The 47,444-nt window shown below is 74.1% G+C and carries 40 protein-coding genes and 3 pseudogenes (1 of these 43 cut by a window edge); 25 read left to right on the forward strand and 18 right to left on the reverse strand.

Going from position 1 to position 47,444, the window contains the following annotated elements; all coding sequences use genetic code 11:
* Positions 1–1,743, reverse strand: partial view of a PIG-L family deacetylase gene (locus tag ACIQUQ_RS20770; RefSeq protein ID WP_403977763.1) — the 5' portion only. 699 nt of this gene lie to the left of the window's left edge; the window shows 1,743 of its 2,442 coding nt (coding positions 1–1,743); it begins with the start codon at positions 1,741–1,743; its stop codon lies beyond the left edge, outside the window.
* 586 nt (positions 1,744–2,329) lie between these two features.
* Positions 2,330–3,325: a hypothetical protein gene (locus ACIQUQ_RS20775; protein ID WP_403977765.1), complete on the reverse strand. Its 996-nt coding sequence runs from the start codon at positions 3,323–3,325 to the stop codon at positions 2,330–2,332.
* Between the two features lie 224 nt (positions 3,326–3,549).
* Here ACIQUQ_RS20775 and ACIQUQ_RS20780 point away from each other — a divergent pair, with 224 nt between their 5' ends.
* Positions 3,550–4,053 carry a YbaK/EbsC family protein gene (locus ACIQUQ_RS20780; protein ID WP_403977767.1) on the forward strand — a complete coding sequence of 168 codons (504 nt, stop codon included), beginning with the start codon at positions 3,550–3,552 and terminating at the stop codon, positions 4,051–4,053.
* A 5-nt stretch (positions 4,054–4,058) separates the two neighbouring features.
* Here ACIQUQ_RS20780 and ACIQUQ_RS20785 read toward each other — a convergent pair whose 3' ends face one another.
* Positions 4,059–4,361: a DUF1905 domain-containing protein gene (locus ACIQUQ_RS20785; RefSeq protein ID WP_403977769.1), complete on the reverse strand. Its 303-nt coding sequence runs from the start codon at positions 4,359–4,361 to the stop codon at positions 4,059–4,061.
* 63 nt (positions 4,362–4,424) lie between these two features.
* Here ACIQUQ_RS20785 and ACIQUQ_RS20790 point away from each other — a divergent pair, with 63 nt between their 5' ends.
* Complete coding sequence (locus ACIQUQ_RS20790; protein ID WP_403977771.1) at positions 4,425–4,694, forward strand: hypothetical protein; 270 nt, start codon at positions 4,425–4,427, stop codon at positions 4,692–4,694.
* 50 nt (positions 4,695–4,744) lie between these two features.
* On the opposite strand, the gene ACIQUQ_RS20795 is transcribed toward ACIQUQ_RS20790, so the two are convergent.
* Positions 4,745–5,611, reverse strand: a complete 867-nt coding sequence (locus ACIQUQ_RS20795; RefSeq protein WP_403977773.1) for a hypothetical protein — start codon at positions 5,609–5,611, stop codon at positions 4,745–4,747.
* An 86-nt stretch (positions 5,612–5,697) separates the two neighbouring features.
* Between ACIQUQ_RS20795 and ACIQUQ_RS20800 the strand changes: the two genes are divergently transcribed.
* Positions 5,698–6,153, forward strand: coding sequence for a DUF3592 domain-containing protein (locus ACIQUQ_RS20800; RefSeq protein WP_403977775.1), 456 nt, complete (start codon positions 5,698–5,700; stop codon positions 6,151–6,153).
* 4 nt (positions 6,154–6,157) lie between these two features.
* Here ACIQUQ_RS20800 and ACIQUQ_RS20805 read toward each other — a convergent pair whose 3' ends face one another.
* The 3 genes and pseudogenes from ACIQUQ_RS20805 to ACIQUQ_RS20815 all read right to left on the reverse strand — a co-directional run bounded on the left by ACIQUQ_RS20805 (position 6,158) and on the right by ACIQUQ_RS20815 (position 8,094).
* Positions 6,158–6,448, reverse strand: a complete 291-nt coding sequence (locus ACIQUQ_RS20805; RefSeq protein ID WP_403977867.1) for a hypothetical protein — start codon at positions 6,446–6,448, stop codon at positions 6,158–6,160.
* Positions 6,411–6,788 (reverse strand): annotated as a pseudogene (locus ACIQUQ_RS20810) (helix-turn-helix transcriptional regulator); the annotation flags it as partial. The gene ACIQUQ_RS20805 and the pseudogene ACIQUQ_RS20810, both read right to left, overlap by 38 nt.
* A 175-nt stretch (positions 6,789–6,963) precedes the next feature.
* The gene (locus ACIQUQ_RS20815; RefSeq protein ID WP_403977777.1) at positions 6,964–8,094 is read right to left on the reverse strand and encodes an NADH:flavin oxidoreductase; all 1,131 of its coding nucleotides are present in this window, start codon (positions 8,092–8,094) and stop codon (positions 6,964–6,966) included.
* A gap of 154 nt (positions 8,095–8,248) precedes the next feature.
* Between ACIQUQ_RS20815 and ACIQUQ_RS20820 the strand changes: the two genes are divergently transcribed.
* On the forward strand, positions 8,249–8,752 hold the full coding sequence (locus ACIQUQ_RS20820; protein ID WP_403977861.1) for a MarR family winged helix-turn-helix transcriptional regulator: 504 nt from the start codon (positions 8,249–8,251) through the stop codon (positions 8,750–8,752).
* 236 nt (positions 8,753–8,988) lie between these two features.
* On the opposite strand, the gene ACIQUQ_RS20825 is transcribed toward ACIQUQ_RS20820, so the two are convergent.
* From ACIQUQ_RS20825 to ACIQUQ_RS20835, 3 genes are all read right to left on the reverse strand, one after another.
* The gene (locus tag ACIQUQ_RS20825; protein WP_403977779.1) at positions 8,989–9,624 is read right to left on the reverse strand and encodes a hypothetical protein; all 636 of its coding nucleotides are present in this window, start codon (positions 9,622–9,624) and stop codon (positions 8,989–8,991) included.
* Positions 9,625–9,738: 114 nt separating this feature from the next.
* Positions 9,739–11,274, reverse strand: a complete 1,536-nt coding sequence (locus ACIQUQ_RS20830) for a carboxylesterase/lipase family protein (protein WP_403977781.1) — start codon at positions 11,272–11,274, stop codon at positions 9,739–9,741.
* Between the two features lie 106 nt (positions 11,275–11,380).
* Positions 11,381–12,367 (reverse strand): oxidoreductase, encoded by a 987-nt coding sequence (locus ACIQUQ_RS20835; RefSeq protein ID WP_403977783.1) that lies wholly within the window; start codon positions 12,365–12,367, stop codon positions 11,381–11,383.
* Positions 12,368–12,587: 220 nt separating this feature from the next.
* Here ACIQUQ_RS20835 and ACIQUQ_RS20840 point away from each other — a divergent pair, with 220 nt between their 5' ends.
* Together ACIQUQ_RS20840 and ACIQUQ_RS20845 are read left to right on the forward strand one after the other, a co-directional pair.
* Positions 12,588–13,145, forward strand: coding sequence for a TetR/AcrR family transcriptional regulator (locus ACIQUQ_RS20840; protein WP_403977785.1), 558 nt, complete (start codon positions 12,588–12,590; stop codon positions 13,143–13,145).
* Positions 13,146–13,296: 151 nt separating this feature from the next.
* Entirely contained in the window at positions 13,297–13,518 is a 222-nt protein-coding gene (locus tag ACIQUQ_RS20845) for a hypothetical protein (RefSeq protein WP_403977787.1), read from the forward strand.
* Between the two features lie 22 nt (positions 13,519–13,540).
* On the opposite strand, the gene ACIQUQ_RS20850 is transcribed toward ACIQUQ_RS20845, so the two are convergent.
* The 4 genes from ACIQUQ_RS20850 to ACIQUQ_RS20865 form a co-directional block, all read right to left on the reverse strand.
* Complete coding sequence (locus ACIQUQ_RS20850) at positions 13,541–14,134, reverse strand: NAD(P)H-dependent oxidoreductase (RefSeq protein ID WP_403977789.1); 594 nt, start codon at positions 14,132–14,134, stop codon at positions 13,541–13,543.
* Between the two features lie 63 nt (positions 14,135–14,197).
* Positions 14,198–16,003, reverse strand: coding sequence for a carboxylesterase/lipase family protein (locus tag ACIQUQ_RS20855; protein ID WP_403977791.1), 1,806 nt, complete (start codon positions 16,001–16,003; stop codon positions 14,198–14,200).
* 55 nt (positions 16,004–16,058) lie between these two features.
* A complete protein-coding gene (surE, locus tag ACIQUQ_RS20860) occupies positions 16,059–16,979 on the reverse strand; it encodes a 5'/3'-nucleotidase SurE (RefSeq protein ID WP_403977793.1) in 921 nt (306 codons plus the stop codon).
* Positions 16,980–17,062: 83 nt separating this feature from the next.
* The gene (locus tag ACIQUQ_RS20865) at positions 17,063–18,307 is read right to left on the reverse strand and encodes an MFS transporter (RefSeq protein ID WP_403977795.1); all 1,245 of its coding nucleotides are present in this window, start codon (positions 18,305–18,307) and stop codon (positions 17,063–17,065) included.
* 684 nt (positions 18,308–18,991) lie between these two features.
* Between ACIQUQ_RS20865 and ACIQUQ_RS20870 the strand changes: the two genes are divergently transcribed.
* The 3 genes from ACIQUQ_RS20870 (at position 18,992) to ACIQUQ_RS20880 (ending at position 22,647) form a co-directional block, all read left to right on the forward strand.
* A complete protein-coding gene (locus ACIQUQ_RS20870; protein WP_403977797.1) occupies positions 18,992–19,753 on the forward strand; it encodes a phosphatase PAP2 family protein in 762 nt (253 codons plus the stop codon).
* 149 nt (positions 19,754–19,902) lie between these two features.
* Positions 19,903–21,477, forward strand: coding sequence for a carboxylesterase/lipase family protein (locus ACIQUQ_RS20875; protein WP_403977799.1), 1,575 nt, complete (start codon positions 19,903–19,905; stop codon positions 21,475–21,477).
* A gap of 162 nt (positions 21,478–21,639) precedes the next feature.
* Complete coding sequence (locus tag ACIQUQ_RS20880) at positions 21,640–22,647, forward strand: LacI family DNA-binding transcriptional regulator (protein WP_403977801.1); 1,008 nt, start codon at positions 21,640–21,642, stop codon at positions 22,645–22,647.
* Between the two features lie 107 nt (positions 22,648–22,754).
* Here the strand turns inward: ACIQUQ_RS20880 and ACIQUQ_RS20885 are convergent, their stop codons facing one another.
* A complete protein-coding gene (locus ACIQUQ_RS20885) occupies positions 22,755–23,459 on the reverse strand; it encodes a phosphatase PAP2 family protein (protein ID WP_403977803.1) in 705 nt (234 codons plus the stop codon).
* A 6-nt stretch (positions 23,460–23,465) separates the two neighbouring features.
* On the reverse strand, positions 23,466–24,407 hold the full coding sequence (locus ACIQUQ_RS20890; RefSeq protein WP_403977805.1) for an alpha/beta hydrolase fold domain-containing protein: 942 nt from the start codon (positions 24,405–24,407) through the stop codon (positions 23,466–23,468).
* 215 nt (positions 24,408–24,622) lie between these two features.
* On the opposite strand from ACIQUQ_RS20890, the gene ACIQUQ_RS20895 reads away from it, so the two are divergent.
* From ACIQUQ_RS20895 to ACIQUQ_RS20955, 13 genes and pseudogenes are all read left to right on the forward strand, one after another.
* A complete protein-coding gene (locus tag ACIQUQ_RS20895; RefSeq protein WP_403977808.1) occupies positions 24,623–25,234 on the forward strand; it encodes an ATP-binding protein in 612 nt (203 codons plus the stop codon).
* A 98-nt stretch (positions 25,235–25,332) separates the two neighbouring features.
* Positions 25,333–26,952, forward strand: a pseudogene (locus ACIQUQ_RS20900) (AMP-binding protein); the annotation flags it as partial.
* 36 nt (positions 26,953–26,988) lie between these two features.
* Positions 26,989–27,492, forward strand: a pseudogene (locus ACIQUQ_RS20905) (acyl-CoA thioesterase); the annotation flags it as partial.
* Complete coding sequence (locus ACIQUQ_RS20910) at positions 27,483–29,933, forward strand: FAD-dependent monooxygenase (RefSeq protein ID WP_403977810.1); 2,451 nt, start codon at positions 27,483–27,485, stop codon at positions 29,931–29,933. The pseudogene ACIQUQ_RS20905 and the gene ACIQUQ_RS20910, both read left to right, overlap by 10 nt.
* A gap of 16 nt (positions 29,934–29,949) precedes the next feature.
* Positions 29,950–31,038 (forward strand): carbon-nitrogen hydrolase family protein, encoded by a 1,089-nt coding sequence (locus tag ACIQUQ_RS20915; protein ID WP_403977812.1) that lies wholly within the window; start codon positions 29,950–29,952, stop codon positions 31,036–31,038.
* A complete protein-coding gene (locus tag ACIQUQ_RS20920) occupies positions 31,035–32,147 on the forward strand; it encodes a cupin domain-containing protein (protein WP_403977814.1) in 1,113 nt (370 codons plus the stop codon). Before ACIQUQ_RS20915 ends, ACIQUQ_RS20920 begins: the two co-directional genes overlap by 4 nt.
* A 34-nt stretch (positions 32,148–32,181) precedes the next feature.
* Positions 32,182–33,147 (forward strand): fumarylacetoacetate hydrolase family protein, encoded by a 966-nt coding sequence (locus tag ACIQUQ_RS20925; RefSeq protein ID WP_403977816.1) that lies wholly within the window; start codon positions 32,182–32,184, stop codon positions 33,145–33,147.
* Between the two features lie 131 nt (positions 33,148–33,278).
* Positions 33,279–34,007 (forward strand): Asp/Glu racemase, encoded by a 729-nt coding sequence (locus ACIQUQ_RS20930; RefSeq protein ID WP_403977864.1) that lies wholly within the window; start codon positions 33,279–33,281, stop codon positions 34,005–34,007.
* 59 nt (positions 34,008–34,066) lie between these two features.
* Positions 34,067–34,894, forward strand: a complete 828-nt coding sequence (locus ACIQUQ_RS20935) for a PaaX family transcriptional regulator C-terminal domain-containing protein (RefSeq protein ID WP_403977818.1) — start codon at positions 34,067–34,069, stop codon at positions 34,892–34,894.
* Between the two features lie 57 nt (positions 34,895–34,951).
* A complete protein-coding gene (locus ACIQUQ_RS20940) occupies positions 34,952–35,371 on the forward strand; it encodes a VOC family protein (protein WP_403977821.1) in 420 nt (139 codons plus the stop codon).
* A 134-nt stretch (positions 35,372–35,505) separates the two neighbouring features.
* Positions 35,506–36,210 (forward strand): hypothetical protein, encoded by a 705-nt coding sequence (locus tag ACIQUQ_RS20945; protein WP_403977824.1) that lies wholly within the window; start codon positions 35,506–35,508, stop codon positions 36,208–36,210.
* Complete coding sequence (locus tag ACIQUQ_RS20950) at positions 36,211–37,593, forward strand: hypothetical protein (RefSeq protein ID WP_403977826.1); 1,383 nt, start codon at positions 36,211–36,213, stop codon at positions 37,591–37,593.
* Positions 37,590–38,264, forward strand: coding sequence for an FkbM family methyltransferase (locus tag ACIQUQ_RS20955; RefSeq protein WP_403977828.1), 675 nt, complete (start codon positions 37,590–37,592; stop codon positions 38,262–38,264). The genes ACIQUQ_RS20950 and ACIQUQ_RS20955 overlap by 4 nt, the downstream gene beginning before the upstream one ends.
* A gap of 64 nt (positions 38,265–38,328) precedes the next feature.
* Here ACIQUQ_RS20955 and ACIQUQ_RS20960 read toward each other — a convergent pair whose 3' ends face one another.
* Both ACIQUQ_RS20960 and ACIQUQ_RS20965 read right to left on the reverse strand, forming a co-directional pair.
* Positions 38,329–40,455 (reverse strand): collagenase, encoded by a 2,127-nt coding sequence (locus tag ACIQUQ_RS20960; protein WP_403977831.1) that lies wholly within the window; start codon positions 40,453–40,455, stop codon positions 38,329–38,331.
* 466 nt (positions 40,456–40,921) lie between these two features.
* The gene (locus tag ACIQUQ_RS20965; RefSeq protein ID WP_403977833.1) at positions 40,922–44,485 is read right to left on the reverse strand and encodes a S8 family serine peptidase; all 3,564 of its coding nucleotides are present in this window, start codon (positions 44,483–44,485) and stop codon (positions 40,922–40,924) included.
* Between the two features lie 151 nt (positions 44,486–44,636).
* Here ACIQUQ_RS20965 and ACIQUQ_RS20970 point away from each other — a divergent pair, with 151 nt between their 5' ends.
* From ACIQUQ_RS20970 to ACIQUQ_RS20980, 3 genes are all read left to right on the forward strand, one after another.
* Complete coding sequence (locus tag ACIQUQ_RS20970) at positions 44,637–45,242, forward strand: GNAT family N-acetyltransferase (RefSeq protein ID WP_403977835.1); 606 nt, start codon at positions 44,637–44,639, stop codon at positions 45,240–45,242.
* Positions 45,243–45,293: 51 nt separating this feature from the next.
* Positions 45,294–46,013 carry a hypothetical protein gene (locus ACIQUQ_RS20975; RefSeq protein WP_403977837.1) on the forward strand — a complete coding sequence of 240 codons (720 nt, stop codon included), beginning with the start codon at positions 45,294–45,296 and terminating at the stop codon, positions 46,011–46,013.
* Positions 46,014–46,212: 199 nt separating this feature from the next.
* Positions 46,213–47,444: ATP-binding protein (locus ACIQUQ_RS20980; RefSeq protein WP_403977839.1), on the forward strand; the 1,232-nt coding region annotated here is incomplete at its 3' end.

A 47,444-nucleotide genomic window follows, 5' to 3' on the forward strand; every position in this document is an offset into this window, starting at 1 on the left:
GTCGGAGGTCCACTGCGCGTCGTCCGGCTCCGGCGACCCCAGGGACCGCCAGTCCCCGAACGCCCCGCCGGGCGCGGTCTGCACGGCGGTCACCACCTCGCGCCGGTAGTCGGCCCCGGTGGCCCCGAGGACGGTACGGGTCCCGAAGACCGCGATGCGCCCGTCCGGGAGCCGCACCGCCGTCGCGCCCTGGTCCATCCCGGCGCCCGGGAGGAACGACGGACCGGCCCAGCGGGCGTTCGCGTCCGCGGAGTCGGGGCGCCGCCAGACGGCCATCCGCCCGTCGAGGACGGCGAAGGCCGTGGCGGACTGGCCGGGCCCGGGCACCAGCCAGCCGGTGCCGTTGTCGCGCGCGTAACGGATGGTCTCCGCCCAGCGGTTGCCGCCCGGACGCGCGGCGACGTTCAGGTCCCCGCAGCCCGACGGGCTGTGGCAGTAGTTGCGCCGGTCCATCCAGGCGTACGTCTCCAGGACGTCCAGCTTGCTCCGGTGCAGCTCGGGGCCGAGGGCGCCGGGCAGGGAGCCGGTGAGGTAGCCGAGGTAGTTCTGCACGGTGAAGTGGGTGCGCCGCCCGGCGTCGGCCGCGTACCGGGCCAGCGCCGCCTGCAGGAAGCGCGCCCCGTACATGTGGTCCTGGTGGTCCGTGAGGCGCCCGGTGTCCGGGTGGCGGCCCGGGGTGGGGTCCTGGGAGCGGACCAGGGTGGGCCGGAACCGCTCCAGGAGGCCGACCAGCGTGCTGACGACCTGGTCCTTGGTGTACGAGAAGGTGCCGGTCACCGGAGTGCCGGCGGAGAGCTGCGTGCCGAGCGAGCCGGTCGTGCCGTCCCAGAGGCCGGTGAGGCTCTCCGGCTTCGGCAGGTACGGGTCGCCGGCCTCGCGTATCTGGAGCCACACCAGCTGGACCGTGGGCTTCGCGGTGAGGACGTCCAGCTCGGCCTGTCCGCCGCCCGCGGTGGGGATGACGGTACGGGTCCAGCGCGCGGCGCGGTCGCCGGTGGCCATGCGGGCGTAGGCGGCGCGTATGCCGTTCTGGCGGGCCTCGGCGTACGCGGCCTTGTCGGCGGCGGGCCGGACCGCGACGTTCTGCCCCGCCCCCCGGGCCCCCCGGGCACCCGCCTGGCGGGGTATGCCGGCTGCGCGTCCGCCCTCCTGGCTGCGGGCGGCTCGGGCATCGGGCTGCGGGGGGCCGGATGCCTCGGGCCGGGCGGGGACGGGAACACCCGCCGCTCCGGAAACGGCGGCGTCCGCAGCCCCGGCCGCTCCGGAAACGGCGGCGTCCGCAGCCCCGGCCTCGCCGGAACGGGCTTCCCCGGCCCCGGCCTCGCCGGAACGGGCTTCCCCGGACCCGGGCACCCCGGCACCGGCCTCCGCGGCGCCTGCTGGCGGCCTGCCCGTCTCGCCCGCCTGCCCGTTGATCCCGTCCGACTCGCCCGCGGTCAGGAACACGGTGGTCAGCGCGTGGCCGGCGCCGATCGAGCGCTCGATGTCCGGGTTCATGAAGTACAGGTCGTCGTCGGGGTGGGCGACGACCTGGAGCACGGTCCCGGTGCCGGGTATGCCGTCGGGGGAGTCCTGCGCGGCGCGCGCGTCGGCGCCCGCGGCGGTGTCCGCCGCCCCGAGACCACCGGTGGCCGAGGCGACCACCATCGCGGCCGCGCCCACGCAGGCCGCGGCCGTCAGCGCGGCGGTCCGCGTGATGCGCTTCCGCCGGTCGGCGGCGGCGCGCTCGCGCCCTGTGGTCATGACGGGTCTCTCCCTGCGGCCGACGGGACCTGTTCCGTCTCCTGGCACCGCAGAGGGCGCACCGGTATGGGCGTCACACCATATGTGATGTTCGGAACCGGTCATTCCGGCAGCTGGGGCGGCGGACCGGCACTCCCCGGCCAGCACTGGCCCCCGCCCCGGAGCGTGTGACGGCTTTCACGCGCCGACCGCCCCGCGCGGGGCGCCTGTGGCGCGACGGCGATGGCCGTCAGGGAGCCGCGCGCAGGCTGCCCAACGTGAGGGCGACCAGCCGGTCGACGGCGTCGCGGGCCGGGATCGCGGTGGCGGCGGTCAGCGCGTGGAGGCACACCCTGCGACGGGGAACGCGCGCCGCGGCGGGTGAGGTCCTTCGCGGCCGACGCCGTCGCCGCGGCCGTGGTGCCGGCGGTCGTGCACCTGGCCGGCGGCGGCATGGTGCGGCACGCGCCGTGCGCCCCTTCCGGCCCGCGCTCCGCAAGGCCCCCATGGCCCGGCCCCGATCGCCCGGGCACCTCCCTCCGGACCGGCTGCCGCCGTCGTGGGAGAGGTCCGGCGGCCCCGCTCACGGGCACGGCGGGCTCACGCCTCAGGCCAGCACCCACTGCGGCGGGTGGCCGGGGTCGGTCGGGCAGGTGAAGACGTGCAGGTCCCGGTCCCGGCCGAAACGGAGCCGGGTCGGGCGGACGACGGACACCCCGCCCCGTAGGGAAGCCTTGCCCGGGAGGGACGGGCCGCGGTCCTCCACCGGCACCCAGCTGTGCGAGTTCGCGTCCGCCTCGTCGCCGCCGGCGGTCAGCAGCAGCCCCATCTCCGCACCGCAGGACCCGCAGCCGACGGACATCGGGCCCGTCGACGCCCAGCTCGGAAAGCCGCCGACCCGCCAGCCGGGCGGGATCGACAGGTCCCCCTGGTAGCTGAGGGCATCGGGGCCGTGCTCCGCCGCCTGGGCGTCGTCCCAGGCGTCGATGCGGGCGATCAGCGGGGCGGGCAGCGTGTCGTCCTCCGCCCAGGGGTACGTGTCCACGTCTTCCGGGTGAAGGGCGCACGGCTCGGGGAGTTCGTGTTCCCACGGCAGCACGGGCACTTCGGGCGCGGCGTCGAGGAACCGTCCCGCCCGCTCGGCCTCCGCCGCCCGCCGCCACCGCAGGTGGTACCGGCGCGCCAGGGACGGACCGTGGCTGTACGGGCACCGGAAGATCTGCACCAGGTCCGCACCGCCGGGCCCCGCCGCCAGGCGCGGCACGTCCCGCCGGAAGAGCTGGGCGAGCCCCACGAACGGCACCGGACCTCCCTCGCCCGGCGCCCCTTCGCCGGGCCACGGCCGGCTCCGAGGAAACTCGCCGGCAGCCCGGGCCCTGCGGATCTCGTCCGGCGGGTACCCCGAGTCCCTCCTCTCGTGGGCCTCGTGGCAGGCCGGCCACGGCTCGTCGTACGGCCACAGCATCGGCCCGCCGACATGGCTGTCACGCACACCGGGCCGCCCGGGCCTGGGGTGCAGGCGCGTCGTCCGGCCGCGGTGGGCGGCCAGTTCGGGGAAGACGGCCTCCGCGGGTACCGGCCTGGCCGGCGTGGTCCTGGTCATCCGCAGACCGTACGCGGACGGCCGAACGGCACGCCACCGCGTTCCCGCGTCGCCCCGGCACGTCCCGCGGGATGCGCACCGCCCTCCCGTACACGGCACAATCGGGCATGATCGGCGGATGGCGCGCCCACCGCACCGCGGCGGGCCGCGCCGCCGGAACCGCCTCCACAGCCACCCTCCACCCCGACGCACGACCCTCCCGGTCTCAACCGCCAAGGAGCCCCATGGAGTCCGAGCCGTACACCCCCGCCCCGCTGCCCGCCCGGAGCCGGGAGGTGGCGCGCGCCCTGGCCGCTGCGGGCATCCCCGGTCAGGTACGGGAACTCAGCGAGTCCGCCCGTACCGCGGCCGAGGCCGCCTCGGCCCTGCAGTGCGAGGTCGGCGCCATCGCCAACAGCCTGGTGTTCCTCTCGGGCGACCAGCCCGTCCTGGTCCTCACCAGCGGCCGCCACAAGGTCGACACGGCCGCCCTGGCCGCCCGCTGGGAACGCCCCGCACTCCGCCGCGCCACACCCGAACAGGTCCGTGACGCCACGGGCCAGGCCATCGGAGGCGTCGCCCCCGTCGGCCACCCCCGCCAACTCCCCACGGTCGTGGACGCGGCCCTCACCGAGTACCCCCGCGTGTGGGCGGCCGCGGGCACCCCGCACACCGTGTTCCCCACCACCGCCGAGGAACTCCTCCACCTCACCGGCGGCCTCCTGCTCCCGGTGGGCCCCAACGCCTGAGCCGTCTACAGGTCGACGAGCGCGACGGTCACCGTCGCGATGTCGCCGACCTCAAGGGATTCGGCCCTGCGCACGGCACGCTTGACCGGCAGCACGAAACACCCGCGCCCGCTGTCCGGAAACACGGACGTCAGCCAGGTGCTCCCGCCGACCGTGACGCGCACCCGCCGCGACCCGAACCCACGGCGGGTCCCGTCGCCCAGCTCCCGGATCTCCTCGGACACATCGGCGGGCAGACTGACGAACACCCAACTGTCGTCCCGCCGGGCATCCCAGATCCACAGCTCGGCCTCGAAGGTGAACTCCACATGACCAGCATCCCACGCAACTCCCGACCAGCCCCGAACCCTCCGGAAGGACGGAGACCCGCTGTGCATGTCCGGGACCACCAAGAGCTGGAGGTGACCGTCGTCGCGGTCGCCCCGGTGGGCTCCAAGGTGGAAGTCGACGGACTCCACGGCGTGTTCGGATTCATCGACCAGGTGAAGCACCCCTCGTGGTGGGACGTGGACGAGGAGCCGCCCCAGGTCGGTGACAGGCTCCACGTCTGCGTCCTCGACGCGACCCGCGAGCCGTACCCGCGCCTCAGCGCCCTGCAGGACGACAAGGACATGGCACGCCGCCTGCGCGGCGACGCGTAGCCGCGCGGACGAGGAGTTCCGGCCGGCCGGCCCCCGGGCCGGGAACTTCGTCAGGTGAAGGCCGGCAGGCAGAGGCGGTACGTGCCGTAGGCGGCGAGGGCCGCGAGGGTGAGGACGAACAGGGCCAGGACCAGTTCGCCCACCCTCGTCTGCCAGCCGGTGCGGAGGACCACCGCGGTCATGGGGTTCCGCGGATGGTAGGCGACCCGGACGGGCCTGCCCTTGTCGTCGCCGCTGATGTGACGGGTCACGCCGTCGGTGGCGGTGAAGGTGTTGGTGGTCTCGCCGTCCCGGTAGATCTGCTGCGCGTCCACGGTGATGCCGTAGCGGGGCAAATACCAGTCCTTCCACGTCAGCACCACGACGCCCGAAGCCAAGAGGGTGATGCCCACGCCGACCTCGCCCAGGAGCAGCGTCGCGATGCCCCGGCCCCAGTTTCCGTCGAGCAGTCCGACGGCGACGGCGAGGGCCCCGACCGCGGCGTAGCAGGCGTACGCCGGCCAGGTGTTCGGGGACCGCAGGCCGACGGGTACCTCGTGCTCGTCGGCGTCCTCCTCCTCCTCGTCGTCGAGGAGCAGGCTCCGGTGGACGACCAGCGTCGAGCCGTCCACCGTCGCCTCGCCCGCGCTGCGCTCCGGCAGCGCGGCGTTCACCGCTTCGGCGAAGACGGAGGCGGCGGCCGCGCTCACGTCCGTGATCCGGTACAGGGTCGGCTCGGCCCCCGTCGGCGCCGTCAGCTCGACCGACAGGTCACGCCGCTCGGCGTGGACGCGGGCGATCGCGGCGAGCGGGATGCGCAGCTCGGCGTCCGGGCGGCGCAGCAGCAGCTCCTCGCCGGTGGAACGGAGTTCGGTGCCCCGGTCGCCCTGGAGGACCGGTATGGGCGACGAGGACGACGAGGGCGGCGCGATCGACATGCGCGTGATCGTAAGGCGCGAAGTGCGCATGGGTGAAGGGGGAATGGGGGTCGCGGGCGAGGCGGGCGGTGCCGTACCGTCCGGCTGTGAACCTGGTGACCGCAGTGCTCGTATGTTTCATCGTCGCGTCCGTGCCGGTCTGCATCTTCGGCCTGATGCTGGTCTCCGGCGAGCGGAGCGAGCTGAAGAGGATGATGCGGCTGAGCGAGTCCGGCGTCGAGGTCCAGGCGCGGCTGGTGAGCCTGGTGCCGTTCGGCGAGCGGGGCTACGCTCACGTCGTGTACGAGTTCGAGACCCCCGGCGGCGGGATCGCCCGCCACGAGAAGGGCGCGTCGCGCGGTCCCGCGCACGTGGTCGGCCACCTGTACCCCCTGGTCCACGAGCCGGACAACACCAGGAGCGTGCACATGGGGACCCTGTCGACGGTCCGCAGGGAACGCAGGCGCCGCCAGGGCTACGTACGCAGCTCGCGGCGGATGGCACTCCTGGCCCTTGCGGCGGGCGTGCTGGCGACGGTGGGGCTGATCGTCAGCCCCTCGTGACCCGTCAGCCGGCGTGTCGGCCGGTGGCGCGCAGGGTGCGGTGGGCCGCCTCGCGGAGGTGGTCGAGTACGTCGGGGTCGGCGTCCAGGGTGTAGTCGGCGGCGAGGCCGGCCAAGGTGCGGGCGATGCGCGGGAGCGTGTCGTCCGAGGCGTCGACCAGGCAGGTGGCCCGGTCGAGCGGGCGGATGCGGGTGGCCCGGTGGCGGGCGTGGGCGCGTACGTCGTCGGCGGAGGCCCGTACGGTGGCGACAACCCGGTGACGGGCGGGGGCCGCGGACAGCCGGCCCGCGACCAAGGCGCCGGGGTCGCCGCCGGGCAGCGGCCAGGGCGCGCAGCGCCGTCTCGATGCCGGTCAGGCCGCCGGCGGCGGTCCGCAGGGCGACCGCGACGGCGACGGCCTCGTCGTCGGCGAGCAGCAGCGGGGGCAGGTCGGTGCCGGCGGCGAGCCGGTAGCCGCCGGCGTGGCCCCGGGCGCTCTCGACGGGGTAGCCCAGGTCGCGAAGCCGGTCGACGTCGCGGCGCACGGTGCGCACGGTCACCCTGAGGCGGTCGGCCAGGTCCGCGCCGGACCAGTCCCGGGGGGTCTGCAGCAGGGACAGCAGTCGCAGCATCCGGGCCGTCATGTCGGTGCTCATGCCCTCCACCATGACCGGCTCAAAGGACAGCTCCTGTCCTGAAAGGCCTGAAAGACCTGAAAGACCTGTGAGACCTGAAGGACCCCGGCCGGGAGCACGAACGCGCCGTGATGTCGGGCTGCCGACGTCACGGCGCGTTCGTGGGCCCGCCTCCTGCCCGTCCACCGCGTGCCCGCTATCGGCTGAGCGTGCCCAGCGCCGCCGCGTCGTACGGCTTCAGCTCGTCGAAGCGGTTGCCGAGGACCTTCGCCGCCCACTGCGGGTCCTGCAGCAGGGCCCGGCCGACGGCCACCATGTCGAACTCGTCGCGCTCCATGCGGTCCAGCAGGTTGTCGATGTCGCCGAGCGCCGCCCCCTCCCCGACGAAGGCGCGGATGAAGTCGCCGTCGAGGCCGACCGACCCGACGGTGATCGTCGGCCGGCCGGTGAGCTTCTTCGTCCAGCCCGCCAGGTTCAGGTCCGAGCCCTCGAACTCCGGCAGCCAGTAGCGCCGCGTGGAGGCGTGGAACGCGTCGACCCCGGCCGCCGCCAGCGGCGCCAGGATCGCCTCCAGCTCCTCCGGGGTCTCCGCGAGGCGGGCGTCGTACGCCTCCTGCTTCCACTGCGAGTAGCGGAAGATCACCGGGAAGTCGGCCGAGACGCGCTCGCGGACCGCCGCCACGATCTCCGCCGCGAACTTCGTACGGGCCACCGCGTCGCCGCCGTAGCCGTCGGTGCGGCGGTTGGTCCGCTCCCACAGGAACTGGTCGAGCAGGTAGCCGTGGGCACCGTGCAGTTCGACGCCGTCGAAGCCGATGCGCTCGGCGTCCGCGGCGGCGTCGGCGAACGCGCCGATGACGTCGTCGAGGTCGGCGCGGGTCATCGCCCTGCCGGTCCCCTCGGTGCCGTCGACGCGGATGCCGGAGGGGCCGATCGCGGGCGCGTCGGCGTACGGCTCCTGGCCCTGCTTGCGCACCATGCCGATGTGCCACAGCTGGGGCACGATCGTGCCGCCCGCCTCGTGCACGGCCGCGGCGACCCGCGCCCACCCCGCGAGCTGCTCCTCGCCGTGGAAGCGCGGCACCCGGTCGCTCTGACCTGCGGACTCGTGGCCGACGTAGGTGCCTTCGGTGACGATCAGGCCCACGCCCGCGGCGGCCCGGCTGGCGTAGTACGCCTGCACGTCCTCGCCGGGCACGCCGCCGGGGGAGAACATCCGCGTCATCGGCGCCATCGCGATGCGGTTGGGGACGGTCAGGCCGTTCAGCGTGACGGGCCGGGACAGGATCTCGGCCGCGCGGGAGGCGGTGGACGTGGTGACGGTCATGCGGGTCCTCCGGGTTGAGGCTGTGGCTCGTCGGGTGGCAACGAGAAGTGCATAGTACACACGCTATGTATCATGCATATTGCCGCACCCGGAGGGGTCCCCGGGCCGCCGGGTCGGCGATAATGGGGCGCCGGAAGGAGCGGGAGGCGTAGTGCTGGAGAGACTGGAGCGGGAGCTGATGCTGCTCTCGCGGCACCAGGTGCTGGCCCGGCGCGAGCGCGACCCCGAGCGCCTGGAGCGGTCGGCGTACCTGCTGCTCAGCCGGATCGACACCCAGGGACCCATGTCCATCGGGCAGTTGGCCGATGCCTTCGGGCTCGACACCTCGACCGTGAACCGCCAGACGGCCGCCCTGCTGCGCTGCGGACTGGCCGAGCGCGTCGCGGACCCGGACGGCGGCATGGCCCGCAAGCTGCGCATCACCGACGAAGGCGGCCGCCGGCTCGCCGGAGACCGCGAGGTGAACCGGGCGTGCCTGGCCCGGGTGGTCGCCGGCTGGTCCCCCGAGGAGGTGCGCGAGCTGGAGGACGTACTGGTTCGCCTCAACCGCAGCGCCGAGGGCCTCGAAGGCCGCTACTGGCCCCGCCCGGAGGGTGCCGGGCCCTGCGCCGTACGCCCCGTGCCCGACGGGCAGGAACCCGCGACGCCCGCGCCCTAGGCGTGCCGCGTACGGATCCCGTTGCCGGGCGCGGCGGTTGGGGCGCGAGAGCGCATTGGCCTAGACCTATTGTGCGGCCCTCTTCGTGGCGGTACGTTCGTGCCCGGCTGCGCAGCCGGACGCCGAGGGCCGGGCCGCCGGCCAGGCCGATGCTCCGGCGCGAGGGTTTCGGGCCGCGCCAGTTCTGGACCCCGGCGGAGGGGTAGCCCCGATCCTCCGGCCGGACGCGCGGCTGGTCAGGGGCACGTCTCGTCGGTCTTGACGACGGTGAACGCGACGGGCTGCCCGTTCAGCCTGGTCCCCGCCCCGGGGTCCTGGGAGCAGACCTTCCAGTTGGACTCCTGAAGGACCATGCGGTTCTCCAGCGCGTCCCTCACCAAGATCGACGCGTTGGAGGGCAGGGAAGCCCGGACGGCCTTCATGCCCTGGCCGACGAAGTTCGGCATGGTACTGCCGACGGGCTTCGGCCCCGGCGCGTCCACGGCGGGACAGGTCTCCTCCAGTTTGACGGCGCCGAAGTCGATCGTGGCGCCGGTGTCCACGGCGTCACCGCCGGGTGGTGTCTGCGAGCAGACCTTCCAGTTCCGGTCGAGGGCCTGGAGCCGGTCGCGGCCGAGCGCGTCGTGTGACGTCAAGGCGTGGAACCCAGCGGCCTGCGCCTCGTCCTGAGCGGTCTGGAGTCCCTTGCCGACGAGGTCCGGCAGCCTGGCCGTCTTCGCGCCCGGCGTGCGGTCGGCGCCGGTCGCGGAGGCGGTCGGTGAGGGCGTGCCGGGCGCGGGGGCCTTGCCGTTGCCGTCGGCCTGCGGGGTGCAGCCGGTGACGGCCAGGGCGGCGGCCGCGACGAGCACGCCGGCGGTGTGGTGTGTGCGCATTGCGCCATGCTCGCGGGCGCGGGGCGCCCATGTGGTGTCCGTGACCGCTCTGTGACGGGTGAAGGGCCGGCGCAGGGGCAGTGCTCGGGGCCATGCGCCGGCCTCCCGCACGCCTTAGTGCCCCAGCAGCGGCAGCGCGCGGAACGCGTGGTCCTGCCAGAGCCGGCGCGAGGCCTCCTCCGGGTACGCGGCGAGGGCCGGCCGGGCGTCGAAGAGCTGTACGGGGCGCTGCGCGGGGTCGTACGCGGGCCAGCCGGGGTCGCCGTCGGAGGCGAAGGCCGTCCACGCGGCGCGCATGCGCGCGGACAGTTCCCCGGCCTCCGGGTCCGGGCCCTCGCCGATCAGCATCGCGGGCTGGCCGCGGTCGAGGTTGCCGAAGACCAGCGGTACGTCGAGGCCGTGGCAGGCGCCGAGGGCGCCGCCCATGCCCGGGGCGGGCCAGGTCAGCTCGTACACGTGGGCGCGGCCCCCCGCAGCGGACTGGGCCTGGCCGAGGTGGAGCGACGGCATGCGGAACAGCCAGTCGGAGCAGACCAGTTCGTACAGCTCCTCGGGACCCGCGTCGGGAAACGCCTCGCGGTAGCGGAGCGCGGCATCCGGGCCGGGCCCGTAGACGCGCAGCGCGGTCTCCGCCTGCTCGGGCGTGACCTGGCCGAGCACTCCGTCGAGCGCCGCCAGCAGCCGGGTCTCGTGGCGGGTGTGCCCGACGAGGAGTTCGACGTCCCGGCCCGCGCCGTCCGCCAGGGCCTGCCACGGGGTGGCGCGCAGGGTGTCACCGTCGACGACCGGCGAGAAGGGGATCGCCCGGTGCGCGACCGGCCCCCAGCGGTCGGCCCACTGCTCGGTCTTGGCGCCGACCGCGTCGCCGGCGGCGGCCAGCCGGGCGGGGTCCACCCCCGAGAGGTCGGCCGCGACGGGCCGCAGCCCCAGCTCCGCGGCGCAGGCCCCCGCGATGTCGGCGGCCAGCTCCGGCGTGAAGAAGGTGCCCTGCACGCTCTGGGCCACGGCCCGGCGGAACAGCCCGGCGGCGCGCCCGGTGGCCAGCAGGGCGGCGACCGACCCGGCACCCGCCGACTGGCCGAAGACCGTGACCCGGCCCGGGTCCCCGCCGAACGCCCGGATGTTGTCGCGCACCCACTCCAGGGCGGCGATCTGGTCCAGCAGGCCCCGGTTGGCGGGCGCCCCGGCGAGCTGCCCGTAACCCTCCAGTCCCACGCGGTAGTTGAACGTCACCACCACGACGCCGTCCCGCGCCAGGCGGCCCCCGTCGTACTCGGGAAGCCCGGACATCCCGATCGAGTACGCGCCGCCCTGGATCCACACCATCACCGGCAGACCCGCACCGGGACCGGGGTCGGGCGACCAGACGTTGACCGTCAGCCAGTCGTCGCCCGCCGCATCCGCCGCCAGCGCGTCCATGCCGAAGTGGCCACCCTGCGGGGGCGGCGGACCGTACGACACCGCCGGCCGCACCCCGTCCCACCCGCGTACGGGCCGTGGCGCGGCGAAGCGCAGCGCACCGACCGGGGGCTCCGCGAACGGGATGCCACGGAACACCGCCACCCCCGCTTCGCGGCTCCCCCGCACCACCCCGCCCGCCACACGCACTTCGGGCAGGTCCCCCGACGGCTCGGACGCGGCAACGCTCATCACAACGGTGCTCCCTCACTGGGCGGCGCGGACGCCGGGATCATCCCCCTGCGCCCCCGGCCCGCGCCAGCGATTTAGGGGCGTGTCGCGGGCCTCGGGAAGGCCGTCACACGGGGCGCGGCTCCGCCGTGGACCCGCTGTAGACCACTCCCGTGAGCCGTTCGGAGAGCGCCCACAGGCGTCGGGCCGTGGCCGCGTCGCGGAGGGCCCGTTCCCCGCTCCTCGGCACGGGCTCGCCCCGGAGCTGGAACGCCCCGTCGGGCACGACGTAGCTGCCTCCCGGGAGAGCGGGCACGGTCGCCGCGTACAGCGAGGTCCTGGCGCCCTCCGGCGTCGGGCGGAACGCGCTGCGCAGCAGCAGCCGCACCACCGCGCCGTACGCCCGGCCCCGGCTGCCGTTGGCGCCGCCGGTCAGCACGTTCGTGCGCGTGAGCCCGGGGGCGACCGCCATGCTCCGCAGCGGCAGTCCCGCGGCGTCGGCCCTGCGCTGGAGTTCCGCGGCGAAGTACAGGTTGGCGCGCTTCGACTGCAGGTACGCGGACATCGCCCGGTACCCGCGCTCCGCGTCGAGGTTGGCCAGGTCGAAGCGGGCGAAGCGCTGGCCCTCGCTGCTGACCGTGACCACGCGCGGATCCGGGGCGGCCAGCAGGTGCGGCATGAGCAGTCCGGTGAGCGCGAAGGTGCCGAGGTGGTTGACGCCGAACTGGGACTCGAAGCCGTCGGCGGTCCTGGAGAACGGCACCATGGCGATGCCGGCGTTGTTCACCAGGAGATCGAGCGGGCCACCCTCCCAGCCCTCCGCGAACCTGCGTACGGACCCCAGGTCGGCGAGGTCGAGCAGCCGCAACTCCACCTCTGCGCCGCGCACTTCCGTGCGCAGGCGCTGCAACGCGGCCTCTCCGCGCGCCCGGTCACGGCAGGCCAGCACGACCTGCGCTCCGTGGCAGGCCAGTTCGCGGGCGGTGACGTACCCGATCCCGCTGTTGGCGCCGGTGACCACGGCGCGCCGGCCGGCCTGGTCGGGGATGGAGTCCGGCGTCCACCGGCCCGGCAGGGAAGCGCCGGGGGACCGGTGGGAAGGGGCAGGGTTCACGGGAGACCTCACATCGGTGGTCGGCAGACGGGCAGGCGGCGGCCTGGGACAGGGCAGGGCAACGCCACGTCCGCCGCGCATCGCAACTCGAAGTTGCGATAGCCTGATGATGGAGTACGTTCCGTCCATAACGCAACTGGGAGTTGCAATGCAGTCTGCCGGGCCGTCCGGGTCACCGTCCCCGTCCGCACGGGGAGCCACAGTCGGCCGAGGGGCCAAGATGCGTGCCGCCGTGCTCGCGGCGACCGTCACCGAGCTCACCGAGACGGGGTACGCCGCCCTGACGGTCGAGGGCGTCGCCCAGCGTGCCGGCGTGCACAAGACGACGATCTACCGGAACTGGAAGACCGCCGACGCCCTGGTCACGGACGCGCTGACCGGCCACTTCGCCGCCGACGTCCCGATCCCCGACACCGGGTCGGTGGAGGGAGACCTGGGCGCGCTGGCCCGGGCCCTCGTCGCCACCATGACCACGCCCGCCGGCCGCGCCCTGCTGACCACCGTCCTCTCGGACGCCGTACGCCTGCCGCCCCTCGCCGCGATCAAGAGCGCCCTCTTCGAGGACCGCTTCCGGCGGGCGGAACCGGTCGTCACGCGGGCCGTCGAGCGGGGCGAACTCCCGCCGGCCACCGACCCCGCCGAACTCGTGAAGGCCCTGGTCGCGCCGATCTACTTCCGCCTCGTGTTCACCGCCGAACCGGTCGACGGAACGACCGCGGACCGAGCGGTGGCGGTCACGCTGGCAGCGGCACGGGCGGGCGCACTCCGGGCGGGGTGAGGCGGGGGAGCGGACACGGGCCCCCGCCCGAGCGGCGGGCGACCCGTGTACGCATGTTCGATTGGCGGCCGAGTGGGTATAAGGACAAGTTCGGCGCTGCCGACACGCCCTCCAACCCCACCACCCACTCGGTTCCACCAGGTGAGCAACGATGTCCCAGTGCAAGACCCCCGACTACCGCACCGGCCACCGCGGCCGGCACTGGACCCACGCATTGCGCAGCGCCCAGAAGTCCGGCGCGGTGATCGTCACCGACGAGACGGGCGACGTGGTCGGCTACAGCCCCGAGAGCACGGGCCCCGGCCGCTTCCGCCCCTGGATCACCCCGGCGGGCACCCGCTACGACAGCCACGACGTCCACCCGGAGTGGTGACGCGCGCGTCCGGGCCGCCATGTCAGGCCAGGAGCGCGGCCGCCTGTTGCCGTGCGTGGGCCAGCCACGCCGCGCGCTCCTCGCCGGACGAGTCGGTGACGGTGCGGAACACGACCCGCCGTACGTCGGAGACTCCCACGTACGGCAGGACGCATGCCGTCCAGATGTGGTGCAGCGGGTCCCCGAACTCGCTCGCCTCGCGGTCGGCGGGCGTGTCGGAGGTGTTCAGCACCAGCGCCCGGCCCGCCCTCAGGAGCCCGGCGGGCTCACCGTCCGCGGTGCCCAGCTTGTACGCGACACCGGGCGCCAGCACACGCTGCACCCAGCCGGTGAGGACGGCGGGCGGCATGCCCCACCAGTTCGGGTGGACGAACACCAGGGTGTCCAGCGTGGCCACCTCCGCCCGGTGCAGCGACACCTGCGCGTCGTGGGCGGGCGCCGCTGCCTCGACCGTCTCCGTCTCGTCCGCGGACAGCACCGGTGGGAACCCTTCGGCGCACAGGTCGTGAGCCGACACCGTGGCTCCCCGTGCACGCAGTTCCGCCACGACGGCGTCGAACAGCGCGTGGTTGAAGCTTCCCGGCCGCGGGTGTGCGACGTACACCCCTACCTGCATGGTTCCCCCCGGTTTGACGCGGACATCGCCGGCTGGCGCGGGTACGAGCCTCTCACAGCCGCGTCAGAGGGTGGCCGGGGCCAGGCCCTCCCAGAAGCCGCACCGGTGGGTGGTGGCGAAATCCGTCGAGGGGGCCGTGGTGGTCGGGTGGAGGGTCAGGGACGTGTAGGAGGCGGGCAGGGGGGATCCGGCGCCGGCCGCGGGCCAGGGGGGCCGGCCGGGTACGTTCGGGTCGCCGGTGCGGGCGAAGGCCGCCCAGTGGCGCTTCATCCGCCCCGCGAAGGCGGTCTGAGCCTCCGTCAGCGGACGGCCCGCCATCGTGAAGTCGTGCAGGTAGGCGAGTTCGGCGCTGTGCCCGTTGGACTGGTCGAGCCCGGGCACCTGGGCGCCGTACAGCGTGGGGGAGTCCGGGTCGTCGAACTCGTACGCGTAGGTGGGAACCTGACGTGCCAGCAGTCGCGCCGTCGTGTAGGTGTGGCAGGCGAAGGTCGAGTCCGTGAGGACGGCCGACAGGGCCAGGTACGGCGACGGGTACCCGGCGACCGGGTAGCGGGCGAGCACCTGCTCGGCGGCGGGCCCGTACCGGGCGCGGATCTGCCCGGCGTACTCCTCCGCGGTCAGCCGGGGCTGGGTGAGCGCCACGAAGAAGCGGGCCTCGTCCCTGGTGCTGCCGATCAGCACGGGCACCTTGTTCCAGGCCCCGGCCGCGAGGGCCGCCGCGGGCTCGGCCGGCAGCAGCCCGTCGCCGTACGCGGGCCCGGACACCGGCAGCGTGACCGCGGCGTCGACCAGCCGGGCCACGGAGGCACCGCGCAGGCAGGCGGCCACGGCGGCCGGGTCGGCACAGCCCAGCCGGGCCGCGTACGCGCGGGCCTGCTCCTCGGCCTGTACCCGTGCGGGCGCCCGCAGGAGGGTGCACGGGCCGCTCTGGAGCACGGCCCGGGCGAACAGGCCCCGGGCCCGCGGGGAGGCGAGCATCGCACAGACCGAGCCGGCGCCCGCCGACTGGCCCGCGACGGTGACCGCCGCCGGATCGCCGCCGAAGCCCGCGATGTTGCGCCGGGTCCACTCCAGGGCGGCGATCTGGTCCATCAGCCCGTACGACCCGGAGCGGAGCGGATCGCCGCCGGTCAGTTCCGGCAGCGCCAGGTAACCCAGCTGCCCGAGCCGGTAGTTGATGCTCACCACCACCGTCCCGGTGAGCTCGGCCATCGTCCGGCCGCCGAACTGGGTGCCCGTCCCCTGGCTGTACGCGCCGCCGTGGATCCAGAACAGCACCGGCAGCCGGGACCCGGGGTGCGCCCCGCGCGGCCGGTAGACGTCCAGGTACAGGCAGTCCTCACTGACCGCCGACGGGTCCCGGAGGCCGAACGGAGAGAACTGCGGGCAGGCCGGGGCCTGGGTGCCCGCGTCCCGGGGCGGGCCCCAGGACGCGGGCGGGCGCGGCGCCCGGAAGCGGTCTTCCCCCACCGGAGGCGCCGCGTACGGCACCCCCAGGAACTCCTGGGCGCCGCCCCGGTCCCGCCCGACGAGCGGACCCGGGGCGGTACGGACCACCGGGCGCGCCGCCGCGTCGCCGACCGGCAGCGCCCAGGAGGCAGCCCCGGCGGCCGGTGCGAAAGCGGCCGGGGCCAGGACAGCAGGCGCCACGACTGCCTGCGCGAGGAAGGCCGGCGCAGGGACGGCGGGCGCCCGCACAGCTGCTGCCCGAGCGGCCGTGCCCGCGGCCACCGCGGGCGGTGCGGCCGTACCGAGCAGGGCGCCGGCCGCGAGCAGCGCGGCGGCCGGCAGGGCGGCGGCCGGCAGGGCGGCACGTGTGGGCGTCCTGGAACGGCCGGCCCGTGGGGCCGCCGGGGGATGCGAGGTCATGGTGCCTCCTTCGGATGGTGTCCGTGCCGGGTGGGGCGGGGGAGCGGACCGGGAGCTACGGGCGCAGGCCGGCCAGCAGGGCGGCCACCCGCGCGGTGTCGGCCGGACCGCTGTTCCAGTCGGCCGACATGGGGCTGACGGCGACCTTGCCCGCCGCCACCGCCTCCACGTCGCCGCCCTTGGCGGGCGTCCGCAGGCCGAAGCGCACGGTCACCTTCCAGGTGCCGTCACCGGAGTCGGTGAAGTCGGGCACCAGCGGCGACTGCGGGTCTTGGAAGGTCACGGCGGAGCCCTCGGCGCGGCCGGTGCCGTCCGCGCCGACCACCGGGTGGTTCACGTTCAGCCCGGTTCCGCCCGGCAGCAGCGGACCCGAGCGGGCCCGGGACCGCAGCCGGTCGATCAGCTTGACCAGGAAGTCCACGGTCGGACCCATGGCGTTGACGGTGGTCACGGGGTCGGGGGCGGCGAGGCCGCCGGTGCTGACGGCGATGGCCGGCACCCCGGACTCCAGGGCGGCGACGGCGCCGCCGACCGTGCCGGAATGCGTGGCCAGCGAAGCCACGTTGGGGCCGAAGTTGGTGCCGGAGACCACCAGGTCCGGGGCCGCGTCCTCGAAGACCTCGGAGAGCCCGAAGGCCACGGAGTCGCCCGGAGTGCCGTCCACCGCCCACACCTTGGGCTCGGGGTGCCGGACGGAGACCGTGCTGCCGCTGAGCATCTTCGTCCCCGTACCGCTCTGGTTGGTGAGCGGGGCGACGATCGTCACGTCGTGCCCGGCCTCGGTCAGGCGCCGGAACGCCGCACGGATGCCGGGGGCGCTGTAGCCGTCGTCGTTGGTGAGCAGGATCCGCAGCGGGCGCGGCTCCGCGCCGAGGGGGGCCGCGGACGGCTGCTGGGCCGCCGCCGGGGCGGTGCCGGCCAGCGCCGGGGTGCACAGCAGCAGCGCGGCCAGGGGCAGAAGACGCTTGGTTCTCACGGAGGGTGCTCCTTGGGATGCGGGTGACGACGGACGGTGCGGACGGTGGTGCCGGGCCGTGCGGTGAGGGCGGCGGCCGCCGGTCAGCGGACGCTCCGGATCGGGAGGATCGCGAGCGCGCCGACCAGTGAGAGCGCGCCCCCGACCAGGAAGAGCGGGGTGTAGCCGCCGAACGCCGTGACGACGGCGGAGGCGACGAACGGGGCGACGATCTGCGGGCCCGCGTTGGCGATGTTGAGCACGCCCATGTCGCGGGCGGCGTCCTCCGCCTTCGGCAGCACGAGGGTGACCAGGGCGGTGTCCACGGCCATGAAGCAGCCGAAGGCGAGGCCGTTGAGCGCGTTGAAGGCGATCATCCCGGTCCAGGTCGGGCTGACCACGGGGATCACCATGACCAGCCCGGCGAGCGCCGCCGAGACGCCGACGAACACCTTGCGCCGGTTCCAGCGGTCGGAGAGCAGGCCGCCCACCACGGTGGACACGGCCATGGCGGCCATGGTCACGGGGGTGAGCACGGCCATGGCAGCCGGCGGGGTCAGCCCGGCGGGCAGCTCGACGTGGTCGCCCAGGATGTACAGCTGGTAGCCGATGACGGAGAAGTAGCCGAGCACCATCAGGGCGCGGCCGATGAACGCCCAGCGGAAGTCATGGGCGGCCAACGCCGAGAGGAACGCCCGCAGTTGCGTACCGAAGGGCACGGCGGGCGCGGGGGCGGTGCGGCGGACGTCGCGGCAGAAGAAGGACAGCAGTACGGCGGCGCCGGCGATGACCGCACCGAAGACCAGGTAGCCGGTCTGCACCCGGTCTGCGGTCTGGGAGGCGATCAGGACGCCGACGGTGCCGCCGATCGGCAGGCCGAGCCCGACGAGCGCGGAGGCGGTGCCGCGCCTGGCCACCGGGATCCGGTCGGGCACGATCGCGGTGACCGCTGCCTGGTACGCGTTCATCGTGCCCTGCACCAGGCACCAGCCGATGCCGACCAGCAGCGCGGTGTCCACGGAGCCGAGGAAGGCCAGGCCGGCGAGCGAGGCGAGGGCGCCGCCCAGGATCCAGGGGTTCCGGCGGCCGGAACGGTCGGAGAGGGCGCCCGCGACCGGGTTGCAGGCGGTCGCGAAGACGGAGCTGATGCCGCCGATCAGGCCCAGGACGGCGACCTTGTCGTCCCCGGCGATGGCCGCGACCTGCGTGGGCAGCAGCACGGAGCCGACGCCCATGTAGACCGCGAGCATGGCGGCGTTCGCGATGAGCAGCAGCAGGAGCAGGCCGCGCACGCGGGGGTGCTCCGGCGGCGCGTCGGGATGGGGCTCGATGACGTCGTTCGTGGTCACGGCGACTCCTCGGGGACTGAGCGGAGAGGGTGCGGGGCGGTACGGCGGGTCCGGTGGGCGGTGCTGAGGAAGGACCCGGAGGTACGGCGACAGAGCGGTGCGGAGTTACGGGAATTGAGCGCGGAGTCGCGGAGGGGGAGGCGCGGCGGCGCTCGACCGGCGCTGCGGCTCGGCTGGTTACACGTGTTACCGAGCGGCTCAGGAGACTGTGTAGCACCCCGCGAACCGGCGCGCCAGGGTTACGGCACGGTCGTTATCCAGCCGGTGGGACACGTGTAACCGAGTTGGTACTCGGTTTTCGCGGCCCGGCGCCCTGCGGGGGTTGCGGCGGCCGACGGGAATGCGCCATGCTCCCTGCCGTCCGGCACGGGTGACCCCGGCCCCGCCCGCCGGACCGCGCGTCCTGCCGCGCTCCCCGCTCCCTGCTCCCGGCGCCCGGCACCCCGGGCTCCCCGCCGCCGCTGCCCGGCACCCCGGGCTCCGGCGCTCGCCGCTCCTGTTGCCCGGCACCGCGGGCGCCTGCGCTCCCCGCTCCCGCAGCCCCGCCGCCCGGCACCCCGGGCCCCCGCGCTGCGCCTTCCTCCCCCTCCCCGCCGCGGCGCCCCCGTCCCCGCTCCCGGCGCCGCCGCCGTGAAAGGCCCCGCCATGCGCGAACCCGCTCGGCACACCCCTGTCCCGCCCCCGGTGCCACCCACCCGGGGCGCCGGCCGCCCCGCCGACCCCCGCCACCCCTTCGGCCCCGACCCCGACTCCATCCCCGTCCCGGACGCGGTACGGCCCACCGGGCACCACCTCCCCGCCGTCCCGCCGCGTTCCACCACCGCCTGGGGCTGCGTTCTGATCTCCCTGGCCGCAGCGATCGGGCTCTTCCTCCGTGGTGACGGGCCACCCTTCTTCCAGGGCCTGGACGACTCCTGGGAACGTGCGATGGACGGCTCGCGCGCCGGCGCCGTCTCCGGGCTGGCCGTCGTGCTGGACCGGCTCGGCGGGCCCCTCGGCGTGGTCGTTCCCCTCGCGCTCGTCGGCTGCCTGTGCGTGTACGGGCGCTGGCGCTCCGGGCTGTTCGCCTTCGCCGCCGCCGTGGGGGCCAACATCCTGGTCGTCCTGCCCCTCAAGCAGCTCGCCGACCGCCCGCGCCCGCCGCACCCGTGGGTGCTGGTCAACGACGGCTCGTACCCCTCGGGGCAGGTGTTCACGGCCGCGACGCTGGTGGTCGTCACCGGGCTCCTCCTGTTCCCGCCCCGGGTGCGCCGCTGGTGGTGGCCGGCGGCCGCGCTCTACGTCGGCGCCATGATGTGGAGCCGCACCTGGCTGCACGCCCAGTGGCTCAGCGACACCGCGGCCGGCGCGCTGGCCGGCGTCGGGGCGACGCTGCTCCTGTGGCGGGCCTTCCGCCCCCTGCTGCGCGAGGAAGGGGAGCGGCTCGCGGCCGGCCGCCTGTGGTGAACCCCGCCGGCGTCCGCATCGCGGCGACCCGCCCGCGGGCGCGCGCCAACCCCACTCGCATGTCGCTTTCTTGACGACCGTTGAAAGAGCGCAATACATTCGTGTCGCCGACCGGTAGCGGATTCCGGCGAGCGAGGAAGGATGTACCCATGGGCATCACCGAAGGCCCGGAACTCGCCCGCGTCACCCTGCCCGGCGGCGGTCTCCAGGGCGCCGTCGAGGAGGGCCTCTGCGTCTTCCGTGCGGTGCCGTACGCGGAGCCCCCGGTCGGCGCCCTGCGCTGGCGCCCGGCCCGGCCGCACCCCGGCTGGGAGGGCGTCCGGGACGCCACCACCGACGGTCCGAGCGCCCCGCAGATGTACCTGGAGGGCGGGGACCCGGTCCTCGGCGGCCACGGCGAACCGCCCTTCGACGACGACTGCCTGACGCTGAACGTCTGGACGCCGGCACCCGACGGCGCCGCCCGGCCGGTACTGGTGTGGATCCACGGCGGCGGTTTCGTCTCGGGCTCCGGCTCGCTCCCCGGCTACTCCGGGGCGACCTTCGCCCGCGACGGAGACCTCGTCGTGGTGACCGTCAACTACCGCCTCGGGCCGCTGGGTTACCTCTACACCGGCGAGAAGGACGGCGACGGCGACCCGGCCGGCAACTTCTGGCTCACCGACCAGCTCGCCGCGCTCCGATGGGTCCGGGACAACATCGCGCGCTTCGGCGGCGACCCCGACCGCGTCACCGTCGCCGGGCAGTCCGGCGGTGCGGTGTCGACCGCCGCCCTCGCCGGACACCCGGAGGCCCGGGGCCTGTTCAAGCGGGTGATCCTGCAGAGTCCGCCCTTCGGCCTGCGCCTGCCCGGCCCCGACGCCTGCCTGGAGCGCACCCGGGCGTACCTGGAGACCGCCGGGGCCGACGGCGTCGACCGGCTCCGCGAGCTGTCCTGGCAGACGCTCGTCGCCGCCGGGGGAGGGCTGTACGCGCGCACCGCGCGCTGGGGCTACTGGCCCACGCCGTTCCTCCCGGTGATCGACGGCACCACCCTGGACCGTCACCCGGCCGAGACCCTGCTGTACGGCGCGGCGGCCGACGTCGACGTACTGCTCGGCTGGACCCGGGAGGAGGCCAACTTCGGCTTCGCCCTGGACGGTTCGTACGCCTCCGCCACCAAGGAGCAGGTCGTCGCCCGGCTGGCCGACACCTTCGGCGGGGAGGGTGCCGAGGGGGCGTACGCCGCCTACGAGCGGGCCCGCCCCGGCGCCCGGCCGGCGGACGTGCTCATGGACCTGATCTCGGACGAGCTGTTCCGGGTGCCCTGCCTGGAGCTGGCCGAAGCGCGCGCCGCGCTCGGCCGTCCCGTCTGGGCGTACCAGTTCGACCTGCCCACCCCCGCGTACGAAGGCCGGCTGGGGGCCGCGCACTGCCTCGAACTCCCCTTCGTCTTCGACAACTTCGACGCCTGGTCGCACGCACCCTTCCTGGCCGGCCTCGACCCGCGGGTCGCCGGGGGCCTGGCCCGCACCATGCACCGGGCCTGGATCGCCTTCGTCCGCACCGGCGACCCCAACCACCCGGGCATGCCCACCTGGGAGCGGTACGACCGGCCCGCCCGCGACACCATGCGCTTCGACACCGTCACCGGACCGGTCCAGGACCTGGCGGGCCCCAGCCGCCGGCTCTTCGAGGACCGGGCGGACGCGGAGGGGCGGCGGAACCGGGTCGGCCTCGGGTAGCCCCCGCACCACCTCTCCTCGGGGCGGTCCCGGCCCGCCCGCCGCCCCGACCCGGCCCCGGGTGCCGCCCCTGGCACCCGGGGCGGCCGCGGTTCGGCGCTTGACTCGTGTAACCTGCACACAGGAGAGCAGCCCCGTACAACAGAGAGCGACGAACGCGCCATGGCCAAGGAGAAGGCGGCCCCCGCATCGGTGACCAGTGCGGACGTGGCCCGGCTGGCCGGGGTTTCACGTGCCACCGTCTCGTTCGTGCTCAACGACACGCAGAGCCACCGGGTCAGCGAGAGCACCCGGACCCGCGTGCGTGCCGCGGCCGCCCAGCTGGGCTACGTACCGAACGCCGCCGCCCGGTCCCTGCGCGCGGGGCGCAACAACCTCGTCCTGATGCCCAGCTCCGTCTCGGCCATCGGCCGGCTGGTCAGCGAGTGGGTCGACGGCCTGCTGAGCGAGCTGGAGCGACACGGCTACACCGCCGTCATGCACGCCGGGCGCTTCACCGACCCGGTGGAGGCCGCCCGCGCCTGGGCCGAGCTGCGGCCGGCCGCGGTCCTCGCCCTCGACGGCGACCGGTTCACCGCCCCGGCGGCCGAGGTGCTCGCCCGCGCCGGGGTGCGCGGGATGCTCGCCTTCGCCTCCCGCCCGGTGGCCGGGGTCCACACCATCGCCTTCGACCACGAGGCCATCGGGGCCGTCGCCACGGAGCACCTCGTCGCCCGGGGCCGGACCAGGATCGGCGTGGTCATCCCCCGCGAGCGAGGCCTCGACACCTTCGCCCGCTCCCGGCTGGCCGGCGCGGAGCGGGTGGCCGCACGCCATCCGGTCACGGTGACGCCGGTCGAGCTGTCGTACACGCGGGAGTCCGCCACCGAACTCGCGGGCCGCTGGCGGGAGCTGGGCCTGGACGCCGTCTTCGCGTACAACGACGAGTACGCGGCCCTGCTGATGCACGCCCTGGTCTCCGAGGGCCTCTCCGTGCCGGGGGACGTGGCCGTGGTGGGCTGTGACGACCTCGTGCTGTCGGCCCTGCAGCAGCCGCCCCTCACCAGCGTGGCGCTGGACCTGCCCACCCCCGCCGAGATCGCCGACGCCCTGCACGCGCTGATCACGGAGGGCACGGCCCCCCAGGTCCACGGCATCGCACCGGTCCTGGTCCACCGCCAGTCCTCCTGACAACGTGTAGTCCTGACGCCGGCAGTCCTCCTGCCGGCGGACGGCCGGCCCAGCGCAAGGGGAGGCCCCCGGGAGAACGCGTCTCCCGGGGGCCTCCCGCGGTCACCTCAGCCGAGTACGGCCGGCGACCGCCCGGCCCGTGGCGCCCCCTCGCGCGCCGCGGAGCCGCGTCCTTCCCGGGCGAGCACGGGCATGAAGGCGCGCCACATCAGCAGCGCCGCCCCCGCCCCGGCCGCCGCTCCCGCGACGGTGTCGCTGAGCCAGTGGGCGTGCAGCCAGGTACGGCTCCACATCATGGCCAGCGTGAACAGCGTGCCCGCGCACCACCAGGCCCGGCGGCGGGCCACCGGCACCAGCAGCGCACCGGCGAGCACCACGAGCGCCGCCGCCCCGGCCGCGTGCCCGGAGGGGAAGGAGCCGTGGTCCACCCTCACGAGGGGGTTCTCGGGGCGGGGACGGTCCACCAGGTGCTTGAGCCCTTGGACGACGGGCAGGCCGGCGCCGAGGTGGCCGACGAGCAGGCAGCACGCGGACCAGCGGCGCCCGCGGACCAGCAGCCAGGCCAGCATCCCCAGCGGTACGACGACCCCCAGGGGCCCGCCGAACCAGTCGAGGAACGCGGCCGCCGCGGCGGCGAGGCCCTGGTGCGGGCCGCCCATCAGCTCCAGCCAGCGCTGGTCGAGCCCCTGGAAGGGCGGTCGTGCGACGTCCGCGCGGACGACCAGCGCCAACAGGGCCGCGGCCCCGGTGAGCAGCAGGCCGAGCGGCAGCACGCCCGGGGTGCGGCGCGCGGGAACGGATCTTCCGGTCATGGCGGCTCAGGCACCCAGGTGGCGGGCGAGGAACGCGACGCTGCCGGTGACGATCGGGGTGACGTCCGCGGTGCCGAGGAAGATGTGGTCGGCGCCCTCCACCGGCTGCAGTTCCGACTCTCCGCCGGCCGCCCGCAGTGCGGCGTGCAGCGCCTCGCTCTGGCTGTAGGGGACCAGCCCGTCGTGGGTGCCGTGGACCAGCAGGAACGGCGGCGGGGTGGCGGCCCCGTCCGCGTACGTCACCGGGCTCGCGGCCCCGGCCAGCGCCGGCCGCTCCTCCTCGGTGCCGCCCAGCAGGGCGTCGTAGGGGTCGGGGAACTCGACGCCGGGGGGCATCGGGGGCATGCCGTGCTCGCGGATGGCGGGCAGGTCGGAGACCCCGTACCAGTCGACGACGGCGCGGACCGAGGTGTCGCCCTCGCCCACGCCCTCGGTGCCCTCCAGGCCGTCGGCGCCCGGGCTGTGGGGGCCGGTCAGGCCCGCGAGCGCGGCCAGGTGGCCGCCCGCGGACTCGCCCCAGACGGCGATGCGGTCGGGGTCGATGCCGAAGGCGTCGGCGAACTTGCGGACGTACCGGATCGCGGCCTTGACGTCGTGCAGCTGGGCCGGGAAGGGCGCCTCGAGGCTGTGGCGGTAGTCGATGGAGACCAGCGCGAGACCGGCGGCCAGGACGGTGCCGTGCAGCAGCTCGGCGGGGACGGTCGGCGGCGGGTAGCGCCGGTCGCCCTCCAGCCAGCCGCCGCCGTGGATCCAGACGACGGCCGGCAGCGGCCCCTCGGCGGCGGGCACCAGGACGTCCAGGAGCCGGGGCCGGTACCCGGGCCGGGTGGCGTAGGTGACCCCGTCGAAGCGGCGGACGCCGTCCTCGGTGGTGACGGGCGGCACGGGTGCCTGGAACGGCGGGGGCGGCCAGCTCATGTCGAGCTCGGCCGGGAGCGATTGCGTCATTGCGGCCCTTTCGCGGGGGAGGCGGTACCGGCCGAGATCCGTAACTTTTGTCCGGATTTGCTTGCGCCGGCCGCCGCGCGGTGCTTAACGTGTTACACGTGTAACAACGGACTCTAGCGAGATGGATCCGGCCACGACAAGGTCACTGGCCAACACATCTCCCGGCTCATTACACGAGCAACCCGCCCGGCCGTACTTTCCCCCGGGAGCCCGCCATGCTCACCGCCGCCGCTCACCCCGCCCCCGCCCCCTGTCTCGCCTCGGGCGCCGGCTGCAGTGCGGCCCCCGCCGGCGCTGCGGGGGCCGGGGGTGCCACCCCCGCGCCGGGACCCCGTCTCGCGCGCTGGGCCTCCCGGCCCACCGCCGCCTGTGTCCCGCTGCTGCGGGCCCGGGTGCGCGCCGCGCTCGCCGAGTGGGGCGTCTCCGGCGAGCTCGCCGACACCCTGCTGCTGGCCGTCGCGGAACTGGCCGGCAATGCGGTGCGCCATGCCGCGCCCGCGACCGACCGGCTGCGCGTGACGCTGGCCGTGGGTGCCGGCCGGCTGTGGCTGGAGGTCGAGGACGGCGACCCGACGCCGCCGGCCATCCCCGGACCGCGCACCGCCTCCGCGCCCTGTGCCGACGCCGCCGCCGGGCCCGGCTTCGAGCCGGCCTTCGAGTCCGGCTTCGAGCCGCCTGCCGGCGCCGCCCTCGCGGTCGATCCCGAGGCCGAGGGCGGCCGCGGGCTGCTGATCGTGGGCCTGCTGGTCGCCGAGGCGCGCGGCCGGCTCAGCGTGCGGTCGCACCGGTCCGGCAAGACCGTCCGGGTGTGCGTGCCCACCACCTGAGACCGCAACCTCGTTTTGTCGAGCTTTCTTGACGCTCGACAAATTATCGAGATACTTGCTCCATCCTCCCCGCTGCCCCCTGATCGAGGTGCCGCCCCATGGAGCTCTCCCCGTCCGCCCACGCGGACTCCTTCTGCCGAGACCGGCTTCCCGCCCCCGCCCTCTGGCCCGAACTCCACTTCGAACTGCCGGAGTTGAGCTATCCCGATCGCCTCAACTGTGCCGCCCGCCTGCTCGACGAAGCCGTCGACAGGTGGGGCGCCGACCGCCCCTGCCTGCTGACCCCCGACGACCGCTGGACCTACGGCGACCTGCTGCGGCGCGCCAACCAGGTCGCCCAGGTGCTCACCGAGGACCTCGGCCTGGTGCCCGGCAACCGCGTCCTGCTGCGCGGCCCCAACACCCCCTGGCTGGTGGCCGCCTGGTTCGGTGTCCTCAAGGCAGGCTGCGTGGCCGTCACGACGATGCCGCTGCTGCGCGCCGCCGAACTCACCGAACTCCACGACATCAGCCGCCCCTCGGCCGCCCTCTGCGACCACCGCCACCTGGACGAACTCGAGAGGGCGGCCACCGGCGCCCTCCCGGTCCTCGCCTTCGGCGGCCCGGACGCCGCGGACCTGGCCGCGCGCTGCGCGGCCAAGGACGGCCGGTTCACCACCGTGGCCACCGCCGCGGACGACGTCGCCCTGATCGCCTTCACCTCGGGCACGACCGGGCGGCCCAAGGCCACCCTGCACTTCCACCGCGACGTCCTGGCCACCGCCGACACCTTCTGCCGGCACGTGCTCAAGCCCCTGCCGGACGACGTGTTCGCCGGCTCCCCGCCGCTCGCCTTCACCTTCGGCCTCGGCGGACTCGTCGTCTTCCCGCTCTCGGTCGGTGCTTCGGTGCTGCTGACCGAGCAGGCCACCCCGCTCCAACTGGCCGACTACGTGGCCGAATTCGGGGTCTCCGTGCTGTTCACCGCGCCCACCGCCTACCGGGCGGTGCTGGCCGCCGGAGCGGCGGACCGGCTCGCCGGGCTGCGGCGCTGCGTGTCCGCGGGGGAGGCCCTGCCGGCCTCGGTGTGGGAGGAGTTCCACGCCGCCACCGGACTGCGGATCATCGACGGCATCGGCGCCACCGAGATGCTCCACGTGTTCATCTCCGCCGCCGACGAGGACATCCGGCCCGGCTCCACCGGCCTGCCCGTCCCCGGCTACCGGGCGGTGGTGGTGGACGACGCGGGCGATCCCGTACCCGATGGCGAGCCAGGCCTGCTGGCCGTGACCGGCCCCACCGGCTGCCGCTACCTCGACGACCCGCGCCAGACCTCGTACGTACGCAACGGCTGGAACCTGACCGGCGACACCTACGTCCGGGACTCCGACGGCTACTTCCGGTACGTCGCCCGGGCCGACGACATGATCGTCTCCTCCGGCTACAACATCGCGGGGCCCGAGGTGGAGAAGGCCCTGGCCACCCACCCCGACGTGGCGGAGTGCGCGGTCGTCGGCGCCCCCGACGACACCCGCGGGACGCTCGTCAAGGCGTACGTCGTCCTGCGCCCCGGCGCGGCCCGCGGCGCGCCCGCGGTGAAGGCGCTCCAGGACCACGTGAAGGCGGCCATCGCCCCGTACAAGTACCCGCGCGCGGTCGAGTTCGTCACCGAGCTGCCGCGCACCGGCAACGGCAAGCTTCAGCGGGCCGAACTGCGCAGGAGGGCCGCCGCACGGCCGGCGGGCATCGCCGTGGAGCGCCGTGTCGAGTGGTGCGACACGGACGCGGCCGGCCACTACCACTTCTCCACCGTGGTGCGCTGGGCCGAGGCGGCCGAGGCGGCCCTGCTGCGCGGCCTCGGGCTCGGCCACCTCTTCGGCAGCATCCCGCGCGTGCGCTTCGAGGCCGATTTCAAGGCCCGGCTCTGGTTCGGCGAGAAGGTCAGGACCGAGCTGCGCGTGGAGGCGGTCGGCCGGACCTCGCTGCACTACGCCTTCACCGTCCGCGGCGAGGACGGCGGGACCGCCGCCACCGGCCGCATGGTCGTCGCCCACTCCGCCGCCCGGGCCACCGGCGCGGCGCCGTGGCCCGAGGACGTGCGCGAGGTCCTGCGCACGGCGGGCCCGCAGCCGCCGGAACTCCTCGCGGCCGGACCGGTGTCCGCGCCGGCCCTCGCGCCGGCGCCCGGGCCGCGGGCCCCGCAACCAGCTCCCGAGCCGGCTCCCGGGCCGGCTCCCGCACCAGCTCTCGAACCGGCAGGAGGCGCGCCGTGCGCGTAGCAGTCATCGGAGGCGGCCCCGGCGGGCTGTACTTCGCCGCCCTGGCCAAGCAGCTCTCACCCGCCTGGGAGGTCACCGTCTGGGAGCGCAACGCCCCGGACGACACCTTCGGCTTCGGCGTGGTCTTCTCGGACGAGACCCTCGACGGGATCGCCCAGGCCGACCCCGAGGTGTTCGCCGCCATGTCGGCCGAGTTCGCCCGCTGGACCGACATCGACGTCCACTACCGGGGGGAGGTGCTCACCTCGGGCGGCCACGGCTTCGCCGCCATCGGCCGCAAACGCCTGCTGCAGCTGCTCCAGGCCCGCTGCGCAGCCCTCGGCGTCGACGTCCGGTACCGCACGCAGGCTCCGCCGGCCGCCGAACTGGCCGCCTCCCACGACCTGGTGGTGGCCGCGGACGGGGTCCGCTCGGCCACCCGGGCCGCGTTCGGCGACAGCTTCGGGACCGACCTCGACGAGCGGCACTGCCGCTACATGTGGCTCGCGACGGACAAGGTGCTGGAGGCCTTCACCTTCATCGTCTCGGAGCACGATTTTGGCACGCTGCAGGTGCACGCGTACCCCTTCGACGCCACCCGCTCCACCTTCATCGTCGAGATCGGCGAGGAGGCCTGGCGGAAGGCCGGCTTCGAGGAGCTCGCGGCCCGCCACGAGGAGGCCGTGGCCGGCGGCCTGCCGCCCGGCGCCGGCGACGGGGCGAGCATCCGGCGCTGTGAGGAACTCCTCGCCGCGCACCTCGGCGGCCACCGGCTGATCCCCAACAACTCCCGCTGGATCCGCTTCACCACCGTCCGCAACAGCGGCTGGCGGCACGGGAACACGGTGCTGCTCGGGGACGCGGCCCACACCGCCCACTTCTCCATCGGCTCCGGCACCAAGCTCGCGATGGAGGACGCCCTCGCGCTGGCCGCCTGCCTGCACGAGCACCCGGACGTGCCGGCGGCGCTGGCGGCGTACGAGGCCGAGCGCCGGCCGGTGGTGGAGTCCACCCAGCGCGCGGCGCAGGCCAGCCTCGAATGGTTCGAGAACGCCGGCCGCTACACCGGCCAGGAGCCCCACCAGTTCGCGTTCAACCTGCTGACCCGCAGCCGCCGGGTGACCTACGACAACCTGCGGGTGAGGGACGCCCGGTTCACGGACGCGGTCGCGGCCCGGCACGGGACGGACCCGGGCGCGCTGCCGACCGCGGCCGCAACCGTGACGACGGCCTCGGCGACACCGGCAGCCGCCCCCGCCGGAACCCCCGCCCCGCCCATGTTCCGCCCCTTCCGCCTCGGCGGGCTGCGGCTGCGGAACCGGGTCGTCGTGCCGCCCATCGCGCTGTACACCGCCCAGGACGGCCTCCCCGGCGACTTCGACCTGGTGCACCTCGGCACCCAGGCGCTGGGCGGCTCCGGCCTGGTCTTCGCCGGGATGACCGCGGTCAGCGCCGAGGGCCGGGCCACCACCGCCTGCCCCGGCCTCTACACCGACGCGCAGGAGGCCGCCTGGCGGCGGATCACCGACTTCGCGCACGGCCGGTCCGGTGCCTGCCTCGGCATCCAGCTCACCCACGCCGGACGCCGGGCCGCCACCCACCCGCCCCGCCCGGACGGCACCGCGCCGCCGCTCACCGGCGCGGCCGGCCGGCCGCTGGTCGCCGCCTCGCCGCTGGCCTGGGACGAGCGGAGCGCCGTACCCCGCGAGGCCACCCGCGCGGACCTGGACCTGATCGCCCGGGACTTCGTCCGGTCCGCAGAGCGGGCCGACCGGGCCGGGTTCGACGTCCTGGAACTCCAGTACGGGCACGGCCACCTGATGTCCGGGTTCCTCTCCCCGCTCACCAACCGGCGCACCGACGCGTACGGCGGCGACCTGACGGGCCGGCTGCGCTTCCCCCTGGAGGTGCTGGCCCGCGTCAGGGCCGTCTGGCCCGCCGGAAAGGCCCTGGTGGTACGGATCTCCGCCACCGACTGGGCCGAGGGGGGCACCAGCGAGGCCGAGGCGGTCGAGATCGCCCGCGCCCTCGCCGGGGCGGGCGCCGACGCGCTCGACGTCTCCACCGGCGAGGTCGTCGCCCACCAGCGGCCGCGGTTCGGGCGCAGCTACCAAACCCCGTACGCCGACCTCATCCGCAACGCCACCGGCGTCCCCGTCATCGCGGTCGGTGCGATCTCCACGTACGACGACGTGAACTCGATCCTGCTGGCCGGCCGCGCGGACCTGTGCGCCGTGGGCCGCGCCCAGCTGCACGACCCGCTGTGGACGCTGCACGCCGCCGCGGCACAGGGCTACCACGGCCCGGCGGCACCCTGGGCGCCGGCCTGGCGGGCCGGCAGCGGCCGGCCGCCCGGCGCCCGTACCGACCGAGTCCCCCCGCGCCTGGAACTGCTGCGCGCGCCCGCCGCGCCCGTGCACCGGCGCTGGCAGCCCCGGCCCGCCGCCGCGGCGTCCCGCTGAACCCCGGAGGCAACCCGTGCACACCCCCTACACGGCCGACGGACGGCTGCCCCGCTTCACCGCGGCGGCCGTCCAGGCCTCACCCGTGTACCTCGACCCGGCGGCCACCGTCGACAAGGCCGTGGCCCTGATCGCCGAGGCGGCCGCGCACGGCGCGAGCCTGGTCGTCTTCCCCGAGGTGTTCGTCCCCGGCTACCCGTACTGGAACTGGACCATGAACCCCGTCCAGGGCTCCCCGTGGTTCGAGCGTCTCCACCGCGCCTCGGTGGACGTGCCGGGACCGCACGTCGACGCCCTCCGCGCGGCGGCCCGCCAGCACGGCGTGGTCCTCGTGATCGGGGTCAACGAGCGCGTCCCGCACAGCCTGGGCGTCCTCCACAACACCCTGCTCACCATCGGCCCCGACGGCGCCCTCCTGGGCGTGCACCGCAAACTGGTGCCCACCTGGGCCGAGAAGCTCACCTGGACCGGCGGCGACGGCAGCTCCCTGCGCGTGCACCACACACCCGTGGGCCCGCTCGGCGCCCTCGCCTGCGGCGAGAACACCAACACCCTGGCCCGCTTCACCCTGCTGGCCCAGGGCGAACTCGTCCACGCCTCCTGCTACATCGCGCTGCCCGTGGCCCCGGCCGACTACGACATGGCGGAGGCCATCGCGGTGCGCACCGCGGCCCACAGCTTCGAGGGCAAGGTGTTCTCCGTCGTGGCCTGCTCCACCGTCTCCCCGGAGATCGTGGACGCCGTCGCCGGCGACGACGCGCGCGTCCGCGAGCTCTTCGCCCGGCCCCGCAGCGCCCTGTCGGGGATCTTCGGCCCGGACGGCCGCCCGGTCACCGAACCGCTGGTGGACGACGAGGGCATCGTCTACGCCGAGATCGACCTGGCCCGCTGCGTCGGGCCCAAGCAGATGCACGACATCACCGGGCACTACAACCGCTTCGACGTGTTCCGGCTCCAGGTCGACAACCGCCCCCGCACCCCCGTCGCCTTCACCGCGCCCGAAGCCCTCTTCGGCGCGCCCGAACCACCCCCCTTCCCGCTGCCCGCGCAGCGCCCCGTACCCCCGGCCGGCCACCAGGCCGCCGCCACCGAGGAGGACGCATGACCCCCGAGCAGGACGACACCCGGCTGGGCCGCGCCCGCGTCACCGACACCCCCGAACTCACCGCGTACTACGGCGAGCTGGCCGCCCTGGAGGCCGGCGCGCTCTGGACCGTGGCCAACGACATCGAGCCCTGGTACCCGCAGCCCCGGTCCGTGCCCGTCCTGTGGCGCTACGAGGAGCTGCGCCCCCTGGTCCGCAAGGCCCTGGACCTGGTGAAGGCCGACGACGCCGGCCGCCGCGTGGTGATGCTCGTCAACCCGGGCCGCCGGGACGTCAGCGCCGCCGCCGGACTCCTGTACACCGGCCTCCAGATCATGGGCCCGGGCGAGGCCATGACCGCGCACCGGCACCAGGCCGCCGCCCTGCGCTTCGTCCACGAGGGCACCGGCGCGTGGACCGTCGTCGACGGCCAGAAGCTCAAGGTCGGCCCGCGGGACTTCGCCATCACCCCGAACGGCACCTGGCACGAGCACGGCAACGACGCCGGGGACGGCCCCGTCATCTGGCAGGACGGGCTGGACATCCCCCTGGTCAACGCCCTGGACGCGGGCTTCTACGAGGTCCACCCGGACCTGTACCAGACGCCCGGGAAGGTCATCAACTCCTCCGTCCTCAGCTACGCGGCGAACCTGCTGCCGTACGGCTCCGAGAAGTGGACCCGGCCCTACTCGCCCCTGCTGGCCTACCCCTGGGAGCCCACGTACGAGGCCCTGCTCAACCTGGCGAAGGCCGGCGAGGGCTCCCCGTACGACGGGGTGATCGCGCAATACACCAACCCCGTCACCGGCGGCCCCGTCATGCCGACCATGGGCGCCCACCTGCAGCTGCTGCGCCCCGGGCAGGCCACGAAGGCGCACCGCCACACCGGCTCGGTGATCTACACGGCGGCCAAGGGCCACGGCGTCTCGGTCATCGCCGGGCGGCGCTTCACCTGGCGGCAGGGCGACATCTTCTGCGTGCCGTCGTGGGCCTGGCACGAGCACCACAACCTCGACGCGTCCGAGGACGCCTGCCTGTTCTCGTTCAACGACTTCCCGGTGATGCGCTCCCTCGGCTTCCACCGCGAGGAGGCCTACCCCGACAACGACGGCCACCAGCCGGCGTCCTGACACCCCCCGTCCCGCACACCGCAGAGGAACCGCCATGCGACTGGTGACCTTCACGCCCATCGGCACCCCGACGACCACGACCACGACCACGACCACCGCCGCCGCCCCCGGCGGCACCACCGGCACCGCCCGGCTCGGCGCCCAGGACGGGGACCGCGTCCTCGACCTCGCCCTCCTGGCCGCCCGCGCGGGCACGGCCCTCCCCGGCGACCTGCTCTCCCTGATCCAGGCCGGCCCGGCCGCCCTGGCCGCCGCCCGCGAGCTCGCCGCGACGGCCGCCCCGGACGGGAGCCCCGCCGAGGGGATCCACCGCCTCGACACCGTCCGCCTCGGCGCCCCGCTGCGCCCCGGCAAGATCATCGGCGTGGGGCTCAACTACGTCGAGCACGTCGCGGAGTCCAGCCGCAGCCTGGACACCGACGAGGACCTCCCGCCCCGGCCGGTGCTCTTCGGCAAGCCCGCCACGGCCGTCACCGGCCCCGGCGCGCCGATCCTGCACAACGGCGACCTGACCTCGCAGCTCGACTGGGAGTGCGAACTGGCCGTGGTGATCGGCCGGACCGCCTTCCGGGTCCGCGCGGAGGACGCGTACGCCCACGTCTTCGGCTACAGCATCGTCAACGACATCAGCGCCCGCGACCAGCGCCGCTCCGGCCAGTGGTTCTTCTCCAAGGGCCAGGACTCGTACGCACCCTTCGGGCCCGCCGTGGTCACCGCGGACGAGATCCCCGACCCGATGGACCTGGACCTGTCGCTGCGGGTCAACGGCGTGACCAAGCAGAAGTCCAACACCCGGCACATGCTCTTCGCCATCGCCGAACTGATCGCCGACATCAGCTCCGGCATGACCCTGGAGCCGGGCGACGTGATCGCCACCGGTTCCCCCTCCGGAGTGGGCGCCGGGATGGTCCCGCCGGAGTTCCTCCGCCCCGGCGACACCGTCGAGGCCACCGTCGAGCGCATCGGCACCCTGGTCAACCCCGTCGTCGACGCCCGCTGAGCCCCGTACCCCAGGAGCACCCCGTGTCCCACCACCCCGCCGGCACCCCCGGCCTCCCCGCCGCCGGCAGCCGCGGCCCCGCCGGCCGCACCTACCGCATCGGCCAGATCGTCCCCAGCTCCAACGTCACGATGGAGACGGAGGTCCCCGCGATCCTGCGGGCCCGGGAGGCCGTCGCCCCCGAGCGCTTCACCTTCCACTCCAGCCGGATGCGGATGACCCATGTGACCCCCGAGCAGCTCAGGGCCATGGACGCCGACTCCGACCGGTGCGCCGCCGAGCTGTCCGACGCCCGGGTCGACGTACTCGGGTACGCCTGCCTGGTCGCCATCATGAGCATGGGCCCCGGATACCACCGCACCGCCGAGGAGCGCCTGCACGCCCGCACCGTCGAGAACGGCGCCCCGGCACCGGTCGTCACCAGCGCCGGCGCCCTGCTGCACGGTCTGGACACCCTGGGCGCCAAACGGATCGCGCTGATCGCCCCGTACATGAAGCCGCTGACCCGCACCGTCGTGGACTACCTGACCCGCGAGGGCGTCGAGGTGCTCGACCACACCGCGCTGGAGATCCCCGACAACCTGGCCGTCGCCGCGCACGACCCGGCACGGCTGCCCGGGCTCGCCCGCGCCCTCGACACCTCCGAGGCGGACGCCGTCGTGCTCTCCGCCTGCGTGCAGATGCCCTCGCTCGGCGCGATCGAGGAGACGGAACAGCTGCTCGGCAAGCCGGTGGTCTCGGCGGCGGTGTGCACGGCCCACCAGCTGCTGCGCGCACTGGACCTGCCGGCCGTGGCACCGGGCGCCGGACACCTGCTGTCCGGCGCGTACGCCGACGGCGGGCCGGCCGTGGCCGGGTAGCCCGGCGGGGGCCCGGGGAGGGCTGGGTATGATCGCGGCCGCGACAACGGAAGGCGATCATGTCGGACAGCCCCCCCAGGCCCAGCTCGTTGATCAGCACGGTGTACGGCGCGTTCCTGCGCCGCCTCGGGGGCTGGATCTCCATCGCGGACCTGATCACCCTGATGGCGGAGCTGGACGTCGACGGCCCCGCGGTGCGCTCGGCGACCTCGCGGCTCAAGAAGAAGGGCGTCCTGGAACCCGAGCGCCGCGGCGCCTCCGGATACACCCTCAGCCCGGCGGTCCTGCCGGTCTTCGACGAGGGCGACCGGCGGATCTTCGGCAGCCTGGAGCCGGCGGACCTCGCCGACGGCTGGGCCATGGCCGTCTTCTCCGTGCCGGAGTCGGAACGCGCCCACCGGCACCAGCTCCGCACCCGGCTCACCTGGCTCGGCTTCGGGAACATCGCACCGGGCGTCTGGCTGGCCCCGGGCCGCCTGCTCGACGACGCGCGGACCATGCTGGAACGCCTCGGGCTCAGCTCGTACGTCCACCTCTTCTCGGCGGAGTACGCGGCGTTCAGCGAACTGTCCGGCACGGTCGGCTCGTGGTGGGACTTCCCGGCCATCCAGCAGCAGTACGCCGACTTCACGGAGGCGTACGGTCCGGTCGCCGAGCGGCTCGCGGCCCGGGCCCCCACGGACGCGCAGGCGTTCCGGCACTACGTGCCGATGCTCACCCAGTGGCGCCGCCTGCCCTACCTCGACCCGGGCCTCCCGCCCGAACTCCTCCCGGCCGACTGGAACGCCGTACCGGCCCGCCGCCTCTTCCACCAGCTCCACACCACCCTGGCCACCCCCAGCCTGACCCACGTCCGCCACGTCACGGGCCTCACTGCCACCTCCTGATCCGCGGATGGCAGGATGGCGGTGCGGATGCCGGTCGTCGGGGGGATGGGGAAACACATGCGTCAGCGGCTCAACCTGGTCCTCCTGGGGGTGCGCGACGTCGCCGCTTCCGTCGCGTTCTACGAGGGGCTGGGCTGGCGGAGGTCCAAGGCGGGCTCGGAAGGGTTCGCGCTGTTCGAACTGGGCGGGGTCGCTGTCGCGTTCCAGTCCCGGACGGCCTTCGCGGCCGACGCCGGTCTGCCGGACCCGGGGCCGGGCGGCTTCGCCGGCTTCGCCCTGGCGTACGTGGCCCGCAGCGCCGACGAGGTGTACGAGGTCATGGCCAGGGCCGCCGAGCTGGGCGCCACGGTGACCCGCCCGGCCGGCCCGAACGCCTGGGGACACAGCGGCTACTTCACCGACTCCGACGGCCACCTTTTCGAGGTGCTGTACGAGGACGGCTGGATCTTCGACGAACACGACGACCTGGTCCTCTGACCGCCCGCCGACGGACCGCCCGAGGTCCGGCAATCGAGTGGGGCGAGGCGTGTCACGCCGGGCGCTCCGAGGCCTCCGCACGCCCATGCGCTTGCGTAGGGGAGACCGCGGTTTCCCGACCTGGAGGGTGTCACATGGGCGTCGACGCGGATCTCGACAGGACGGACCCGCTCCGCACCGCTGCCGTCGCCCGGCGGGTGAACGCCCTGTTCAGAGCCATGTCCACGGACTTCCTGCTGCGCGAGCAGTTCGTCACCGACCCGGCCCAGATCCTGGCCGAGTACGTCGACGGCGGCCGGCTCCCGGCGCCGCGGGCATCGGCACTGAACCAGCTCGTCTACGCGGTCGCGGCCAGCCCGGAGGTCCTGCGGTGGCTGCGGGACTACGCGCTGGCCCACCGTGAGACCCCCGTCCCCCACACGCGGTTCCTGACCGACTTCGGCCGTGCCGTGACCGAGCGGCAGGCGGTCCAGGTCGTCCTCGCCCTCCTCCGGCTCTCCCTGGAAGGCGAGGGCCTGGGCGTCGCCGACGGGTCGCTGGTCCAGATCGTCAACGAGTCCGGCCTCTTCGAGGACGAGCCCCTCTCGGGTACGGAGATGAGCACGGGCACCCAGTTCGGTACGGAGCAGAGCGGTACGCACATGAGCACGGGCGGCGCGCTCGTCTCGGGTACGGAGATGAGCACGGGCACCCAGTTCGGCACCGAGGTGAGCGGCACCCAGGTGAGCACCGGCCCCCGGCTCTTCTCCGGCCAGGTCGTTCCCGTCGTCGACGCGCTCACGGAGTACGCGGGCCGGCTGCGCGACCGCGGCCTGCTGGACAGCGTCCGGAGCCGCTAGATGGAGTCCCCGCCCGCCGGTCCCGGTGACGCGTCCGCCCACCACGGCCTCGGCCGCGCGTGCCAGGAGCTGGGCGACCCCGAGGCGGCGGTCGCGCACCACCGGGAAGCGCTGCGCCTGGACCCCGGGCTGCGGGCCGCCCGCCAGGACCTCACCGCATGCCTCCTGCACCTCGGCCGGACCGAGGAATGCGTCGACCTCTGGCACACCTGCGACCCGCTCGACCCCGCCGACCTCGACTGGCTGGACCGCCAGTCCTGGCTCGCGCTGCTCGACCACGACCTGCCCGTCGCCGGCGAGTACGCGCGGATCCACGCCGCGGTCCGCCTCGGCAGCGCGTGGTACCCGCGCACCTCACCGCCGCCCCGGACCGCCGCCGGCCGGGACAGCCGCCTCACGATCGCCAAACTGCACCACGACATCCAGCAGTTCCGGTACCTGCAGCGGCGTGCCGTCCTCGGCGAGGAGTTCACCGGCGTCATCTCCGCGTACCGGGAGACGATCTCCCGGCTCGAAGCGGCGGGGGAGTACGGCCCGGCACCGATGGACGCCCTCACGCGCCGCGCCATCGGCCACGTCTACGGCCGCATCGTCCACGTACGCGACACCCCGCGCCTGCCCCGGGCCCTGTCGGACGCCTGGGACCCCGCCGAGGTGCAGGACCATTACCTGGACCGGCAGCCCGGTGTGGTCGTCATCGACGACTTCCTGTCCGCCGACGCGCTCGCGAGCCTCCGGGACTTCTGCCTGGAGTCCACCGTCTGGCACGGCAACCGGTACGCCCACGGCCGCCTCGGCGCCTTCTTCCGCGACGGCTTCACCTGCCCGCTCCTGCTCCAGATCGCCGAAGAGGTCCGGGACGCCCTGCCCCGGGTGATCGGCAGGCGCCACCCCCTGCGGCAGCTCTGGGCGTTCAAGAACGAGAACGACTTCCCGGCCGACTCCAACACCCACGCGGACTTCGCCGCCGTCAACCTCAACTTCTGGATCACTCCCACCGACGCCAACCTCGACACCGGCAGCGGTGGCCTCGTCGTCTACGGGGTCGACGCCCCGCGGGACTGGGACTTCGCCACGTACAACGGCCGCCGGGAGGTGATCGAGCCCTACCTGCGGCAGCAGCACGCCGAGCCGTTCAGGATCCCGTACCGCGAGAACCGGGCGATCCTCTTCGACTCCGACCTCTTCCACGGCACGGACGGCCTGCACTTCCGCCCCGGGTTCACGAACCGCCGCGTCAACATCACGATGCTCTACGGCGAGCGGGCCGACGACGACGGCCACGGACGCCACGCACCCACCACCGCCGGCGCGGGCGACGGCCGGCTGTCCGGCGCGTGGCGCTCACCCGCCCTCACCCGCCACCGGGGCGGCCGGGCGTGACCTCCCAGTACGGGCAGGACCGGTTCGTCGTGGACCGCCTCGGGGGCATGCGCAACGGGTACTTCCTCGACTCCGGGGCGTCGGACGGCCTGCGGGCGAGCAACACCCGTCTCCTGGAGACGTCCTACGGCTGGACCGGCATCTGCGTCGAACCGAACGCGGACCTGTACGCGCGGCTCGTGCGGAACCGCCGGTGCACCTGCCTCGACTGCTGCCTGTACGACCGGGAGGGCAGCGTCGAGTTCCTGGAGGCCGGCACGGTCGGCGGCATCCTCGCGGAGTACGACCCGTCCCTCCTCCGCCTCGCCAGGCAGGGGCTCCGGGTCGCGGACGGCGACGACCCTCCCACGGTCCCCAAGACCGCGCGCACCATCCGCTCGGTCCTCGACCAGTGCCGGGCACCCGCCGTGATCGACTACTGGAGCCTCGACACCGAAGGGTCCGAACTGGCCCTCCTGCGGAGCTTCCCCTTCGACGCCTACTCCTTCCGCGTCCTGACCGTCGAACACAACTGGCTGCCCGTCCGGACCGAGATCAGGGCCTTCCTGGAAGCCCGCGGCTACGTCTGGGCCCAGGAGGCCGGCTGCGACGACTGCTACGTACGCGCCGACATCCCCCGGGACACCCCGCCCTGGCGCAGCCACGCCCGGCGCCGTCGCACCGCCGGCTGAGTGCGCCGGCGGTGAGGACGGTGAGGGCCGCGGGGGCCGGCCCGGCCGGCCCCCGCGGGGTGTCTCACCTGGACTGCGTGGAGACGCTCACGCCGCTGAAGTCCTGCGCGGCGGCGAGACTGAAGTAGACCCAGCCGGACGGCGGGTTGTCGATCGTCAGCGTCTCGCCGTTGCCGGGGTTGACGGACTTCGCCTGGTGGCTGCCGGTCGTCGCCCAGCTGCCGCCGCCCCAGTACAGGTCGGCGTTTCCGGTGCCTCCGCTGCTGGTGATGGTCAGCTGCCTGACGCCGGCCGGCAGGTACACGAAGTGGTAGCTGTAGTTGCCGGCGGAGGCCGAGAGGCCGTCCCGGCGGCAGTTCTCGCTGAACTGGCGGGTGTCGGCGAAGGTGCAGGGCGGCGCGGACGGCGCCTGCGCATCCGGCAGCGGGCCGCAGTCGTCCGTCGCACAGGCGGTCGTCAGCCACGTGGCGAAGCCGGCGTCGTAGCGGGTGCCGATGGTCTGCTTCAGGAAGGTGCGGGCACCGTTCCAGTCGCCGGCCCGGTACTTGTCGAGCACTGTCTCCACGTCGGCGCGGTGGGCTTGGAGCATGTAGCGGACGGCGAGGAAGCCCCAGCGGTAGACCCGGTTCGAGTTCACCTGGGGGTCTTCCTCCTGGCCGTAGACGGTGTCGAACAGCTCGCTGAGCCGGTACGTCCCGCGGCCCGCCTCGGCGATCGCGTCCGTGTTCCGCTCGCCCCGGTAGCCGAACGAGATGTTCTCGGCGATGCCCTCGACCCACCAGATGGTCGGCGTGGTGATGCCGGCCTCGAAGTCGCCGGCCATGTTGTAGCGGCCGTCGAGGTAGTGCGTGTACTCGTGGTTCAGGTTCCAGATCTGGAAGTCCGGGCGCAGCCAGTGGGCCTCGTGGGCGATGAAGCGGGCCTGGTTGCCGGGGACGGCCGGGTTGCCCTCCTCGTACATCCCGCCGTTGTCGACATCGATGTCATAGATCGCCCAGGCGTACAGCGCGTACTGGGTGTAGTCGTCGAAGACGACGACCTCCAGGTTGGTGTTCACGTCACCGGGGAGCGGGCCGTCGTCGCCGATGACCCGGTGGAAGTACGCGTCCTGGCCGACCAGGCTGGTGCAGGTGCCCGCCAGCTGGCCGGGGGACATGTCCTGGGCCCGGATCCGCAGGTCCGTGTTGCAGGTGTGCTGGATCGGCAGGACCGCCGGGAGCACGCGGGTGCCCAGGTCGCAGATGGCGTACGCCGCGCAGTTGCCGCGGTCGAACCGGCGCGTGTACCAGCCCAGGTTCATGGTGATCGGCGCGGTGGGGCCGACGTTCGGGTAGCGGTTGATCAGGTCCTTGAGCAGCGGCCGGACCCGGTCCCTGAGCTCGGGGACGTCGAGGGCGTGACCGAGGTGGCGGCCGACGTTGCTGACGACGTCCAGGCGGTTCAGCTGCGCGCCGTTGCGCGTGATGAAGCCGGCCCAGGTGTCGAGGATGGCGGGATCGGCCTTGAGGGCGGCGCGCCAGCCGCGGCCGTCGTCCTTCGCCTTGAAGCCGTTCTCGACGACCCACTCGACGTGCTGCATGGCGAGGTTCATCTGGGCCGGCCAGGTGCCGCCGTAACTGCCGAGCATCCACTTGACGACGCCGGCGTAGCGGCCGGCCGTGTGGGTGCTGTCGATCAGCGTGACGACCTCGTTGAGGATCTCGCCGTTGGCGTCCGTGACGTCCTTGCTGCGCGGGGCGGCGAAGAAGGCGTCCAGGGCGCCGCGGGCGGAGCCGTCCAGCGCCGTGCCGTAGTCGCCGACGACGTCCGCGTGGTTGTCCTGGACGTAGTAGCCGGCGCGCAGGAACAGCACCAGCTGCCCGATGGCGCCGCTGTTGTTGCCCGGGTACGTGGCCGAGGCGTCGCGCAGCGCGTCGGCGACGGTCACCATCTGGGCCTCGCGGAAGGCCTTCCGGGCGTTGTCGCCGGTGAGGCCGAACAGCGGGTACGTACAGGTGATCCGGGGGAGGGCCTTGAGCTGCTGGACCAGTGCGGCACCGGTGGCGTTGATGACGCCGGAGAGGTCACCGCACTCGTCCGCGGCCACGGCCGAGGACGCCTTGCCCGTCTTGTCGGCCTTGTTCGGCTTGCCGGTCGTGGCGGGCTTGAGGGCCGGCGCGGGCGCGGGGGAGGACTCCTCGGTGCTGTCCATCGCGGAGATCCGGAAGCGGCCGTTGCTCGACGCGTGCGGCGACTTGGGGACCGGGATCGACCGCGGGGCCGAGGCCGTGGCGCCGGCGGGCTTCGTCCCGGCCGGGCCCGTGGCGCCGGCGGGAGCGGCGTGGCCCTGCGGTGCGAACAGGCCGAGGGTGAGGAAAACGGCTGCGCCGAGCGCGGGAAGTCTGCGCGCTCGAGCCCTCGATATGCGGAAGGGGTGCATCTGTGGGGGCCTCCGGGGCCGGGTGTGGCCACGTGCTGGGAACACGGGCGACTGACATGTGACATGTAAAATTTCACATGTCGCATCGTGTCGGAAGGGTTCCGGCCGGATTGCTGTCGGCCGAAATTGAAACGTTGTCAACTTCCGGCCCGTCCGCGGGGCCTGCGTGCGCCCGACGGCAAACGGGTGGCGCGGGGCGAGGCCGCCCCGCGCCACCCGAGGGGAGCGCACCGTCCGGTCAGCCCTTGTCGGGCCGGTCCGTCACGCGGAGGGTGTTGACCAGTGGCTTGCCGAAGCCGCTGTGGGTGACGAAGCGGATGTTCAGCACGCCGTCGGTGACCGTCACCGTGTAACTCCGGCTGACGGCCACGTACGAGCCCGCCTCCAGCGCGATGTCCAGGGAGGGCAGCACCTGCACGCCCTCCGCCAGGACGTCGAAGACGCGCTTGTCCGGCCTGGTGGACGAGAGCTCCGCGAAGCCCAGCTCCACCGTGTAGGTCCCGTTCGGGACGCCGTCGAAGCGGTACTCGTACATGCCCTCACGGGCGTTGCGGAACAGCCGCTGGTCGTCCGTGCCCGCGATCGTGCGGCCGGTGGACCGGACCGAGGAGCTGCCCTGGTAACCGAAGGAACCGGCCTGGTACTTGCGGTCCGGGGACCAGCCGTCCCCGAGCGCGTCGGTGCCCGGGTAGTCGGAGCCGGCGTCCAGGGCGACCTGGTAGCGCGGGACCACGACCTTGACCGGGACGCTGAGCACCGGCGAGCGGCCGCTGGCGGAGGCGATCTTCAGATCGGCCGTCAGGACCGTCCCCGGTGCCAGGCCCGCGGTGTCGAAGGTGAGGGCGAGCGGGGCCTTGCCGCCGGTGGGCAGGTTCCCGGTCGCCGGCGTGGCCGTCAGCCAGGCCGCGTCCTCGGTCACCGTGAAGTCGGTGCCCAGCCCGGGGTTGGTGAGGTCGAGGGTGCGGGTCCGCCTCTGGTCCGGCGGCAGCACCACCTCCACCGCCGGCCTGGCGGCCGTGACCTTGCCCGTACGCAGGGACCGCGTCACCGCCGACACGTCGGCCGGCGCGATGTCCACGGTCGCCGCGGCGGACTCGTACGCCGGGGCGGAGAAGGCCACCGCCTGCGAGCCGGACGGGCTCTGGACGACGTAGCCGCCGTCCGCGGCCGTGACCGCGGACACCGCCGTGTCGCCGGTGCCGACGGTCACCGTGGCGCCCGCGACGCCCTTGCCGTCGTTCGCGTCGAGGACGCGTCCGGCGACCACACCGCTCTTGGTGGTCCGGAAGGCGATGGACAGGCCGTCCGAGATGACCGCGGTGTTGTACGAGTACTTGAAGGCGTCCGTGCCGGTCGCGTTCTCCACGCCCACGGTGGCCGTCGAGCCGCCCTTGATGCCGGTGCCGCCCGTGCCCTTGTAGGAGTACGTGACGGTGCCGTTCTCGCCGATCGCCGCCGAGAAGGAGAACTTGTCGTTCTGCGTGGACCAGTGCGCGACCTCGCGCCACTCGATCACGAAGCTGCGGTGCGGCGCGCTGCCGGTCACCGCCGTGAAGACGCCAGAACCGGTGCCGGCCGCGCCGACGACGAGGTCGTCCCAGAACGGGTACAGGGCCGCGTTCGGGGTGCCCGCGCTCGGGATGTCCCCGTTGATGTCACCGGTGTTGTTGCCGCCGAAGCTGACCGTGCCGTTCGTGCCGATCCACGCCTGCGCGTACGTCTTCCCGTACAGCGGCAGCGGGAAGGGCAGGTCGACGCGCTCGGTGGTGTTGTCGCCGGTCAGCGCGAGCTGCCGCTCACCGGGCTGGTACGGGCGGTCGCCCGCGGTGGCGCAGGCGTAGCCGTAGCCGTCGGTGCGCGCGGGCAGGACGACCGCGACGGTGGCGTCGCCGGCGACGGTCGCCCGGGCCGTGCCGCCGGTGAGGCAGCGCGAGGAGTGGGCGGCCTTCACGTCGTACGTGCCGTACGGCAGCGTGACCTCGAAGCGGCCCTGCGCGTCGGCCGTCGCGGTCACGGGGGTGTCCGCGATGGTGACGGTGGCGCCCGCAGCGGGTCCGGCAGCCGAGGAGACGGTGCCGGTCAGCTTGCCGGTGGCGGCCTGGGCCAGCGAGAAGTCGCTCGTGGCGGTGGCGTTCTCGGTGACGGTGGCGGTCGCGGCCTGCTGCCCGTAGCCGAACTTGGCCGCGGTCAGGGCGTACTCGCCCACCGACAGGGAGCGGAAGCTGTACGTGCCGTCGGCCGCCGTGGTCGTCGTACGGTCGATCGGGCCGTCGGCAGTGATCTTGGTTCCGGCGACCGGATCGCCGGAGCCGGAGCGCACGGTGCCGCCGAGGGCGCCGGTCGCGCCCCGGGGAGCGGCCGTCACCGCGGCGAGTGCGTCGAGCTTGCCCTCGCCGAAGACGTTGTTGTCGGCGGCGTTGCCACCGCACTGGCCGTTGTCGGTGTCCAGGGCGGTGCCGTCGAGCAGCGCCTCCGTCTGCGCGACGTCGCCCTCCAGGGCCGGGGCGGCGGACCAGAGCAGCGCCACGGTCGCCGCGGTGTGCGGCGATGCCATGGAGGTGCCGGAGAAGGACGCGTACTCACCGCCGGGGACGGACGACCGCACGTTGACGCCGGGGGCCGCGATGTTCGGCTTGACGATGCCGCCGGGGCCGGCTCCGCGCGAGGAGAAGGAGGCGATGGTGCCGTTGATGTCGAAGGCGCCGGAGCTGTAGGAGCGCGCGTAGTCGCCGGGCGAGCCGCTGGTCGCGCAGCCCGGGCCGGAGTTGCCGTTCGAGAAGGCCGGGAAGATGCCCGCCGCGCGCCAGGCGTCGACGATCTGCTGGTACCAGTCGTCGTGCACCGCGCTGCCCCAGGAGTTGTTCACCACGTGCGGGGCGAGGTCGGGGCGGGGGTTGCGGCCGTTCAGGTCGGTCGGGGCGACGATCCACTGGCCGGAGGCGAGCAGCGAGGCCTCGGAGCAGGTGCTGCTCTCGCATCCCTTCGCCGCGATCCACTTGGCGCCGGGGGCGACGCCGGTCTTGTTGGCGCCCCCGTCGTCGCCGACCATCGTGCCCATCGTGTGGGTGCCGTGGTCGTTGTTGTCGCAGGGCGCGGCGGTGGTGCAGACGCCCGCGGGATCGAACCAGTTGTGGTTGTGGTCGTACGACCCGTCCGCGTTCCTGCCCCGGTACTGGCCGTTCACGGCGGGGTGCGTGTAGTCGACGCCGCTGTCGATGTTGGCGACGACGATGCCCTCGCCGCGCACGCCGAGCTGCTCCCACACCTGCGGGGCCTTGATGCGGTCGACGTTCCACTCGACGGCGTCGGTGGCCTTCTCCCGGTGTCCCTCGGCGGGCTTGGGGAGGGTGACGGCGTCGTCGGTTGCGATCCGGGAGACCTCGGGGCGCTCGGCGAGGGTCCCGGCGAGCTTCGCACTGCCGACGACGCGCACCGCGTTGACGATCCAGAACGAGGTGTAGTCGGCCTTCGCGCCGTCCAGGGCCCTGATCACCTCGGCCTGGCTGCGCGTGGCGTGGTCCTTCTTGAGCCGCAGCACGGTCGCGGCCTTCGCCGCGCGGGTCTGCTGCTCGCCGGCGGCGGTCAGGTCGGCGGCGCTGTCGAGGTAGACCCAGAAGGCGGTCTTGGCCGACTCGTCGAGCTGGGCGCGGAGTTCGGGTTCGATCTTGCGCTCGGCCGCGCTCGGGGCGGGGCCGGGGTCCGGCGCCGCCGCGGCGACGCCCGCGCCGACGGGCAGGAGCAGGACGGAGGTGAGGGCGGCCAGCGCCGTCCGTAAGGATCGCCTTCTGTCGCGGTGGGGCAATGTCGTCTCCTCGTACGCCGTGTGCAGATGGTGAAGGAAAGGAGTGTGCGACGTGCGCGGGTCATGGTGAGGGAGTGGTCATGCCCACTACAAGAGGGCCTCGTCGGCCAGGCCGGGGCGCGCGGGCGGCGAGCCCGGCATAATCCGGTCCGTGCCCCTCCTCGTCCCGCCGACGGTTCCGGTCGGCTCCCTCGCCGCGCACCCCCAGCCCTCCCTGCCTGCCGGAGGCGGTGTACGGCTCCGGCCCTGGGCCGTACGGGACGCGCCTGCGGTGATGGACGCGTACCAGGACCCGGAGATCCAGCGCTGGCACGTGCGGCGGGCGGACTCGGTCGCGGAGGCGGCCGAATGGATCGCGGCCTGGCAGGCCGGGTGGGCCGCGGAGTCGGAGGCCCACTGGGCGGTGGTCGACGCCGGGACCGACGCGCTGCTGGGCCGCGCCGCCCTGAAGGCGCTGAACCTCGCCGACGGCTCGGCGGAAGTGGCCTATTGGACCGCGCCGGCCGCAAGGGGGTCCGGCGTCTGCCCGCGCGCGGTCGAGGCGATGGCGTCCTGGGCCTTCGGCACCGGCTTCCGTCGCCTGGTCCTCGAACACGCGGTGGCCAACCGGGCCTCGTGCCGCGTGGCCGAGAAGACGGGCTTCGCGCCGGAGGGCGTCCACCGCAGCGCCTGGCTGCAGACGGACGGCCGCCACGACGTCCACACCCACGCCCGCCTGAACGACACCGCACCGCCGGTCCTGGAGGGTCGCGGCTGACCGGGCAGAAGGGGCGGGGGCCGCCCTCGTCTCCCGCGCTACGGTGCTGGCATGTCTGCATCAGCCGAAACCGGATCAGCCCTCTCTCCCGTCACCGCGGACGACGTCGACCAGGCCGTGCGGCTGGCCGTGGGCGTCCTCCGGGACGCACCCCCGGAGGGGTGGCGCGGCAAGGCCGGTTCGCTGGAGTGGGATTGCTGGGAGACCGTCGAGCACCTCGCGAACGACCTCTTCTACTACGCCGTGCAACTGGGGCCGCAGCATCCGCCGCTGGACACCCATGTGCCTTTCGCGCTCCGCCGGAAGAGGCCGGAAGCGCCCATGGTCTTCGCCTACGCGGACCGAGATGCGGGTCCGGCCGGCCTCCTGCAGGTACTGGAGGCGTGCGGCGCGCTGCTGGTCGCCATGGTGCGTACGACGTCGCCCGCGGTCCGCGCCCACCACGCCGCCGGGGTGTCGGACCCCGAAGGCTTCGCGGCGCTGGGGGTGCAGGAAACGCTCGTGCACATGCACGACGTGGCGGAAGGCCTCGGCCTCGCCTGGACCCCACCCCCCGCCCTCTGCTCACGAGTCCTCACCCGCCTGTTCCCGGCGGCTCCGAGAGATACGGCCCCCTGGCCCACCCTGCTGTGGGCAACCGGCCGCGCCGACCTGCCCGGCCACCCCCGCCTCACCACGTGGCGCTCGGACAGCACGCCGCGGTCATGGGTGAGCGGATCGGCTTCGGTCGCCGGCACTGAAAATCGAGGCTTGGGCGTCGACCACACGTGACCCAGGAAAGCCCGCAAGGGCCTCCCTGAGGGCATACGGAGAAACTTTGGTAGGGGGATTAAGGGGATCCCCTGTTCTTCGTTCCCAGGGGCATCTATGGGCCTTCTGGCCCTAACGCTGCATCGGTGGGGCGGTACAGTGGGATGGTCCGGTCGCGCCGTGCGCGGCCGGATTCCACTGGCCGGGGGTGTGCTTCGTCATGCCCTGGAGTGGCCCACCGGTCAGCGTCCCCAGCGCTGTCGTGCGTGCGCGGCAGCGGAGTTCGTCGTGTCCGAAAGTGAGCATCGCCTTGACCGAGACCGTCGTTCCGGCCCCCGAGACCACCGTTACGACCGCCGACGCGGGCCCCGCGTCGGGTTCCTACGACGCGGGGGCGATCCAGGTCCTGGACGGCCTGGAAGCCGTACGCAGGCGCCCCGGGATGTTCATCGGCTCGACCGGGCCCCGGGGCCTGCACCACATGGTGCAGGAGATCGTGGACAACTCCGTGGACGAGGCGATGGCCGGTGTCGCCGACCGGATCGAGGTGACGATCCTGGCCGACGGCGGGGTGCGGGTCGTGGACAACGGCCGTGGCATCCCGGTGGGGTTGCACGCGGGGACGGGCCGCCCCGCGCTGGAGGTGGTGCTGACGGTCCTGCACGCGGGCGGCAAGTTCGGCGGCGGGGGCTACTCCGTCTCCGGCGGCCTGCACGGCGTGGGCCTGTCCGTGGTCAACGCCCTCTCGACGCGCCTGACGGCCGAGGTCCGGACGGACGGCTACCGCTGGACCCAGTGCTTCGAGCACGGCGAGCCGACCGCGGCGATCGCCCGCCACGAGGAGACCGACCGCACCGGCACCACGATCACCTTCTGGGCCGACCCGGACATCTTCGAGACCACCGAGTACTCCTTCGAGACGCTCTCGCGCCGCTTCCAGGAGATGGCCTTCCTCAACAAGGGCCTCACCCTGACCCTCACCGACGAGCGGGCCGACGCCTCGGTGGCGGACGACGGGGGCGAGAGGTCGCCGCGTGCGGTGTCGTACCGGTTCGACGGCGGCATCGTCGACTTCGTGAAGCACCTCAACTCGCGCAAGGGCGAACCCGTACACCCGACCGTGATCGCCATGGAGGCACAGGCCCCCGGGCAGTTGCTGTCGGTCGAGATCGCGATGCAGTGGAACAACGGCTACACCGAGGGTGTGTACTCGTTCGCCAACATCATCCACACGCACGAGGGCGGTACCCACGAGGAGGGTTTCCGTGCCGCGCTGACGTCGCTGGTCAACAAGTACGCGCGTGACAAGAAGCTGCTGCGGGAGAAGGACGACAACCTCACGGGTGAGGACATCCGTGAGGGTCTGACGGCGATCATCTCGGTGAAGCTGAGCGAGCCGCAGTTCGAGGGCCAGACGAAGACGAAGCTGGGCAACACGGAGGCGAAGACCTT

This window comes from Streptomyces sp. NPDC101118, from assembly GCF_044759445.1.
GTDB lineage: Bacteria > Actinomycetota > Actinomycetes > Streptomycetales > Streptomycetaceae > Streptomyces.

Coding starts and splice junctions, on each gene's coding strand:
- ACIQUQ_RS20875 (WP_403977799.1), top strand. CDS start 19,903: ATGGGCATCACCGAAGGCCCGGAACTCGCCCGCGTCACCCTGCCCGGC.
- ACIQUQ_RS20890 (WP_403977805.1), bottom strand. CDS start 24,407: ATGACGCAATCGCTCCCGGCCGAGCTCGACATGAGCTGGCCGCCCCCG.
- ACIQUQ_RS20845 (WP_403977787.1), top strand. CDS start 13,297: ATGTCCCAGTGCAAGACCCCCGACTACCGCACCGGCCACCGCGGCCGG.
- ACIQUQ_RS20940 (WP_403977821.1), top strand. CDS start 34,952: ATGCGTCAGCGGCTCAACCTGGTCCTCCTGGGGGTGCGCGACGTCGCC.
- ACIQUQ_RS20885 (WP_403977803.1), bottom strand. CDS start 23,459: ATGACCGGAAGATCCGTTCCCGCGCGCCGCACCCCGGGCGTGCTGCCG.
- ACIQUQ_RS20895 (WP_403977808.1), top strand. CDS start 24,623: ATGCTCACCGCCGCCGCTCACCCCGCCCCCGCCCCCTGTCTCGCCTCG.
- ACIQUQ_RS20825 (WP_403977779.1), bottom strand. CDS start 9,624: ATGCGCACACACCACACCGCCGGCGTGCTCGTCGCGGCCGCCGCCCTG.
- ACIQUQ_RS20925 (WP_403977816.1), top strand. CDS start 32,182: ATGCGACTGGTGACCTTCACGCCCATCGGCACCCCGACGACCACGACC.
- ACIQUQ_RS20775 (WP_403977765.1), bottom strand. CDS start 3,325: ATGACCAGGACCACGCCGGCCAGGCCGGTACCCGCGGAGGCCGTCTTC.
- ACIQUQ_RS20850 (WP_403977789.1), bottom strand. CDS start 14,134: ATGCAGGTAGGGGTGTACGTCGCACACCCGCGGCCGGGAAGCTTCAAC.
- ACIQUQ_RS20795 (WP_403977773.1), bottom strand. CDS start 5,611: ATGTCGATCGCGCCGCCCTCGTCGTCCTCGTCGCCCATACCGGTCCTC.
- ACIQUQ_RS20855 (WP_403977791.1), bottom strand. CDS start 16,003: ATGACCTCGCATCCCCCGGCGGCCCCACGGGCCGGCCGTTCCAGGACG.
- ACIQUQ_RS20830 (WP_403977781.1), bottom strand. CDS start 11,274: ATGAGCGTTGCCGCGTCCGAGCCGTCGGGGGACCTGCCCGAAGTGCGT.
- ACIQUQ_RS20815 (WP_403977777.1), bottom strand. CDS start 8,094: ATGACCGTCACCACGTCCACCGCCTCCCGCGCGGCCGAGATCCTGTCC.
- ACIQUQ_RS20840 (WP_403977785.1), top strand. CDS start 12,588: ATGCGTGCCGCCGTGCTCGCGGCGACCGTCACCGAGCTCACCGAGACG.
- ACIQUQ_RS20950 (WP_403977826.1), top strand. CDS start 36,211: ATGGAGTCCCCGCCCGCCGGTCCCGGTGACGCGTCCGCCCACCACGGC.
- ACIQUQ_RS20880 (WP_403977801.1), top strand. CDS start 21,640: ATGGCCAAGGAGAAGGCGGCCCCCGCATCGGTGACCAGTGCGGACGTG.
- ACIQUQ_RS20780 (WP_403977767.1), top strand. CDS start 3,550: ATGGAGTCCGAGCCGTACACCCCCGCCCCGCTGCCCGCCCGGAGCCGG.
- ACIQUQ_RS20930 (WP_403977864.1), top strand. CDS start 33,279: ATGGAGACGGAGGTCCCCGCGATCCTGCGGGCCCGGGAGGCCGTCGCC.
- ACIQUQ_RS20935 (WP_403977818.1), top strand. CDS start 34,067: ATGTCGGACAGCCCCCCCAGGCCCAGCTCGTTGATCAGCACGGTGTAC.
- ACIQUQ_RS20975 (WP_403977837.1), top strand. CDS start 45,294: ATGTCTGCATCAGCCGAAACCGGATCAGCCCTCTCTCCCGTCACCGCG.
- ACIQUQ_RS20960 (WP_403977831.1), bottom strand. CDS start 40,455: ATGGACAGCACCGAGGAGTCCTCCCCCGCGCCCGCGCCGGCCCTCAAG.
- ACIQUQ_RS20945 (WP_403977824.1), top strand. CDS start 35,506: ATGGGCGTCGACGCGGATCTCGACAGGACGGACCCGCTCCGCACCGCT.
- ACIQUQ_RS20920 (WP_403977814.1), top strand. CDS start 31,035: ATGACCCCCGAGCAGGACGACACCCGGCTGGGCCGCGCCCGCGTCACC.